The 57,671-nt window shown below is 52.3% G+C and carries 47 protein-coding genes, 3 tRNA genes and 1 pseudogene (1 of these 51 running past the window's edge); 33 read left to right on the forward strand and 18 right to left on the reverse strand.

The window, feature by feature from the left end:
- Window positions 1–207: 207 nt before the first annotated feature.
- Complete coding sequence (locus J5224_RS12040) at window positions 208–597, forward strand: Rid family hydrolase (RefSeq protein WP_264625609.1); 390 nt, start codon at window positions 208–210, stop codon at window positions 595–597.
- 128 nt (window positions 598–725) lie between these two features.
- On the opposite strand, the gene J5224_RS12045 is transcribed toward J5224_RS12040, so the two are convergent.
- The 4 genes from J5224_RS12045 to rpsU form a co-directional block, all read right to left on the reverse strand.
- A tRNA-Ile gene (locus J5224_RS12045) sits at window positions 726–801 on the reverse strand.
- A gap of 158 nt (window positions 802–959) precedes the next feature.
- Window positions 960–2,807 (reverse strand): RNA polymerase sigma factor RpoD, encoded by a 1,848-nt coding sequence (gene rpoD / locus J5224_RS12050; RefSeq protein WP_222159502.1) that lies wholly within the window; start codon window positions 2,805–2,807, stop codon window positions 960–962.
- 220 nt (window positions 2,808–3,027) lie between these two features.
- A complete protein-coding gene (gene dnaG / locus J5224_RS12055) occupies window positions 3,028–4,776 on the reverse strand; it encodes a DNA primase (RefSeq protein ID WP_264625610.1) in 1,749 nt (582 codons plus the stop codon).
- Window positions 4,777–4,913: 137 nt separating this feature from the next.
- Entirely contained in the window at window positions 4,914–5,129 is a 216-nt protein-coding gene (rpsU, locus tag J5224_RS12060) for a 30S ribosomal protein S21 (RefSeq protein WP_001144069.1), read from the reverse strand.
- A gap of 230 nt (window positions 5,130–5,359) precedes the next feature.
- On the opposite strand from rpsU, the gene tsaD reads away from it, so the two are divergent.
- Window positions 5,360–6,373 (forward strand): tRNA (adenosine(37)-N6)-threonylcarbamoyltransferase complex transferase subunit TsaD, encoded by a 1,014-nt coding sequence (gene tsaD / locus J5224_RS12065; protein ID WP_264625611.1) that lies wholly within the window; start codon window positions 5,360–5,362, stop codon window positions 6,371–6,373.
- Between the two features lie 63 nt (window positions 6,374–6,436).
- On the opposite strand, the gene argR is transcribed toward tsaD, so the two are convergent.
- A complete protein-coding gene (gene argR / locus J5224_RS12070) occupies window positions 6,437–6,907 on the reverse strand; it encodes a transcriptional regulator ArgR (RefSeq protein WP_222159505.1) in 471 nt (156 codons plus the stop codon).
- A gap of 485 nt (window positions 6,908–7,392) precedes the next feature.
- On the opposite strand from argR, the gene mdh reads away from it, so the two are divergent.
- Window positions 7,393–8,343, forward strand: coding sequence for a malate dehydrogenase (gene mdh / locus J5224_RS12075; RefSeq protein ID WP_264625612.1), 951 nt, complete (start codon window positions 7,393–7,395; stop codon window positions 8,341–8,343).
- Between the two features lie 59 nt (window positions 8,344–8,402).
- Here mdh and J5224_RS12080 read toward each other — a convergent pair whose 3' ends face one another.
- Window positions 8,403–8,684: a helix-turn-helix domain-containing protein gene (locus J5224_RS12080; protein WP_264625613.1), complete on the reverse strand. Its 282-nt coding sequence runs from the start codon at window positions 8,682–8,684 to the stop codon at window positions 8,403–8,405.
- A gap of 184 nt (window positions 8,685–8,868) precedes the next feature.
- Here J5224_RS12080 and J5224_RS12085 point away from each other — a divergent pair, with 184 nt between their 5' ends.
- On the forward strand, window positions 8,869–9,255 hold the full coding sequence (locus J5224_RS12085; protein ID WP_264625614.1) for a DNA-binding protein: 387 nt from the start codon (window positions 8,869–8,871) through the stop codon (window positions 9,253–9,255).
- Window positions 9,256–9,521: 266 nt separating this feature from the next.
- Window positions 9,522–9,905: a DNA-binding protein gene (locus tag J5224_RS12090; RefSeq protein WP_264625615.1), complete on the forward strand. Its 384-nt coding sequence runs from the start codon at window positions 9,522–9,524 to the stop codon at window positions 9,903–9,905.
- Window positions 9,906–9,917: 12 nt separating this feature from the next.
- Here the strand turns inward: J5224_RS12090 and ispB are convergent, their stop codons facing one another.
- On the reverse strand, window positions 9,918–10,889 hold the full coding sequence (ispB, locus tag J5224_RS12095; RefSeq protein ID WP_264625616.1) for an octaprenyl diphosphate synthase: 972 nt from the start codon (window positions 10,887–10,889) through the stop codon (window positions 9,918–9,920).
- Window positions 10,890–11,142: 253 nt separating this feature from the next.
- Between ispB and rplU the strand changes: the two genes are divergently transcribed.
- The 4 genes from rplU (at window position 11,143) to cgtA (ending at window position 14,228) form a co-directional block, all read left to right on the forward strand.
- Window positions 11,143–11,454: a 50S ribosomal protein L21 gene (gene rplU, locus J5224_RS12100; RefSeq protein ID WP_222159511.1), complete on the forward strand. Its 312-nt coding sequence runs from the start codon at window positions 11,143–11,145 to the stop codon at window positions 11,452–11,454.
- A 20-nt stretch (window positions 11,455–11,474) separates the two neighbouring features.
- Window positions 11,475–11,732, forward strand: coding sequence for a 50S ribosomal protein L27 (rpmA, locus tag J5224_RS12105; protein ID WP_132454179.1), 258 nt, complete (start codon window positions 11,475–11,477; stop codon window positions 11,730–11,732).
- A 99-nt stretch (window positions 11,733–11,831) separates the two neighbouring features.
- Entirely contained in the window at window positions 11,832–12,791 is a 960-nt protein-coding gene (locus J5224_RS12110; protein ID WP_264625617.1) for a DMT family transporter, read from the forward strand.
- A gap of 264 nt (window positions 12,792–13,055) precedes the next feature.
- The gene (gene cgtA, locus J5224_RS12115) at window positions 13,056–14,228 is read left to right on the forward strand and encodes an Obg family GTPase CgtA (protein ID WP_195312619.1); all 1,173 of its coding nucleotides are present in this window, start codon (window positions 13,056–13,058) and stop codon (window positions 14,226–14,228) included.
- 85 nt (window positions 14,229–14,313) lie between these two features.
- Here cgtA and dacB read toward each other — a convergent pair whose 3' ends face one another.
- Window positions 14,314–15,762, reverse strand: coding sequence for a serine-type D-Ala-D-Ala carboxypeptidase (dacB, locus tag J5224_RS12120; RefSeq protein WP_264625618.1), 1,449 nt, complete (start codon window positions 15,760–15,762; stop codon window positions 14,314–14,316).
- A gap of 260 nt (window positions 15,763–16,022) precedes the next feature.
- On the opposite strand from dacB, the gene greA reads away from it, so the two are divergent.
- Window positions 16,023–16,499, forward strand: coding sequence for a transcription elongation factor GreA (greA, locus tag J5224_RS12125; RefSeq protein ID WP_264625619.1), 477 nt, complete (start codon window positions 16,023–16,025; stop codon window positions 16,497–16,499).
- A 118-nt stretch (window positions 16,500–16,617) separates the two neighbouring features.
- On the opposite strand, the gene yhbY is transcribed toward greA, so the two are convergent.
- Complete coding sequence (yhbY, locus tag J5224_RS12130) at window positions 16,618–16,911, reverse strand: ribosome assembly RNA-binding protein YhbY (RefSeq protein WP_196906616.1); 294 nt, start codon at window positions 16,909–16,911, stop codon at window positions 16,618–16,620.
- A gap of 200 nt (window positions 16,912–17,111) precedes the next feature.
- On the opposite strand from yhbY, the gene rlmE reads away from it, so the two are divergent.
- The 7 genes from rlmE to J5224_RS12165 all read left to right on the forward strand — a co-directional run bounded on the left by rlmE (window position 17,112) and on the right by J5224_RS12165 (window position 24,237).
- Window positions 17,112–17,741: a 23S rRNA (uridine(2552)-2'-O)-methyltransferase RlmE gene (gene rlmE, locus J5224_RS12135; RefSeq protein WP_264625620.1), complete on the forward strand. Its 630-nt coding sequence runs from the start codon at window positions 17,112–17,114 to the stop codon at window positions 17,739–17,741.
- 47 nt (window positions 17,742–17,788) lie between these two features.
- Window positions 17,789–19,681, forward strand: a complete 1,893-nt coding sequence (ftsH, locus tag J5224_RS12140; protein WP_319802437.1) for an ATP-dependent zinc metalloprotease FtsH — start codon at window positions 17,789–17,791, stop codon at window positions 19,679–19,681.
- Window positions 19,682–19,845: 164 nt separating this feature from the next.
- Entirely contained in the window at window positions 19,846–20,679 is an 834-nt protein-coding gene (gene folP / locus J5224_RS12145; protein ID WP_264625622.1) for a dihydropteroate synthase, read from the forward strand.
- 6 nt (window positions 20,680–20,685) lie between these two features.
- The gene (glmM, locus tag J5224_RS12150; RefSeq protein ID WP_264625623.1) at window positions 20,686–22,023 is read left to right on the forward strand and encodes a phosphoglucosamine mutase; all 1,338 of its coding nucleotides are present in this window, start codon (window positions 20,686–20,688) and stop codon (window positions 22,021–22,023) included.
- 251 nt (window positions 22,024–22,274) lie between these two features.
- Window positions 22,275–22,610, forward strand: coding sequence for a preprotein translocase subunit SecG (secG, locus tag J5224_RS12155; protein WP_264625624.1), 336 nt, complete (start codon window positions 22,275–22,277; stop codon window positions 22,608–22,610).
- Between the two features lie 16 nt (window positions 22,611–22,626).
- Window positions 22,627–22,713: transfer RNA gene (locus J5224_RS12160), tRNA-Leu, on the forward strand.
- 372 nt (window positions 22,714–23,085) lie between these two features.
- Window positions 23,086–24,237, forward strand: coding sequence for a hypothetical protein (locus J5224_RS12165; protein WP_264625625.1), 1,152 nt, complete (start codon window positions 23,086–23,088; stop codon window positions 24,235–24,237).
- Between the two features lie 30 nt (window positions 24,238–24,267).
- Here the strand turns inward: J5224_RS12165 and J5224_RS12170 are convergent, their stop codons facing one another.
- The 5 genes from J5224_RS12170 to J5224_RS12190 form a co-directional block, all read right to left on the reverse strand.
- Complete coding sequence (locus J5224_RS12170) at window positions 24,268–24,945, reverse strand: response regulator (RefSeq protein WP_264625626.1); 678 nt, start codon at window positions 24,943–24,945, stop codon at window positions 24,268–24,270.
- 77 nt (window positions 24,946–25,022) lie between these two features.
- Complete coding sequence (locus tag J5224_RS12175; protein ID WP_264625627.1) at window positions 25,023–26,312, reverse strand: dicarboxylate/amino acid:cation symporter; 1,290 nt, start codon at window positions 26,310–26,312, stop codon at window positions 25,023–25,025.
- Window positions 26,313–26,873: 561 nt separating this feature from the next.
- Window positions 26,874–28,625, reverse strand: a complete 1,752-nt coding sequence (locus J5224_RS12180) for a ShlB/FhaC/HecB family hemolysin secretion/activation protein (protein WP_264625628.1) — start codon at window positions 28,623–28,625, stop codon at window positions 26,874–26,876.
- 16 nt (window positions 28,626–28,641) lie between these two features.
- Window positions 28,642–30,315, reverse strand: coding sequence for a beta strand repeat-containing protein (locus tag J5224_RS12185; protein WP_319802438.1), 1,674 nt, complete (start codon window positions 30,313–30,315; stop codon window positions 28,642–28,644).
- Window positions 30,236–34,186, reverse strand: a complete 3,951-nt coding sequence (locus J5224_RS12190; RefSeq protein WP_264625629.1) for a beta strand repeat-containing protein — start codon at window positions 34,184–34,186, stop codon at window positions 30,236–30,238. Before J5224_RS12190 ends, J5224_RS12185 begins: the two co-directional genes overlap by 80 nt.
- A 513-nt stretch (window positions 34,187–34,699) precedes the next feature.
- Here J5224_RS12190 and J5224_RS12195 point away from each other — a divergent pair.
- The 11 genes from J5224_RS12195 (at window position 34,700) to cptA (ending at window position 49,132) form a co-directional block, all read left to right on the forward strand.
- A tRNA-Met gene (locus tag J5224_RS12195) sits at window positions 34,700–34,776 on the forward strand.
- Window positions 34,777–34,996: 220 nt separating this feature from the next.
- Window positions 34,997–35,449, forward strand: coding sequence for a ribosome maturation factor RimP (gene rimP, locus J5224_RS12200; protein WP_264625630.1), 453 nt, complete (start codon window positions 34,997–34,999; stop codon window positions 35,447–35,449).
- A gap of 21 nt (window positions 35,450–35,470) precedes the next feature.
- On the forward strand, window positions 35,471–36,982 hold the full coding sequence (nusA, locus tag J5224_RS12205) for a transcription termination factor NusA (RefSeq protein ID WP_264625631.1): 1,512 nt from the start codon (window positions 35,471–35,473) through the stop codon (window positions 36,980–36,982).
- A gap of 26 nt (window positions 36,983–37,008) precedes the next feature.
- Complete coding sequence (gene infB, locus J5224_RS12210) at window positions 37,009–39,726, forward strand: translation initiation factor IF-2 (protein WP_264625632.1); 2,718 nt, start codon at window positions 37,009–37,011, stop codon at window positions 39,724–39,726.
- Window positions 39,727–39,819: 93 nt separating this feature from the next.
- Window positions 39,820–40,221: a 30S ribosome-binding factor RbfA gene (gene rbfA, locus J5224_RS12215; RefSeq protein WP_264625633.1), complete on the forward strand. Its 402-nt coding sequence runs from the start codon at window positions 39,820–39,822 to the stop codon at window positions 40,219–40,221.
- Window positions 40,221–41,159: a tRNA pseudouridine(55) synthase TruB gene (truB, locus tag J5224_RS12220; protein ID WP_264625634.1), complete on the forward strand. Its 939-nt coding sequence runs from the start codon at window positions 40,221–40,223 to the stop codon at window positions 41,157–41,159. Before rbfA ends, truB begins: the two co-directional genes overlap by 1 nt.
- 136 nt (window positions 41,160–41,295) lie before the next feature.
- Window positions 41,296–41,565, forward strand: a complete 270-nt coding sequence (gene rpsO, locus J5224_RS12225; protein WP_195312637.1) for a 30S ribosomal protein S15 — start codon at window positions 41,296–41,298, stop codon at window positions 41,563–41,565.
- Window positions 41,566–41,865: 300 nt separating this feature from the next.
- Window positions 41,866–43,992: a polyribonucleotide nucleotidyltransferase gene (gene pnp, locus J5224_RS12230; protein WP_264625635.1), complete on the forward strand. Its 2,127-nt coding sequence runs from the start codon at window positions 41,866–41,868 to the stop codon at window positions 43,990–43,992.
- Between the two features lie 130 nt (window positions 43,993–44,122).
- On the forward strand, window positions 44,123–45,007 hold the full coding sequence (nlpI, locus tag J5224_RS12235) for a lipoprotein NlpI (protein ID WP_264625636.1): 885 nt from the start codon (window positions 44,123–44,125) through the stop codon (window positions 45,005–45,007).
- Between the two features lie 176 nt (window positions 45,008–45,183).
- Window positions 45,184–47,094 carry a DEAD/DEAH family ATP-dependent RNA helicase gene (locus tag J5224_RS12240; protein ID WP_264625637.1) on the forward strand — a complete coding sequence of 637 codons (1,911 nt, stop codon included), beginning with the start codon at window positions 45,184–45,186 and terminating at the stop codon, window positions 47,092–47,094.
- Window positions 47,095–47,413: 319 nt separating this feature from the next.
- Window positions 47,414–49,132, forward strand: coding sequence for a phosphoethanolamine transferase CptA (gene cptA, locus J5224_RS12245; RefSeq protein ID WP_264625638.1), 1,719 nt, complete (start codon window positions 47,414–47,416; stop codon window positions 49,130–49,132).
- A gap of 57 nt (window positions 49,133–49,189) precedes the next feature.
- Here the strand turns inward: cptA and J5224_RS12250 are convergent, their stop codons facing one another.
- The 3 genes from J5224_RS12250 to ubiU form a co-directional block, all read right to left on the reverse strand.
- Complete coding sequence (locus J5224_RS12250; protein WP_264625639.1) at window positions 49,190–50,221, reverse strand: luciferase-like monooxygenase; 1,032 nt, start codon at window positions 50,219–50,221, stop codon at window positions 49,190–49,192.
- A gap of 97 nt (window positions 50,222–50,318) precedes the next feature.
- Window positions 50,319–51,197, reverse strand: a complete 879-nt coding sequence (locus J5224_RS12255; RefSeq protein ID WP_264625640.1) for a U32 family peptidase — start codon at window positions 51,195–51,197, stop codon at window positions 50,319–50,321.
- Between the two features lie 25 nt (window positions 51,198–51,222).
- Window positions 51,223–52,218, reverse strand: a complete 996-nt coding sequence (gene ubiU / locus J5224_RS12260; RefSeq protein WP_264625641.1) for a ubiquinone anaerobic biosynthesis protein UbiU — start codon at window positions 52,216–52,218, stop codon at window positions 51,223–51,225.
- 361 nt (window positions 52,219–52,579) lie between these two features.
- Here ubiU and ubiT point away from each other — a divergent pair, with 361 nt between their 5' ends.
- Window positions 52,580–53,104: a ubiquinone anaerobic biosynthesis accessory factor UbiT gene (gene ubiT / locus J5224_RS12265; RefSeq protein ID WP_264625642.1), complete on the forward strand. Its 525-nt coding sequence runs from the start codon at window positions 52,580–52,582 to the stop codon at window positions 53,102–53,104.
- A complete protein-coding gene (locus tag J5224_RS12270; RefSeq protein ID WP_264625643.1) occupies window positions 53,098–53,607 on the forward strand; it encodes a GNAT family N-acetyltransferase in 510 nt (169 codons plus the stop codon). The genes ubiT and J5224_RS12270 overlap by 7 nt, the downstream gene beginning before the upstream one ends.
- Window positions 53,608–53,612: 5 nt before the next feature.
- On the opposite strand, the gene J5224_RS12275 is transcribed toward J5224_RS12270, so the two are convergent.
- Window positions 53,613–53,915 carry a GIY-YIG nuclease family protein gene (locus J5224_RS12275; RefSeq protein ID WP_264625644.1) on the reverse strand — a complete coding sequence of 101 codons (303 nt, stop codon included), beginning with the start codon at window positions 53,913–53,915 and terminating at the stop codon, window positions 53,613–53,615.
- 289 nt (window positions 53,916–54,204) lie between these two features.
- Here J5224_RS12275 and J5224_RS12280 point away from each other — a divergent pair, with 289 nt between their 5' ends.
- From J5224_RS12280 to deoA, 3 genes and pseudogenes are all read left to right on the forward strand, one after another.
- Window positions 54,205–55,731 carry a methyl-accepting chemotaxis protein gene (locus J5224_RS12280; RefSeq protein WP_264625645.1) on the forward strand — a complete coding sequence of 509 codons (1,527 nt, stop codon included), beginning with the start codon at window positions 54,205–54,207 and terminating at the stop codon, window positions 55,729–55,731.
- 233 nt (window positions 55,732–55,964) lie between these two features.
- Window positions 55,965–56,744 carry a deoxyribose-phosphate aldolase gene (gene deoC / locus J5224_RS12285; protein ID WP_264625646.1) on the forward strand — a complete coding sequence of 260 codons (780 nt, stop codon included), beginning with the start codon at window positions 55,965–55,967 and terminating at the stop codon, window positions 56,742–56,744.
- 41 nt (window positions 56,745–56,785) lie between these two features.
- Window positions 56,786–57,671, forward strand: a pseudogene (gene deoA, locus J5224_RS12290) (thymidine phosphorylase) (it continues 449 nt past the right edge of the window).

The following is a 57,671-nucleotide window of genomic DNA, read 5'->3' on the forward strand; positions in this document are numbered from 1 at the left end:
CGTGGCAGCGGCTTTGGTAAAACTGCCCGACTCGACCACCCGAATAAAAGCCTGCATTGCGTCAAAGCGATCCATCTTGTTGCCTCATGCCTTTATGATTGTTTGTATTTTACAAATAATGAAGCGGCGTTTTGCACGTTTATCTTACCGTTACTATGCCTCTAGACTTCTGTGACACACAAGTCACGGGTTATTCAGAGGTAAGTTATGGCAACGCGCGATGTGGTTTTTCCTGAAGGACGGCAAGATCTCTACAACCGCAATCGGTATTCCCCGGCAGTGAGAGCCAACGGCTTTTTATTCGTCTCAGGGCAAGTGGGCAGTCGGGAAGATGGTTCACCGGAACCGGATTTAAAAACACAGGTAAGACGGGCATTTGAAAATTTGAACGCGGTGCTGTTTGCCGCAGGCTGCGCGTTTGAGGACGTAGTGGATGTGACCGTTTTTGTGGTCGATCCCGAATCAAACCTGGAAACCATCTGGAGCGTGGTCCCGGAATTCTGGGGCGACGCGCCTTATCCGGCTCTGACCGGCGTCGGCGTCTCTTGGCTGTCTGGCTTTCACTTTGAAATTAAGGTGGTTGCCAGGTTGCCGTAAGTATCTGCACGGTGCTAATACGGTGAGTCGGTAAAACGTCCAGCGACACTTTTGCGACACTTGCCTAATCCAATAAAAAAGCCACTTTGTGAAAAGTGGCTTAATCATATGATTTTAAAGCTAAATTTTGGTGGCCCCTGTTGGGTTTGAACCAACGACCAAGCGATTATGAGTCGCCTGCTCTAACCACTGAGCTAAGGGGCCATGTGGGCGTGAATTATACGGTAACATGGCGGGGCAGGTCTAGAGCAACGTTGCCCGTATGCTGGTTTTGTATGCAGCCTAGTCCATTGTTATCGTTATAATTACCATAAAAAAGCCCTCAATGTTGAGGGCTTTTTCCTATTTCTATTTAGATGCTGTTAATCATCCAGGAAGCTGCGTAACACTTCGGAACGGCTTGGGTGACGCAGCTTGCGCAGCGCTTTGGCTTCAATCTGACGAATACGTTCACGCGTAACGTCAAACTGTTTGCCCACTTCTTCCAGCGTGTGGTCGGTGTTCATGTCGATACCGAAACGCATACGCAGTACCTTAGCTTCACGCGCCGTCAGGCCAGCCAGCACATCGTGGGTGGCTGAACGCAGGCTCTCTGACGTTGCAGAATCCAGCGGCAGTTCCAGCGTGGTGTCCTCGATGAAGTCGCCCAGATGCGAATCTTCATCATCACCGATCGGGGTTTCCATGGAGATTGGCTCTTTGGCGATTTTCAGCACCTTGCGGATCTTGTCTTCCGGCATCAGCATGCGTTCGGCAAGTTCTTCTGGTGTCGGCTCACGGCCCATTTCCTGTAACATCTGACGCGAAATGCGGTTCAGCTTGTTAATGGTTTCGATCATGTGAACAGGAATACGGATGGTGCGCGCCTGATCGGCGATAGAACGGGTGATCGCCTGACGGATCCACCAGGTGGCGTAAGTAGAAAACTTATAGCCACGACGGTATTCAAACTTGTCTACGGCCTTCATCAGGCCGATGTTGCCTTCCTGAATCAGATCCAGGAATTGCAGACCGCGGTTGGTGTACTTCTTGGCGATAGAAATGACCAGACGCAGGTTCGCCTCGACCATCTCTTTCTTGGCGCGACGTGCCTTGGCTTCACCGATCGACATGCGACGGTTAATGTCTTTCACCTGCTCGATAGTCAAGCCGGTTTCTTCTTCGATCTGGTGCAGCTTCTGCAAACTGCGCTGTACGTCTTCTTCCACTTCAACCAGTTTCTCGCTCCAGGGCTTGTTCATGGCCTTAGCAGCGGAGAACCAGGTGTCATTGGTTTCGTTACCGGTGAACAGCGTGACGAAGTTTTTCTTCGGCATTTTGCACTGTTCAACGCAGAGTTTCATGATCAAACGCTCTTGCGTGCGAACGCGATCCATCATGGTGCGCATGCTGTTGACCAGGAAGTCGAACTGTTTTGGCACCAAACGGAACTGCTTGAAAATGTCAGAGAGCTTCAGGATCTCTTCCGCCGCCTTGGCGTGGTTACGGCCATGGGCTTTGATCGTTTGACGCGTGACTTCATACTGTTCACGCAGCTCAGTAAATTTCTGACGTGCCAGCTCTGGATCGATGCTGTTGTCTTCTTCTGCATCGTCGTCGTCTTCGCTCTCCTCGTCGTCATCGTCGTCATCGTCCATCTCTTCGCTGGACAATTCAGAACCGACGTGGGTTGCGGTAGGCGCAAGATCTTCTTCGGCGTTGGGATCGACAAACCCGGTGATCAGATCGGAAAGGCGGCTCTCTTCGGCCTCGACGCGATCGTATTGTTCCAACAGGTAAGTGATCGCTTCAGGATATTCGGCAACAGAACACTGAACCTGGTTGATACCGTCTTCGATCCGCTTGGCGATGTCGATTTCACCTTCGCGGGTGAGCAGCTCAACGGTGCCCATTTCACGCATGTACATGCGCACCGGATCGGTAGTACGCCCAATTTCGGACTCTACGCTTGAGAGCACCTGAGCAGCAGCTTCTGCGGCATCTTCATCGGTGTCCGACGTTGTTTCTGCCAACAGCAGGTCGTCCGCATCCGGTGCTTCTTCCATCACCTGGATGCCCATGTCATTAATCATCTGGATGATGTCTTCGATCTGATCGGAATCGATGATATCTTCCGGCAGATGGTCATTGACCTCAGCATAGGTCAGGTAGCCTTGCTCCTTACCACGGGTGACAAGTAGCTTCAGCTGTGACTGCGGGTTTTGCTCCATAAGACGGTATCCACACTTCAGAGTATTAGGTTGGTGTCGGTCGGCATAATTATACCGGTCATCTTTCACGATGCAGGTGCCTTTCGCTCGCCTGCTCGTTGAAAGCTATTGGGTATAGCCAACAATAACATTCGGGGTATTTCTTCTTCTCGCCGCAGCCCCTTCTAGCGGCTTTGGCAGGGCTTCACCCTGCTGGTTATCGGCAATTAAGCCTCTGTAATCAGTTCTTTCTTGTAAGCGCCTGGTTTAGCATGTGCACTTCGTTACGTTCTTCTGCGGTCAACCCCCGCAAACGTGACTGTGCTATCAATGATTCCAACCGCTCCTCTAACATATGGTTATATAGGGTAGTCAAGGTATCGATAAACGTCTCTTCTACCTTGTCCTCTACGATCATGTGGTTCCAGGTTGCCATGGTTTCAAGCTGTGGGCCTGATTTATTCTCCCGGTAAAGTTCCAGAAGCTGCCCCGTTGTCAAACCGGGCTGCGCATGGCACGTTTTCACCAGTTCGATAAACAGCGGCACACCGGCCATCTTCGATGCTGCCAACCCCTCCGGGGCCGTCACCAATGCTGCCAACTGCGGATTTTGTACCAGCAACCCTATTAGTATACGCATAGTTGTGCGTTTTAGTTGGGGCGGCTGGTAAGGCTGCGCCTGTTCTGCCGTTTTTGGCAGCAGTTTATCCAGTTGGCGATCGTCAAGAATCCCCAGTTTGTTGCCGAGCTGTTGACGTAGATACAGCCGCAGAGTTTCTCCCGGCACCTGACCAATCAACGGCAGCGCATCTCTTCCGAGCTTGGTTCTGCCCTCTGGAGAACTCATATCCACTTGCTGTTGCAGGGTATCAAACAAGAACGTGGAGAGCGGCAGCGCCTGCTCCATCCTCTGTTCAAACGCTTGTTTACCCTCTTTACGCACCAGAGTATCCGGATCCTCTCCATCAGGGAGAAACATAAAGCGCAACTGGCGACCATCATTCAAATAGGGCAGCGCCGTTTCCAGGGCGCGCCAGGCAGCATCTCGGCCTGCGCGGTCACCGTCATAGCAGCAAATCACCTGATCGGTAACGCGGAACATCATCTGAATATGGTCTGCGGTCGTGGCAGTGCCCAGTGAGGCGACGGCATAATCAATACCGAATTGCGCCAGCGCCACCACGTCCATATAACCTTCAACCACAAGAAGACGTTTTAGTTCCGTGTGATTTTGTTGCGCTTCGTAAAGGCCATACAGTTGGCGGCCTTTATGAAAAATTTCAGTTTCCGGCGAGTTCAGGTATTTGGGCTGTCCGTCTCCCAGTACGCGTCCGCCAAAGGCGATAACACGGCCGCGCTTATCGCGGATAGGGAACATGACGCGCTCACGGAAGCGGTCATAGGTACGTCCTTGCTCGTTTTTAACCAGCATTCCCGCATCGCTCAGGGTTTCACGATCTTCATCGTGGCGACCAAAGCGCTTTAATACGTTGTCCCACCCGGCAGGGGCGAAGCCAATGGCGAAATGGTGAATCACTTCCGCACTCAGGCCGCGTTGTGCCAGATAACCTTGGGCGGCAGCGGCCGTTGGCTGATTTAACGCCTGTTGATAAAACTCGCTCAGTTGTCCCATCAGTTCATACAGGCTTTGACGCTGATGGCGTTCAAGCGCTGTGGTGCCAGTGCCGGATTCATAAGGCACTTCCAGACTGTGCATGGATGCCAATTCTTCGATACTTTCAACGAACTCCAGGCGATCGTAGTTCATTAAAAAGTCGATAGCATTGCCGTGCGCGCCGCAGCCGAAACAATGGTAAAACTGCTTATCACCGTTTACGGTGAAAGACGGGGTTTTCTCATGGTGAAACGGACAGCACGCGTGAAAGTTCTTGCCCTGCTTCTTGAGCTTCACGCGCGCGTCGATCAGATCGACGATATCAGTGCGTGCCAGCAGGTCATTGATAAAGACGCGTGGGATTCGTCCAGCCATAAGCCCCTGTTTTTAATACAAATAAACGATAGCTTATAAACGACAACAAGCCGCGCTTCCTTTCGGAAAGCACGGCCTTCGTATGCAACTGCTAAGTCTGCGGATTAATCACGCGGTGGAGGCCAAGCCTCCAGAAATTAATACAGACGAGTGCGGCGTGCGTTTTCTCGAGCCAGTTTCTTCGCGTGACGTTTCACCGCAGAAGCTTTAGCGCGTTTACGTTCGGTTGTCGGTTTTTCATAGAATTCACGACGACGAACTTCAGCCAGAACACCCGCTTTTTCACAGGAACGTTTGAAGCGACGCAGCGCTACATCGAACGGCTCGTTTTCACGTACTTTAATTACCGGCATGTGCCTCTCACCTTAATAATTCGGTATGTGCTGGCCTTGTGCCAGCCTTTTCAAAATGGTGCGGAATTCTACTGCAAACGTGATGCGCTTGTAAAGCATTGCGGCGATCATAAAACACCCAACGCGCACGCAGAGCAGAAAATCCAAACCGTTAATGGTAGACTATCTGTTGTATGAAGCAAGTGGCAAGTGGATGTCGGCTTGCGTGGCAACGAACGTTAGGTAGAACGATGCGCATATTGGGTATTGAAACCTCCTGTGATGAAACCGGGGTGGCGATTTATGACACGGATGCCGGGTTATTGGCTAACCAACTGTACAGCCAAGTAAAACTACATGCTGATTATGGCGGTGTCGTGCCGGAACTGGCCTCACGCGATCACGTGCGTAAAACAGTTCCTCTTATTCAGGCTGCCCTGAAAGAGGCGGGACTTGCCGCATCGGACATCGATGGTGTGGCCTACACCGCCGGCCCTGGGCTGGTGGGCGCACTGCTGGTCGGTGCGACGGTCGGGCGCGCGTTGGCATTTGCCTGGGGTGTGCCGGCGGTTCCGGTTCACCACATGGAAGGGCATTTACTGGCCCCGATGCTGGAAGATAATCCGCCGGAATTTCCCTTCGTGGCGCTATTGGTCTCTGGCGGTCACACGCAGTTAATCAGCGTCACTGGCATCGGTGAATATCGCTTGCTGGGAGAGTCTGTTGACGATGCAGCCGGTGAAGCCTTTGATAAAACGGCAAAGCTGTTGGGACTGGACTACCCAGGAGGCCCGATGTTGTCCAAACTGGCTCAGGATGGCGATGCCGCACGTTTTACCTTTCCTCGCCCGATGACTGACAGGCAAGGGCTCGATTTTAGCTTTTCCGGTTTGAAAACCTTTGCTGCCAATACCATTCGCGCCAATGGCAATGATGATCAAACCCGTGCTGATATTGCGCGCGCGTTCGAAGATGCGGTGGTTGATACGTTAGCGATAAAATGTCGCCGAGCGTTGGACGAGACCGGATTTAAACGTCTGGTGATGGCCGGTGGCGTCAGTGCCAACCGCACACTGCGCGCTCGCCTGACAGAGATCATGGCCAAACGGGGCGGGGCAGTGTTTTATGCGCGGCCTGAGTTTTGCACCGATAACGGCGCGATGATTGCCTATGCGGGCAGTGTGAGGCTGTTACACAATGAAACTCAAGAACTGGGCGTGAGCGTGCGTCCACGTTGGCCATTGGCGGAGCTGCCTGCCGTTTGATCCAACGCACGCCAGATACCCTCATCTGGCGTGCGTCACTGCGTCAGCAACCCTGGTGGGTGACTACAGTTCCTGTTCGAACAGCGCCAAAATGGCGTCGAACAACTGTTTGACGCTAAAGCCGCGTGCTGGCGTGGTGAAAATGGTGTCATCCCCGGCAATGGTGCCCAGAATCCCTTCTGATTTCCCCAGTGAATCCAGTAACCGAGCGATCAATTGCGCAGCGCCTGGGCTTGTGTGAATAACCACAACCGCATCGTTATAATCGACATCCAGCACCAGGTTTTTCAGTGGGCTGGTGGTCGTGGGCACACCCAGTTCTGCTGGCAGGCAATAGACCATCTCCATTTTGGCATTGCGCGTGCGCACTGCGCCAAACTTGGTCAGCATACGTGATACTTTTGATTGGTTTATATTTTCAAAACCGTCGTCTTGTAATGCCAACACGATCTCGCTTTGAGAACTAAACTTCTCTTCCTTTAACAGCGCCTTGAACGCCTTGACCAAATCTTCCTGTTTCGTGGAGTTACGCATTCTGCACCGTGTGTTGTGATCGTTGATGCGTGCATTATGCAGTTGGGTGAATTTTTATGCAATATGGACGCTTAAAGAAGTGACTTGGCATTGAGCAGTACGATAATTGCGCTAAAATGTTTAAATGACGTAAGTGATGAAAAAAAAATGCGTGCTTAGTCACATAAAAGTAAATCAAATGTTATCAAAATGAGGTTGTTTACTGGCTTGGGTTCGGTGTAATGTAGCCGCCATCGTACTGAACGTGATGCGCGCTACATTATTTACTCACTTACTTATAACTTTACTTACCTTACAAATCACTCGGCAGATTTTGATTTATTATTAATGACATAGTTTTTTCTTTTTCATGACCTGATAGCGAGGTCTCGGCATGGTCGACATCCGTTCGGTAAGCCGTTTAAACCTCCTGATTTTATTCATGTCTGGTGATTTATTGCACAAATTCACGGCATTTTTACTTTTACGATAATAAGGAGTTTAGGATGAAAGTTGCAGTTCTCGGAGCAGCAGGCGGTATCGGTCAGGCTCTCGCGCTCCTGCTCAAAACCCAGCTTCCTTCAGGTTCAGAATTATCTCTTTATGACATTGCTCCGGTAACACCGGGCGTCGCCGTTGATCTGAGCCATATCCCTACAGCAGTATCTATCAAAGGCTTTTGCGGTGAAGACGCTACGCCTGCGCTGGTCGGTGCGGACATCGTTCTGATTTCGGCCGGTGTCGCTCGCAAACCCGGCATGGACCGCTCCGACCTGTTCAATGTGAATGCGGGGATTGTGCGCAATCTGGTTGAACAGATTGCCCGCACCAGCCCGAAGGCCTGCATTGGTATCATTACCAACCCGGTTAACACCACGGTGGCGATTGCCGCGGACGTACTGAAAAAAGCCGGTGTGTACGACAAGAATAAGCTGTTTGGCGTAACGACGCTGGATATTATCCGCTCCAACACCTTTGTGGCGGAACTGAAAGGCAAGCTGCCACAAGAGGTTGAAGTTCCTGTGATTGGCGGGCACTCTGGTGTGACAATCCTTCCTCTGCTGTCGCAAATTCCTGGCGTAACGTTCAGCGAACAGGAAGTGGCGGATCTGACCAAGCGTATCCAGAATGCGGGCACGGAAGTGGTGGAAGCCAAGGCCGGTGGAGGCTCGGCAACCCTCTCCATGGGTCAGGCGGCGGCACGTTTTGGGCTCTCTCTGGTACGCGCTCTGCAAGGTGACGACGGCGTAGTGGAATGTGCGTATGTGGAAGGCGATGGCGAGCATGCCCGTTTCTTCGCACAGCCGCTGTTGCTGGGCAAATCTGGCATCGTTGAACGTAAAGCGATTGGTGCACTGAGCCCGTTTGAAAAACAGGCTCTGGATAACATGCTGGGCACCCTGAGACAGGATATCGAATTGGGCGAATCCTTTGTGAGTGGCTCAGCACGCGGTTAATCAGTATTTTTATGCCCGATTGTGATAAGCCGGAGAGAAGGTGCTCCGGCTTTTTTATGTCAGGATTTTGGGTGGGGATCGTCAGGCCTGATAAGTTTTTTCCTATCAATCAGCATGTTACTTTTCGGATCGTAGTAACGGCTGGGCCAGATTTCAGCAGGGTGAATGTTGATTGCCTCTGCGATAAGCCATTCACCTTTAGGCCAGGGGCGTGATATCGCATTAGCCAGGGTGGAGGAACTTAATCCTGCTTCTCGTGAGACTGCCGCCAGCGTGGTGCCCTTTTTACGGAGTGCGGCAATGATATCGGCAGGATGCCAGTCGTGTTTCCTTGCGTTCATAATCTTTCCTTCTTGCTACAAGATAATGGTCCATTGGTGGTATAAATAACGCTCGTCAGTTAAACGCATGGAGTGCGTGAACGGAATTAGGAAAAAATATAACATGAAATTTCCAATAATTTCCTTAACGCTGTTCCTAATAAATTAAATTTTGTAATGCATCGCACTATCAGGATGAAAGGCTATGAAAAAAGAGTGGTTCACCACTGCTGAATTGCTGGGGAAGGCGGGATTGCCTAAAACACGGCAAGGCGTAAATAAACGTGCTCGGGAAGATGGGTGGGAAAAACGCCGTCATAAAGGCGTTCAAGGGCGCGGCGTTGAATACTCTCTTTATAGCTTGCCAGAACGGGTGCAGCATTCGCTTTCACTGCAAGAAACCCCTCCATCCTACGCGGTACGTCAGGCCGATATGCTGGCTGTCTGGATTCAGATCTATCAACAATGCTCTGAGCATGAAAGAGAGGCACTGATCGCGCATATCTTGCGTTACGGTATGGCCTCTGTCTTGTCTCAACTGAGGATCTCATCGTCAGATGACGCCGCACCTGATGACCCCTCTGCTGCCTGAATCTGTACTGACACCCTCTTCTGCGGAGCGTGTACGTCCCGCTTGTCTGTCACTGTTTTCCCTTCTTTGTTCAGTCCCCGTTTCAACGTCAGCGTGCGTTTTAGTCCAATATATAACACCTAATCGCTAATTTAATCGGTAACGGTTACGTGTTATTGGGAAATTAATTGTTGTTTATATTTTCATTATTGGAAACTAAGGCAGCGGTATGGATCATTGGCCGTTACCTTGGCGTGCGTTAATGCCGTTTATGGAGGATGTTGCGAATGGAAAAAGCATGGTTGACGCCCCAGGAGCTACTGGGCATAGCGGGTTTGCCAAAATCAAGACAGGGCCTTAACAAACGAGCCAGAGAAGAGGGGTGGGAAAAGCGTAAACGAAAAGGTGTGCAAGGGCGGGCCGTTGAATATGCGCGAGAGAGTTTACCGCAGGAAGTGCGCAAGCGGCTCCAGATGCGTGAGATGGCGGAAATGTCACCGCCCGCTTATACGACGCTTGCCAAACCGCTGTTGGCTTCCTGGATTCAGATATTTGAAAAACTCTCGATCAACGAGCAGGAAGCGTTGATCGATTTTGTGCTGCGCGAAGGCGCGATTGCCATGTTGTCACGCCTCGAGATCGCAAGCGATCCCAACGCATCGACAACATAGCGCACGGGCGTATTAATAGTCGCGTTGAACGGCAATATGTGCCAGGCCTTCCAGTGCCTCACGGAAGGGGGTCGGCGGCAGCGCTTGAAGCGCGGAAATCGCTTTATCCGCCTCTTGCTCTGCACGCTGTCGGGTGTACTCCAGCGAGCCGCACTGCTGCATGGCAGCAAGCACTGGCTCCAACAGATGGCGACCATTGCCCTCTTCGATGGCCTTGCGGATCATCGCACATTGCTCGCTATTGCCGTTACGCATCGCGTGTAACAGCGGCAGCGTGGGTTTGCCTTCGTTCAGGTCGTCACCGGTATTTTTACCTAAGGTTTTACCGTCGGCACTGTAATCCAGCAGATCGTCAATCAGTTGGAATGCTGTGCCGAGATAACGCCCATACTCCTGTAACGCTTTTTCCTGCTCATCGGTAGCACCCGCGAGGATCCCAGAGGCTTGCGCTGCGGCTTCGAACAGGCGCGCCGTCTTACTGTAGATGACGCGCATGTAACTCTCTTCGGTGATATCCGGATCGTTACAGTTCATGAGTTGCAGCACTTCGCCTTCAGCGATGACGTTGACCGCTTCAGACATCAGCGCCAGCACGCGCAGCGAGCCCAAGCTGGTCATCATCTGAAACGCGCGCGTATAGATGAAATCCCCAACCAGTACACTGGCCGCATTGCCAAAGGCGGCGTTGGCCGTTTCCTTGCCACGACGCATATCGGATTCATCTACCACATCGTCATGCAACAGCGTGGCGGTGTGAATAAATTCAATGAGTGCGGCGACCGTCACATGTTTATCACCTTCATACGCCAGCGCGCGGGCGGCCAGCACGGCTATCATGGGGCGAATACGCTTCCCGCCGCCACCGATAATGTAATTACCAATCTGGTTGATAAGTACAACATCTGAATTGAGTTGTGCCAGAATAACGCCATTAACGTCGTTCATATCATGGGCAGCTAATGCTGTGATCTGTTCTAGATTCATATCTGTGCCAGTGCTTTTTCTGTACGCCGTGGTTAGGGTCGGTTCTATACCGGCTTCAAGGGTTATTGTGGACTGATTGTACTTGAAAAATGACACAGATAAATGGTCGTGAAGAACCTGTACTCTTTTTCTTCAATTCTCTCGAATCTGCACTTGTCATCGGTAGGTTTTTTGCGTAGAATTCGCGCCCTATTGTGAATATTTATAGCGTGCTCGAATACTCAATATGAGTACGCGGAAAGCGGAGTTTTATATGTACGCAGTTTTCCAAAGTGGTGGCAAACAACACCGAGTAAGCGAAGGTCAAACCGTTCGCTTGGAAAAGCTGGACATCGCAACTGGTGAAGTTGTTGAATTTGACCAGGTTCTGATGGTTGCAGATGGTGAAGAAATCAAAATCGGCGTTCCTTTCGTCGATGGTGGCAAGATCAAGGCAGAAGTTGTTGCCCATGGTCGCGGTGAGAAAGTAACGATTGTTAAATTCCGTCGCCGTAAACACTACCGTAAGCAAGCGGGCCACCGTCAGTGGTTCACTGACGTGAAAATTACTGGCATCAGCGCTTAAGACTTAGGAGAGCGGATTAAATGGCACACAAAAAAGCTGGCGGCTCGACTCGTAACGGCCGCGATTCTAACGCACAACGTCTGGGCGTAAAACGTTTCGGCGGTGAAAGCGTTCTGGCTGGCAACATCATCGTTCGTCAACGTGGTACTAAATTCCACGCGGGCACCAACGTAGGTTGCGGTAAAGACCACACTCTGTTTGCTTTGGCTGACGGTAAAGTCCAGTTCGAAGTTAAAGGCCCGAAAAACCGTAAATACATCAGCATCGTAGCTGAGTAATTTTCGAGTTAGGTCTTACAGATATAAAGCCCCGCACTTCGTTGCGGGGCTTTTTACATTTCCATATCCCTTCATCACCCGCAATACACTGAGAGAACCATGCAGACGAAACAGCAGGCTGGCATCGGGCTGAGCCTGGCCTTGACGGCGGCAGTATGCTGGGGCGCACTGCCCATCGCCATGAAGCAGGTGCTTGTTGTCATGGAGCCCTATACCGTGGTGTGGTATCGGTTTTTTATGGCCTCGATCGGGCTTGGGATCATTCTTTTCTCTCGTGGTCAGCTACCGCCCTTGCGTCTTTTTCGTCATCGGCGCTGGTGGGTATTGTTGTTGATTGCCACTGGCGGGTTGCTGGGTAACTTTGTGCTGTTCAGCTCCTCACTCAAGTTTTTAAGCCCGACCACATCGCAAGTGATTGGACAACTTTCCCCGGTGGGAATGATGTTCGCCAGCGTGCTTATTCTGAAAGAGAAAATGCGTGGCACGCAGATTATCGGCGCTATCATGTTGTTGTGCGGTATGCTGCTGTTTTTCAACGCCAGTCTGATCGAGATCTTTACCCGACTGACGGATTACACCCTTGGCGTGCTGCTGGGAATGGGCGCCGCTACGGTGTGGGTGAGTTATGGCGTAGCGCAAAAAGTATTGCTGCGCCGCTTGTCGTCACAACAGATTTTGCTGCTGCTGTATGTCCTGTGTGTATTGTGCATTACGCCGTGGGCGCACCCTGAGACCATTTTTCAACTGACTCGCTGGCAGTTGATTTGTCTGCTTTTTTGCGGTCTGAATACTCTGGTTGGTTATGGCGCATTGGCTGAGGCGATGGCGCGCTGGCAGGCGGCTCAGGTGAGTGCCATTATTACCTTGACGCCGCTGTTTACGCTGTTGTTCTCTGACCTGCTGGCAATCCTGTGGCCGCTCTATTTTGCCACCCCGGCGTTAAATCTTGTTGGTTATATCGGTGCGTTTGTGGTGGTCTCAGGAGCCATGTTTTCCGCGATTGGGCACCGTTTTTTTCCGGGAAGAAAACGCGATAATGTCATACCGGTGCCAAAGTAACGTGCGGTAGCCTGACGGTGTTACCTGATGCTATCGACGGCTGTGTGCGCTGTTTATTTTTAATACAGATGAAATCAACGCGGGAAGCGGGTACAATGCCGCTCCCTTGCGAGGTGGGTTCTGTTACGTTCCGTTTTTTGCATGATGCGCGGCGGTTATTTACGCGTCATGCCATGAAAGCATCACGCCAAAGAGAGCCGACAATGTCCTGATGCATGGCGTCTGATGATAGGTGATCTCTATTGGTTGTTGCGGAGAGAGTGAATGAAGTTTGTAGATGAAGCGACCATTCTGGTGGTGGCTGGTGATGGTGGTAATGGCTGTGTCAGCTTCCGCCGTGAAAAATATATCCCCAATGGTGGTCCGGATGGCGGTGACGGCGGCGACGGCGGCGACGTTTATCTGTTGGCGGATGAGAGCCTGAATACGCTGATCGATTTTCGCTTTGAAAAATCGTATCGCGCCGAGCGTGGTCAGAACGGGCAAAGCCGTGATTGTACCGGCAAGCGTGGTAAAGACATCACCATCAAGGTGCCGATTGGTACGCGTGTGCTGGATGAAAGCACCGGAGAGGTGCTGGGCGATATGACGCGCCACGAGCAGCGTTTGATGGTGGCTAAAGGCGGTTGGCACGGGCTGGGTAATACCCGCTTCAAATCGTCGGTCAACCGTGCACCGCGCCAGAAAACCAGCGGTACAGCGGGCGAAGAGCGTTCTCTGATGCTGGAATTATTGCTGCTGGCGGATGTCGGGATGTTGGGGTTGCCGAATGCCGGTAAATCGACGTTTATTCGCGCGGTATCTGCCGCTAAGCCCAAGGTGGCGGATTATCCCTTCACCACGCTGGTGCCTAGCCTGGGCGTGGTGCGCATGGACAGTGAGAAAAGCTTCGTCGTGGCCGATATTCCTGGGCTGATCGAAGGCGCTTCCGAAGGTGCGGGTCTGGGGATTCGTTTCCTCAAACACCTGGAACGCTGTCGCGTGCTGCTGCACCTGATCGATCTTGCGCCGATCGACGAATCCGATCCGGTAGAAAATGCCAAAGTGATCGTCAATGAGTTGCAGCAATACAGTGCTTCTCTGGCAGAAAAACCGCGTTGGCTGGTGTTCAACAAGGTCGATCTGATCGAGAAAGAGGAAGCGGAGCAGCGCGCCAAGGCGATTGCCGAAGCATTAGGTTGGGAAGGCAAATACTACCTGATCTCCGCGGCTAACCGTTCTGGCGTCAACGCACTGTGCTGGGATGTGATGAACTTCTTGGAAACTCAGCCGAAAGCCATGGCCATCGAAGAGAAAGGGCCTGAAAAAGTCGAGTTCATGTGGGATGACTACCACCGTGAGCAACTGGCTGCGGTGGAAAATGAAGCCGAAGAAGAGTGGGATGACGACTGGGACGAAGATGACGACGAAGGCGTCGAGATCATCTACCAGAAATAATGCTCGGGCTGCGATCCTCCTGTGACGGAGGATGTTGCTGGCACACTCAGGCACGATCCCTTTTGGGATCGTGCTTTTTTTTAACTCAATTGTTCTGATAAAGATCTTTGTACAAACGACTTTCAAAGCGCGCCAGCGGCACGCGGCGGGCTCGCTGATCTTCAGGGGGGACCGCATAGCCTGACAGGAATTGCACGAAAGCCATGCGCTGGCCGCTGGCCGTGGTGATAAAGCCCGCCAGGTTATACACTCCTTGTAGTGCGCCGGTTTTCGCAGAAACCTTGCCGTCAACGCCGGCCTCATGCAGCCCGGCACGGTACTGTAAGGTGCCGTTGTAACCAGCCAAAGGCAGCATCTCGATGAACTTCAATTCATTATCGTGTTGAGCGATGTATTGCAGTGCCTGCATCATGGTGGCGGGTGAAATCAGGTTATGACGCGACAGGCCAGAGCCGTCAACGACAATGCTGTTATCCAGATTGACGCCCGCTTTTTGCCGTAGTACCTGACGCACCGCATCGGCTCCGGCGCGCCAGGTGCCTGGCACGCTGAAGCGTTCATGTCCGATGGTGCGAAAAACGGTATCTGCAATCATGTTGTCTGATTTTTTCAGCATGATAGTGAGAAGGTCATGCAGCGGTGCGGATTGCGTCTGAGCCAGCACGGTGCCCGCAGGGCTTGGCAGGGTTTGGCGGCGTAAGCTGCCCGTGACACGAATATCCGCTTGTAGCAGTTCATCTTTAACGATGGCACCCGCGTAGCTGGCTCCATCCTGAATAGCGAAAGCCAACGGTAACGGTTCGGCGCGTTGCATCAAACAGCCGGTCAGTGTGAAACGGTTTAATTCGCCCGGCACCACGTCCAGCTCGCAATATTGCGCGTCAGACGAGCCTTTGGCGAGCGTACGTACTTCGCTGAACATCTGGACCGGGTAGTAGGAGGCAACGCGAATAAACGCGTTGTCGCCCGCTTTAGGCGCGCTGTAGAGGGAGACGGAAAAACAGTTGCGATCGACAATGGCTGCGCCCGGCGGTGCGCTAAAACACTGTGTCATATCGTTCCATGGCCAGCCCGGTGCTTTGTCATGGCTGGCGAACACCGAGGTATCGATGAGCACATCGCCATTGATGCTCTGTACGCCGTGTTTTTTCAATTCAGCGATCATATTACGGATCTGCTGGCGCTTGAGTGTAGGATCGCCACTAAAGCGTACTACCAAATTACCGTTCAATTTTCCGCCACTTACTGCACCATGGCTTTCCAGTGTGGTCACGAAACGGTAATCTGGGCCTAGCTGTAGCAAAGCGGCTAATGCCGTCAACACTTTCTGGGTACTGGCGGGTAATGCCATTTGTTCACTGTTGTAAGCCACTGCGGGACTGCTGGCGCCTATTTTCTGTGCCAAGAACGCCAAATTAGCGCCATCCGGCAGGTATTGAATGTGATCGTTAATGCTTGCTGCGTGAGCGGGTAATACAGCGCTCTGTAGCATAACCGCGCAGGCAAGTCCGGAAAAAGTCGATAAAAAACGCATAATCTCAGCTTACAACAGGGTAACGTGGGGTCATACTACGGCGCAATGCGGTCTAAAGTAAACGATGACCCTTATGGAACTCTGGGTTAAAATACGTATCAAAATGCAAAATCGCTCCTGACCTGAAACCTTGTTCCGGGTCAGGTTACTTTTGTTTATCGCCAGGAAGCGCTGGCATACCGACCGTCTGTCGCATCGTTCGTTGAAGCGTCAGGATGACGATAATGAACGTCTTACAAGTTTCTTAGAGGTTTGAAGATATGAAACAATTTCCGATGACATTGCGTGGTGCAGAAAAACTACGTGAAGAGCTAGAATTCTTGAAAGGCACTCGCCGTCCGGAAATCATTGCGGCGATTGCTGATGCTCGTGAACACGGTGATTTGAAAGAGAACGCGGAATACCATGCGGCGCGCGAACAGCAGGGCTTTTGCGAAGGTCGCATTCAGGAAATCGAAGCCAAGTTGTCCAATGCACAAGTGATTGATGTGACGAAGATGCCAGCCAATGGGCGCGTCATTTTTGGTGCAACGGTGTCCGTGATGAACCTGGATACAGAAGAAGAACAGACCTATCGCATCGTGGGTGATGATGAAGCGGATTTCAAACAAAACCTGATTTCTGTGAATTCGCCGATTGCCCGTGGGCTGATTGGCAAAGAGCAGGATGATGTCGTGACCATCAGAACGCCCGGTGGTCTGGTCGAATATGAGATCCTGAAGGTCCAATATCTGTAATTTCGCCGATTAAATCGGCAAATTGTGTAAAGAAAAGCAAAAGGCCGCATGCGGCCTTTTCTCTAACGAACGGGCATGGCACCTTTTCGTTAAATGTGAAACACGGTGATATAATTGGTTACTTGGGTAACACAATTTTACGTTCTTTCGACGGGCGATACAGAACCAGCGTATGGCCGATAACCTGAACGTTACAGGCACCGGTTTCGCGGATAATGGCTTCAACAATCAATGCCTTAGTATCCCGATCTTCAGTTGCAATTTTAACTTTGATCAGCTCATGATGTTCTAGCGATTGTTCAATTTCAGCCAGAACACCTTCGGTAAGGCCATTGTTACCCAGCATAACCACTGGTTTTAGCGGGTGAGCCAAGCCTTTCAGGTGCTGTTTTTGTTTGTTGCTTAGATTCATGTGTCTTTTTTACTTAGGTTGGGATTGAAAACGGGTCATTCTACCGCCATCTCACCATTATAACCAATTTGGTGACGTTGATGGGCCGATCTTTAACGGCGTCGTTGAGCAATACCGGTTGCAAATGACACGTGGATGTTTGATAGCGAGTGAGTTGTACATGACAAGTTGGTTGTACATAACAAAAAGTTGGAAAGCCGATGGCAAATAAAAAGCGTTCTGCAAGCTCCAGTCGCTGGTTGCAGGAACACTTTAGCGATAAATATGTACAGCAGGCGCAGAAAAAAGGGCTACGCTCCCGCGCTTGGTTTAAACTGGATGAAATACAGCGCACTGACAAACTGTTTAAACCGGGCATGACAGTGGTGGATCTGGGCGCTGCGCCTGGTGGATGGTCTCAATACGTGGTGACGCAGATCGGCAATGCAGGCAGGATCATCGCGTGCGATATTTTACCAATGGATCCCATCGTTGGTGTCGATTTCCTTCAAGGCGATTTTCGTGATGAATTAGTGCTTAGCGCCTTGATGGAGCGGGTAGGGGATAATAAAGTTCAGGTTGTGATGTCAGACATGGCACCCAACATGAGCGGAACCCCCGCCGTGGATATTCCAAGAGCCATGTATCTGGTTGAGTTGGCGTTGGAAATGTGTCGGGATGTTCTGGCACCGGGCGGAAGTTTTCTGGTGAAGGTCTTTCAGGGAGATGGCTTTGATGAATACCTGCGACAAATTCGCTCCCTGTTCACAACAGTGAAGATTCGTAAGCCTGATGCTTCGCGTGCTCGTTCTCGTGAAGTGTACATTGTAGCGACAGGGCGTAAACTGTAGTACCCTAACGCTGTTTTTTAACACAGTTGTAATATGAGGTTAATCCATTGAGTGACATGGCTAAAAACCTGATTCTCTGGCTCGTCATCGCAGTGGTGCTGATGTCCGTATTCCAGAGCTTTGGGCCCAGCGAGTCAAATGGCCGCCGGGTGGACTATTCTACCTTCTTGACAGAGGTGAATCAGGAGCAGGTCCGTGAAACACGTATTAACGGGCGTGAGATTAACGTTACAAGAAAAGATGGCAACCGCTACACCACCTTCATTCCTGTTAACGATCCCAAGCTACTGGATAACCTGCTGACCAAGAATGTGAAAGTGGTTGGTGAACCGCCGGAAGAGCCGAGCCTGTTGGCATCGATCTTCATCTCCTGGTTCCCGATGCTGTTGCTGATTGGCGTCTGGATTTTCTTCATGCGTCAGATGCAAGGCGGTGGCGGTAAAGGCGCCATGTCCTTTGGCAAAAGCAAAGCGCGCATGCTGACCGAAGATCAAATTAAAACCACGTTTGCTGACGTCGCTGGCTGTGATGAAGCCAAAGAAGAAGTGAGCGAACTGGTGGAATACCTGCGTGAGCCGAGCCGCTTCCAGAAACTGGGCGGTAAAATCCCGAAAGGCATTCTGATGGTAGGGCCGCCGGGAACCGGTAAAACCTTGCTTGCCAAGGCGATTGCCGGTGAAGCGAAGGTGCCATTCTTCACCATTTCCGGTTCTGACTTTGTTGAAATGTTCGTGGGTGTCGGTGCCTCTCGTGTGCGTGACATGTTCGAACAGGCGAAAAAAGCCGCGCCTTGTATCATTTTCATCGATGAAATCGATGCCGTCGGTCGCCAACGTGGTGCGGGTCTGGGCGGTGGTCATGATGAACGTGAACAAACTCTTAACCAGATGCTGGTTGAGATGGATGGTTTTGAAGGCAACGAAGGCATTATCGTGATTGCTGCAACCAACCGTCCTGACGTGCTTGACCCTGCATTGCTGCGTCCAGGCCGTTTTGACCGTCAGGTGGTGGTTGGCCTGCCGGATGTTCGTGGTCGTGAGCAGATCCTGAAAGTGCACATGCGTCGCGTTCCCTTAGCGACGGATATGGATGCCTCGGTGATTGCGCGCGGTACGCCGGGCTTCTCCGGTGCCGATCTGGCAAACCTGGTGAACGAAGCGGCACTGTTCGCTGCACGCGGTAACAAACGCGTGGTTTCCATGGTGGAGTTCGAGAAAGCCAAAGACAAGATCATGATGGGGGCGGAACGTCGCTCTATGGTCATGACCGAAGCGCAGAAAGAATCTACCGCTTACCATGAAGCGGGCCATGCGATTATTGGTCGTCTGGTGCCGGAGCACGATCCGGTGCACAAAGTCACCATTATTCCGCGCGGTCGTGCGCTGGGCGTGACCTTCTTCTTGCCGGAAGGCGACGCGATCAGCGCCAGCCGCCAGAAGCTGGAAAGCCAAATTTCTACGCTGTACGGTGGTCGTCTGGCGGAAGAGATTATCTATGGCGTAGAAAAGGTGTCTACCGGTGCCTCGAACGACATTAAAGTGGCAACGTCTATTGCGCGTAACATGGTAACGCAGTGGGGCTTCTCGGAAAAACTGGGGCCGTTGCTGTACGCAGAAGAAGATGGCGAAGTGTTCTTGGGCCGTTCTGTTGCCAAGGCAAAACACATGTCTGACGAAACGGCACGCATTATCGATCAGGAAGTCAAATTACTGATTGAGCGTAACTACGTGCGGGCGCGTGAACTGTTGATGGCGAATATGGATGTGCTGCATTCGATGAAGGATGCGCTGATGAAGTATGAAACTATCGATGCGCCGCAAATTGATGATTTGATGTCACGCCGTGACGTGCGCCCGCCTGCGGGATGGGAAAGTGCACCGGCCAGCAACAATGAACCGGGCAACGGTGGCGGTACGCCGACGGCAGCACAGCCAAGCTGATAAGCGAGAAGTGCAGCCAACACACCTGCAACTTGAAGTATGACGGGTATAGCAGCGTTATGTGATCGTGTTATCCAGTCATAGCGCTGCTGGCACCTCTTTTAAAACCCCGGCTTGCCGGGGTTTTTCTTTATTGATAAACCGGTTGTTAAAGGAAGACGGTGATGAAACTAATTGCCCGTGATGCCATTTTGGATCTCACTCATCCTCAGGTGATGGGGATTCTCAACGTTACGCCGGATTCATTTTCCGACGGTGGAAAATATGTCTCGCGTGATGAAGCTATCCGCCATGCGCAAGAGATGGTTAACGCGGGAGCTACGCTGATTGATATCGGCGGCGAGTCTACCCGCCCCGGAGCGGCGGATGTCAGCGTGCAGGAAGAACTGGATCGCGTTATCCCAGTGGTTGAAGCCCTGGCGGCGCGCTTTGATGCCTGGCTCTCGGTTGACACGTCCAAGCCCGAGGTGATTAGCGCAGCAGCGCAGGCCGGCGCGCATCTGATTAACGATATTCGTTCATTGCAGGAACCGGGCGCACTGGAAGCTGCCGCGGCAACCGGGCTACCGATTTGCTTGATGCATATGCAAGGCGAGCCGAAAACCATGCAGCATAACCCGCATTATGATGATGTGGTGGCCGAGGTAAACGCCTACTTCCAACAGCAGATCGCACGGTGCACCGAGGTTGGCATTGAAAAAGATCGCCTGCTGCTGGATCCCGGGTTCGGTTTCGGTAAGAATTTGTCGCATAATTACCGCCTCCTGGCGCATTTGCAGGAGTTGCATCATTTTGGTTTACCGCTGCTGGTCGGGATGTCGAGAAAATCCATGGTGGGGCAACTGCTCAATGTTCCTCCGCTTCAGCGCGTACATGGTAGCGTTGCTTGTGCGGTCATTGCCGCCATGCAGGGCGCGCATATTATTCGCGTACACGATGTAAAAGCGACCGTTGACGCGATGCGAGTTGTCGAAGCCACGTTGGCAGAGAAGGAATAATAACGAATGAGTAACCGCAAATATTTTGGTACGGATGGTGTGCGTGGCAAAGTGGGCGAGACGCCCATTACCCCGGATTTTGTGTTAAAACTCGGTTGGGCTGCTGGTAAGGTGCTGGCAAGCCACGGATCGCGCAAAATCATTATCGGTAAAGATACCCGCATTTCTGGCTATATGCTGGAATCTGCGCTGGAAGCCGGGCTTGCCGCCGCCGGGTTATCGGCCTCATTTACCGGCCCGATGCCGACACCCGCCGTGGCGTATCTGACGCGCACTTTCCGTGCTGAGGCGGGCATTGTTATCTCTGCATCACACAACCCCTACTACGACAATGGCATCAAATTTTTCTCTATCGATGGCACCAAACTGCCGGATGACGTGGAAGAGGCCATCGAAGCAGAACTGGATAAGCCGCTGACGTGTGTGGAATCGGCTGAGTTGGGCAAAGCGAATCGAATCGTGGATGCTGCCGGGCGCTACATTGAGTTTTGTAAGAGTACGTTCCCGAACGAACTGAGCCTGAGTGGGTTAAAAATCGTGGTGGATTGTGCCAACGGTGCAACCTACCACATCGCGCCGAGCGTGCTGCGCGAACTGGGCGCAAAAGTGATTGCCATTGGCTGTGAGCCAGATGGCATGAATATTAACGAATCCTGCGGTGCAACCGATGTGCGTCAGCTTCAATCTCGCGTGCTGGCGGAAAAGGCAGACGTCGGTCTGGCATTTGATGGTGACGGCGATCGGTTGATCATGGTGGATCATGAAGGCAATAAGGTCGATGGCGATCAGATCCTCTATATCATTGCACGCGAAGGGTTGCGCCAAGGGCAACTGCGCGGCGGTGCGGTGGGTACGCTGATGAGCAACATGGGCCTGGAGCTGGCATTGAAGCAACTGGGTATCCCGTTTGCTCGCGCCAAAGTGGGCGATCGCTATGTGCTGGAAAAAATGCAAGAGAAGGGCTGGCGTATCGGCGCAGAGAACTCCGGGCATGTCATTCTGCTGGATAAAACTACCACGGGCGACGGCATCATTGCTGGCCTTCAGGTGCTGACGGCAATGGTGCGCAACCATATGTCGCTGCACGATCTCTGTAGCGGCATGAAATTGTTCCCGCAGGTGTTGGTCAACGTGCGCTTCACCGGCAGCAGCGATCCGCTGGAAAGCGATGCCGTGAAAAACGTCGTGTCAGAGGTGGAGAAAACGCTGGCGGGACGTGGTCGTGTCCTGTTGCGTAAGTCTGGTACAGAGCCTCTGATTCGCGTGATGGTCGAAGGGGAAGATGAAGCTCTGGTTGTCAGCCTTGCCAATCAAATTGCGGATGTCGTTAAAGCGGCGCATTAATTTCTCGGGCGTCGGGTTGTCTTTGTGGTTCATAACAGAGACAGCCTTTGCCCCTATTGATGGGGTTAGCCGTTTTTTTCCGCAATCGCATTGATCTTTCTAAAATACACTTGCGTCGCCCAGTGGGTTTAGTTAGTATTCAGACCCGCTCTACCGGGGACAAACGCTGTCCGCTGAGCGAGATGTGTGCGGTTTACCGCGAGAATTTAGCCTCCTCATCGAATGATGGGGAAACAGTTACGGGTACTATCATGTACGAAGCTCTTTTAGTCATTTTCCTGTTGATTGCATTAGGCCTGGTAGGTCTAATCATGCTGCAACAAGGTAAAGGTGCTGATATGGGTGCCTCGTTCGGAGCTGGAGCATCGGCGACGTTGTTCGGTTCGAGCGGTTCCGGTAACTTTATGACACGTATGACCGCTGTGTTGGCGACGCTGTTTTTCGTCCTCAGCCTGGTCTTAGGGAACATGAGTTCACATCAGAGCAAGGGTGGCAGTGAGTGGGATAACCTTGGTCAACCGACTCAGGTTGAACAGCCCGCTACGCCAGCAGCACCGGCTGCTCCTGCGAGTGACATTCCCAAGTAATTGAAAGAGTTCGGATGCCGAGGTGGTGGAATTGGTAGACACGCTACCTTGAGGTGGTAGTGCCCGATTGGGCTTACGGGTTCAAGTCCCGTCCTCGGTACCAATATTAAAAGAAGACGTCGATTGACGTCTTTTTTGTTTTACTCTTTTTATCGCTGTGCCTGCTATCAAGCCGATTCTTCTGCTCTCCACAACCCCTACTGATCCTGCATTCCGATACAGACTGCTGCATGCATTAACGGGCGTTTGTTTACTCTCTGTTGCTGAAAGGCGTTCCCTTAAAATTTCATTGCGCTGGTTATGAAATAATCATCGTCACACAGGTTGTCGCTATCTGGGCAACCTGCATAGCTGTAAGTCGTGAAATGATGAGTAATTAACGAAGGGTATAAGCGTAATGATGATAAAAAATGTCGGAGTCCCTCTATCACCGCAAATGAATGGAACAAGTACCACCCACATCGGGGACGGTGACATGAATACCGCTACTGAGCCAAAAAAAGCGGTACCAAAAGGCAAACTGCAACAGCTCTTATCGGGCATCAGCAACTGTTCTTGCACCTTGTCTACTACGGTGAAAAAGGTATTTGTCGGTTTCGGTGATGTATTCAAGGCCATCACGGCGAAATGGGGAAGGGATGTGTGTATGCCGATGCAAAAGGCTTCCGCTGATGAGGCGAAGGCTCTGGACAATACGTCGCTGTTAGCGTTGGTCTCTGACGAGAGTGAGAACACGGTGACGCCAAAAGACATCTTGAGGCCGCTGCTTAACGATGAAAATCCAGTTCCTAGTAATAGTGATAGTGACAGCGATAAAGATAAAAAGATGATTTTTGATTATCTTCTTAAAAATCCAACAAGCCATTTGTTTAGCAGCGACAATATCCGTTGTCAGGGTGATTATATTTTTTTCAACAAGCCTATTTCGTTGGTTCGGCAGGGTAACGATCTCTTATTTATCACCAATCCTATGGAAGGACGGGCGATTTCCAGGGTGAAGATTGATACGCGTAGTGGAACCAATGAGGAATTTAGTGGTGAAACCGCCATGAAGGTTTTGCGAGACGAAACGCTGACATTCACAAGCCTGTCCGATCTATGCCAAAAAATGACCGCGAACCCGCAACGCAATATCAGCGCGATGCGCACCGGCAACACGCTCGCCAAAGAATTTAATGCGAATAAAAAAGAGGCCGCATTTTTACTGCATGGACAACACAGTGATCGTTTTAACGCATTCGTTACGGTGACGAGGGCAGGGGATTGCGTTTCTAAGTTCGACTATGCAGCGTTGACACAGCCGACTCAATGGTACAGCGTTGAGGCGAGCAGAGAAAATGTGCATTCTCGAACGAATATTGTGCCAGACAATGTGTCACCCAGCGTGTCTGACAAGAATCTGTCTGCTATGCACCGCACTATCAGCCCTGGGCCGAGACATGTATTGGCAATGGCTAAGCGTTTTGATGCGCAACCGTCGACGACTGACAATACTTTGGTTCAGCACGATGCACCAAACCGCAAGCAGGTGATATCTCCTGCGATTAAGGTTCTGCAAGATAAATTGGCTGCGAATGTTAACCAGAACAAACCGCTAGGCGGCGGTGTTCGTCAACGCTTTCGGTGATCGGGCAATAACGCCCGGTATCTATGCTGATTACAGCGCGTAATTAGAGAATAAGCGGTACATATACATAGGCCTTCCTGAGGTGCCATAGTGAAACTGTGTCGTTAGCATCTGTTTTTCAGAAAGGTAGAGCAGGTATTTTCGACAAGATACGCAAGATATACCGATGGCGTTTGCCAGCATTTTCGTAGAGAATGCCTGGTCTTGGTTGCTTTTGATCCAAGCACATACGATGTTTAATGTCCCGCTCGTTAGCCCTTTGGGTAATGCACGTGATGCTGTTGGGATTAAAGCTGATTTATCTCTCGCCCATTGTCTATACACCGCTAATTTTTCCCGATAGGCACTTAAATTATGCTCAAGCCGGGTGAATTGAAAAGGCGCTAATAAGTAATCAACCATGCGGTGAGCATACGGTTCATTCTTTTTGTTGAAGGCATGATAATTTTTCCTGGAAGAGACAAGCATGATATGCACATGGTCATTCTCCTCACAGATCTCGGAAAGTAAGCTGACTTCACGGGTATGGGGGATGCTTTGATTGAGTAGCACAAGGTCGACCTTATGTTCATCCTGCGCTAAGAAACATTTTGCTTGTATGAGCGAAGAGGCTATTCCCGAGCAGTTAAATCCGCGAACATGGTTGACGTAGAGCCGGTTTAATTCTGCGGCCGGCCTATTATCATCAACAATCAGTACATTAATCACTGTATCTTGTCTCCATTTACACGATGACAGGCGTGCAAGCGGCACGCCTGTCATCGTTTCGATTTTTTATTTATAAATCAGCTGGGTTTTGTTTCTGCCATCACCAATATTGTTTCCTCTTCGGAATGGTCATAATCGTCTTCCAGTTTGGCAACGACAGCGGTAGCGATACCATTCCCAATGACGTTGGTCGCTGTACGCCCCATATCAAGGAACTGATCGATACCAATGATGAGCAAAATGCCCGCTTCCGGTAAATTGAACATCGGTAATGTCGCTGCTACGACAACAACGGCTGCACGAGCGACACCTGCCATGCCCTTACTGGTTATCATCAGCGTCAGAAGAATCATGATTTGCTGTGACAGATCCAGATGGATGTTGTACGCCTGAGCGATAAACAGGATGGCAAACGCTTGGTAGATCATCGAACCCACAAGATTAAACGAATACCCTAGTGGTAGAACGAAACTGGTGATTTTCTTCGGCACGCCAAAGGTATCGAGTGCATCCATGGTTTTAGGATAGGCCGCTTCACTGCTTGCGGTAGCAAAGGCCAGCATGCACGGTTCGCGTAACAATCGCGCCAAATTCCACGTTGCATTTTTACCCAGAAACAAGGCGCCGACGCCCAGCATCAATGCCCACAACAGCAGTAGACCGAGGTAAAACTCACCAATCAATTTACCAAAATCAAACAGCAGGCCCATTCCTTGTGTTGTGATCGACGATGCGAGTGAGGAGAAGACAGCAAGTGGAGCCAAGCGCATCACGTAGTCTGTGATACGAAACATTACTTTGGCCAATTCTTCAACCATCTTTTCCATGACTACGCCATGCTTACTTTGCCCTTTGACGTAAGCTAACGCAGAACCAAAAAACAATGAGAACACCAGAATCTGTAAGATCTCATTATTTGCCATGGCTTCGACGATGCTGCGTGGGAAGATATGGCTAATAAAGCTTTTCAGCGTAAAGCCTGTCACGTTCATCCCAGTATCGATTGTGGCCGTTGCCGCCGGGATCTCCAGGTTCATACCGACGCCTGGTTGAAATATGTTTGCGAACAGAATACCGATGAACAGTGAAACGAGAGAGGCGCTGACAAACCACATCATGGCTTTTAAACCAATGCGTCCTACCGATGAGGAATTTCCCATGCTGGCTAATCCTGAAACCAGAGTGGCAAATACCAGTGGCGCGATGATCATTTTGATCAGACGTAGGAATACATCGGTGATAAGGTTGAAATATGAAGCAATATTTTTTGCTTCATCAATACGCAGGTACGAGTGGCAAGCCCCACCGACGATAATACCTAGGATAATCGCCAGTACGATATAAAACAGCAATCTATTTTTTTTCATTCTAGGGAACCTTTTAGGGTGAAGTAATCAGGGCAATAACGTATCTCTGCAATATTTTTCAATATATTATGATGGGGCATTTTTGTTGCCCTCTATATTGCCTCACTGAGGTAAGCAGGTTGATGCTATATAATAACCATGGGTTGTACCTTGCCGTTTATGATAAGGGTAAAATGATTATGCTAAAGAATAGGAAAGTGAAAGCCGCGTGATAACGTATCTGCAATTAGATGCGGTAGTTTGTATCAACCTATTTGCTTTATGGCCTCTTGTAGGCATCTCTTCATCAGTAAATAGAAATATCGCCTATGCAGAGATTAATATGACAATCGTTGAATGCAGTCTAGTGGAACGTACAGGGGTAAAATGGGCAATTTATCACTAATTAATAGTTTCTAATGAAGAGATGTAGCGAAAATGTATCTAAGTGAAAAAGGTAATCTGATAATAAAGTGATAGGTAACCAGTAGGCATAACCATATGGTGGTATATATCTGCGGTTGCGGTGAGGGGTACGGAAAGATTCCGCATACCTATAAGGTATGCGGATTAACACAGGGATCAGAAGAAGGTTAACACACGCAGATTGACACGGTCGTCATCGGGTTCGCCGCTTTGTTTACCTCGTGCATATTCAACGGAGACCATTGCGCTGTTCGGGCTGGCTATCTGGCTGGTACTCAGGCGTAAGCCTACCCCGTAAGCGCTACCGTGCACGTCTTTTTGTTCTAACGCTGTTGGTTTTGAGAGCCCAACGGTTCCCAGTGAGCCAAAGGCGTACGGCATCAGTGCATTGCCAAAGGTCGGTGCCCAGGAAAAAGCGCCCAATGGCTGTGGCAGGCCCACCTCGGCGCGCCCGATCAACGCACTGTCACCGCTCATCGTGCCGGAATCGAAAGCAGAGATCCAACTAGAGCCACCCATAGAGACCTGTTCAGAGGAGGGCAACACGTTGTTGAATGCCGTTTGTGCCAACCCCGCCAGAGAGAGCTGCACCTTGCCATCAGCCAACCCCTGGCTGTAGTTCATGGTCAACTCCAGTTTTTGAAAATCGGGTTTGGCACCGTCTTTGCTCATGGGGAGGTCAACGTTTCCCTTTCTGGCACCAAGACCATCTATACCGAAAGAGGCGGTCAGGGAGGATGAAAAACGGGAAGCGTAATCCGTCGTGACATCGAGCGACTGCGTCACACGCAAGATACGGAGCTTATCTTGTGTGTAAGGAATATCGAGGCTGTTGAGTTGCAGATTTTGCTGCTCATTCTGGATATCAAAAGCCATCAGCGTCGAGGTGTTGATATCACGGGCGCGCAGCCAATGGTATCCCACGCGGGTTGAGAAACGGTGGTACTGATCGCGGGTGGTAACGGCCGTTTCTGATGTCGGTTTGGTGCGGCTATCAACCCCTTCAAGGTTTAGCCAGAAACCGTCGGTGCCCAAAGGAACGACAAGCCCAAGCGCGAACTGGCGGCTACGCGGTTCGCTGTCCATGATGGCATCGTCGCCGCGTGGATAACCGTTCATACGCACATAGAGCTGATCGCCCAGGCCGGTCATGTTGTTGATCTCTCCACCGACGCCGAGCGAATACTTGCCAAGCTCATCAGACTGCCCGTTATCGAGTGAGACGCTCCCGGTGATAGGGCTATAACGTCCATCGACGATTAACACGGTTGAGCCCGGTTTGCTGCCCGGTTGCAGGGTGGATTTGAGCATGACGCCCGGTGTATCGCCCGCTAGCAGTAAACGGCGTTCGAGCATGTTACGTGTAAGGTGTTTTTCTCCCACAAGTGGAGCCAGCACGCTTTCCATACGGCGGCGCGCCGTGATCGGAAAAGCGGAAGCATCGATTTTTTCAATAAAGCCATCGGTGATAATGACCCTTAGCGGTGCACCGTCATTAATTTGCTGAGGCGGCAAAGTGACGCGCGTTAGCAGATAACCAGCCTTGGCATACGCGGCTTCCAACTCGCGTGCCGCCGCAAATAGCGAAGCCGCCGAGACTCTCTTGCCTTTCAGCGTGGACTCAATGCGTGCCGTTTCTTGTGCCAGTTCAGGGTAGCCGCCTTCCACGATGATGCCTGAGGGTACAACGTACAACTGTTCTGAACCTTGCGGCGCATGCAGACCGGTGGTTGCGGGCAAAGTTACCCGCCCGCTGTCCCGTTGCTGCACTGGGGCATAACTGGGTTGCGCTAATTGGCCCGCTGAGGGCGCAGCTGATGCTGCGTTTGTGCTGAGGCCGATACCGATGCACAGGCTGAGCAGCGTCGGTGACAAAAATGCTGGTGAAAATAAAGATGATACTCGCATTAAAAATCTCTTCTTATTATTTGCCTGAGCAAGAAAGTGCGTAGTCCGCGCCTAACATACATACCGCGCCTGCAAGGCGAGGCTCGACAGTGGCCATAATGTCATTATTGGCACTGCTGCCCGCCGTTTGCCCCGGTGCCGTTTGGGCTGTTGTGGTATCGTGCGTAACAACCATGCTTGAGCCTGTGAGCTGTTGCGTCAGGGTTGGTGCCGCGAAACGGTTACCAATATTGGCTGCGAGCGGTAAATCAGTGGGGATTGGCAGATCGACGGTTAATGCGCCATCCACATAAGTAATGTTGTAGTTGGCAAGGCGATCGCCCAGCGCATTTTCAGCCACTACAGCATATTCCCCCACCGCTGCTGAACGATCGGCTCCTGAACTCGAGACGGTTACCGACTCGACGGTATCCCCGTTCAACAGACCAGTAGCCTGATAGCCGAGCGTTGCGGTTTGACCATAAAGCTTGCTGGCGTTGTCGGCGCTGATGGTGAGTGCCGCTGGGGTGACAGTCAGCGCACCGTTGTGGTAGCTGATGGTGTAATTACCCAGCGCGCTGCCGGTGGCATTACTGGCGGTGATGCCGTAGCTGCCGACGTTAGCGCTGGCGGTGTTACCCGCGCTGGTCAGGGTTACCCCATCAACCGTATCGCCGTTCACCAGACCTGCTGTGGAATAACCCAGACTTGCCGTGTTGCCGTAGATCTTGCTGGCGTTGTCGGCGCTGATGGTCAGTGCTGCCGGTGTTACAGTCAGGGTGCCATTGTTGTAGCTGATGGTGTAGTTACCCAGACCGGCCCCCGTTGCGCTGCTGGCCGTGATGCCGTAACTGCCGACATTAGCCGTTGCCGCGTTACCGGCGCTGGTCAGTGTCAGCCCGCTAACCGCATCGCCGTTCACCAGCCCCACAGTGGAATAGCCGAGGTTAGCGCTATTACCGTAGATCTTGCTGGCGTTTTCAGCGCTGATGGAGAGTGCCGCCGGAGTGACCGTCAGCGTACCGTTGTTGTAGCTGATGGTGTAGTTATCCAGGCCGGTGCCCGTTGCGTTGCTGGCCGTGATGCCGTAGCTGCCGACATTGGCCGTTGCCGCGTTACCCGCGCTGGTCAGCGTCAGCCCGTTAACCGTATCGTCGTTCACCAGACCCTCAGTGGTATAACCGAGGTTGGCGCTGTTGCCGTAGATCTTGCTGGCGTTGTCTGCGCTGATGGTCAGCGCGGCTGGCGTGACGGTCAGGGTGCCGTTATTGTAACTGATGGTGTAGTTACCAAGCGCTGTACCGGTCGCGTTGCTGGCGGTGATGCCGTAGCTGCCGACAGTGGCGCTGGTGGCGTTACCGGCGCTGGTCAGCGTCAGTCCGTCCACCGTATCGCCGTTCACCAGACCTGCTGTGGAATAACCCAGATTTGCCGTGTTGCCGTAGATTTTGCTGGCGTTGTCGGCGCTGATGGTGAGTGCGGCTGGCGTGACGGTCAGGGTGCCATTGTTGTAGCTGATGGTGTAGTTACCCAGACCGGTCCCCGTTGCGTTGCTGGCCGTGATGCCGTAACTGCCGACATTAGCCGTTGTCAGGTTACCGGCGCTGGTCAGCGTCAGTCCGTCCACCGTATCACCGTTCACCAGACCCGCTGTGGAATAACCCAGATTTGCCGTGTTGCCGTAGATTTTGCTGGCGTTGTCGGCGCTGATGGTGAGTGCGGCTGGCCGTGACGGTCAGGGTGCCATTGTTATAGCTAATGGTGTAGTTACCCAGACCAGTACCCGTTGCGTTGCTGGCGGTCCCCGTTGCGTTGCTGGCGGTGATGCCGTAGCTGCCGACAGTGGCGCTGGTGGCGTTACCCGCGCTGGTCAGGGTTACCCCATCAACCGTATCGCCGTTCACCAGACCCGCTGTTGAATAACCCAGATTTGCCGTGTTGCCGTAGATCTTGCTGACGTTGTCGGCGCTGATGGAGAGTGCCGCCGGCGTGACGGTCAGGGTGCCATTGTTATAGCTAATGGTGTAGTTACCCAGACCAGTACCCGTTGCGTTGCTGGCGGTGATGCCGTAGCTGCCGACAGTGGCGCTGGTGGCGTTACCCGCGCTGGTCAGGGTTACCCCATCAACCGTATCGCCGTTCACCAGACCCGCTGTTGAATAACCCAGATTTGCCGTGTTGCCGTAGATCTTGCTGACATTGTCGGCGCTGATGGAGAGTGCCGCCGGGGTGACGGTCAGGGTGCCATTGTTATAGCTAATGGTGTAGTTACCCAGACCGGTCCCCGTTGCGTTGCTGGCGGTGATGCCGTAGCTGCCGACAGTGGCGCTGGTGGCGTTACCCGCGCTGGTCAGGGTTACCCCATCAACCGTATCGCCGTTCACCAGACCCGCTGTTGAATAACCCAGATTTGCCGTGTTGCCGTAGATCTTGCTGACATTGTCGGCGCTGATGGAGAGTGCCGCCGGGGTGACGGTCAGGGTGCCATTGTTATAGCTAATGGTGTAGTTACCCAGACCAGTACCCGTTGCGTTGCTGGCCGTGATACCGTAGATCCCCACATTGGCTGTCGCAGTATTTCCTGGGCTGGTCAAATTCACCGACGTGATGCTATCGCCATTGATTAACCCTTGTGCGGTATAACCCAGCGAGGCGGTATCACCGTATGTTTTGTCGGCATTACTCGCTCTAATGGTCAATGCGGCGGGCGTAACGTTTGCCCCCAGACTGATGATATTGATAGCCTGCCCTGCAGCGTTGGTAGCACTCAGCCCATCAGTGCTTAATATGTAACTTCCCACGTTATCGGTAAGCTTCAAACCATTGGCAAGACTACCACTTATGGCGTTCCAAAAGCCGACGCCATAATAAGTTGTCGTCGGTGTCGCGCCGTACACAGCATTCTGTGCTACACCTACTGCGCCCGAGACACCAAATAATGTGGGAGCGGTGGACCCGGTAGCGGATCCCCAGACTTTGCTGTCCAGTGCACTAAAGTTACTGGCCACGTTCATCTGTGCGCTGGTCAACCCTGTAATCGATTGGGTGGGTGTCGTGGCTCTTCCTACGCCAGATTGGGCGGTAGTTTCCGTATTCCAATATGAATCACTTATGCTGCCGCCACTACCAGAGGCCACCAATCCGCCAACGCTGAATGTAGACGATGCTGTAATGGTGTTATTGGCATAGCTTCCTGATATCGTGCCAGACTGATTGGACCCGACCAAACCTCCCGCGTAGGCATTCAGGCTAGCATTCATCGTTCCTGTCACATAGCTGTTGAGTACCGAGCCGGAATTCGCTCCGGCCAAGCCACCTAAGTACCCCACCGCACCGCCCATCCCAGAGCCTTTTACGCTGCCGGATGAATAGCTTTGCGTAATTTTGCTGCCACTGGCGTTATTACCAACCAAACCCCCCGTATACTGCAAGCCATTGCCTGCTGTACCGGAAAGATCGAGAGCACCATCAAAGTAGCTTTGTAGAATGTCTTTGTTGTTTTGGCCAACCACCCCACCCCAATAAGACCAATTGGAACTGTATATCGCACTGATGGTAGCGCCAGAGTGGGTGTATTTTATCGTCCCGGTATTTTGTCCAACCACGCCACCCATGTAAGCGCCTGCGGTAGAGGAGCGCGTCATACTGCCATCTACCGACGCATAGGCAACCGTCCCGGTGTTAAACCCTGCCAGCAAGCCTGCATAGAATGTTGCGGAGGAAGACCCCGTTAACTGGGCAGCCGTCAGCGCGATATTTCTGATGGTCCCCATATTGTAGCCAAACAGCCCCACATAGGTGTCTGCACTGTTGATGTTCAAATTCGAGATAGTGTTGCCAAGGCCGGTGAAGATACCGCTAAACGCCGCGCCTTGTGATGTGCCGACCAGTGCATTGCTGTAAGTGGTACCGTTGGCATTCACGTTCTGCGCCAGTGCATAACGCCCCGACAACCCAGTGGTGTCGATGGCATCCAACTGTGCCATCGAGCGTATCAATGTGTAATTCTGACCACCGATAGAGAGTGAGGAATTGGCACCAGAGAGGGTGATGGACTTGCCCGATAGCAACGTATAGTCTTTCCCACTACCGTAATTCAGTGCCAAACCTGCATTGGTACCGGTGGCAACAATATTGCCGTTAAGGGCAATGTTTCCTGCTGCTGCCAGCGTTAAGGTGGTATCGGCGGACCAGCCAATATTGCTGGCAACGGTAATATCGCCGTTTTGAGTTCCTGTTGTACCGGTAGAAACGGTCACATTGGCTGACGCCAGGGCATTTTGCAGCGTATTGACATTGATGACGCTATCATCAGTGCTGGCGTTGAATCCCGTGCCGTTGTCGGCAGTTGAGGAGATAACCACATTGTGGGGATCGAGCAACAGGTTACCGTATTTACCACTGTCGGCGGAAAGATCGGTTTTTCCCGTGTACGCCAGTTTCGCTTTGCCTGAGACTTCGACTTCGCCGCCAGTCCCCGTACCCGCGCCACGCGCACTGATTTTGCCGTTAAAGGTTGTGTGATTATCTGACCACACCACGACGTTACCGCCGTTACCCTGTGCTGTTGCATCGGCTTTTACCGTGGTCGCGGCATTAAGCGTTGTGGTCGTGGCGCGCTGCGTGCTGCCTTTTCCTTGACGTTCACCGCCAATATTGACCGTGCCACCGCCCGTTTTACCGGAGACATCTACCTTGGCCCCCGCCAGGACAATCGAATCGCCGGTAATGTTCACCTTACCGCCATTGCCTTGCGACGAAGTGGCGGTCACGGTGCCCGATACGGTAACGTTGCCCCCTTCGCCGCCGCCAATGGTGATCGCGCCATTTTGGCCGCCCACGCTGTTGGCTTCGACCACGCCAGAGAGATTGATGGCATTGCGGACTGCATTACGCGCGGTGGCAGCCGTCATGATAACGGCTCCGCCGTTGGCCGATACCGTCCCGTTATTCTGAATTAATGCCTCTTTCACACCGGAAGTGCTTGGTACGGCAACCTGGAGGAAACCATCACCAGAGAGATCGAGCGTCGCTTTCTCGGCGGCACCCAAACCCACTTTGCCTACCGGTACATTGATAAGCCCGTCATTTTTTACGCTCCCCCCCATCAAGGCCGCATACCCACCGCGCCCTACACTGACGACTCCGGCATTACTTACCTCTGCCGCGTTTCCGTTTCCGGTAAACTGCCGTTTCCCTTTAAGGAAATCCTCATCGTTGATGTCCAGCGTTGAGGCGACAAACCCGCCGCCCACTTTTACCGTACCGGTGGAGGTAATCGCGATACCATTAGGGTTAATCAGGTAAACCTGCCCGTTCCCGGTGACCGCGCCAGCGATCGACGAGCGCGTGGAGCCAGTTACCCTATTGAGGATCGCAGAGGAACTGCTTGGTTGGATAAAGTTAACAGATTGGCCTTGACCGACAGAGAAACTATTCCAGTTAACAATGGCCGTATTGGATTGTTGAGTGACCGTCATCGCATTGCCGTTTCCGCCAATCGACACGTTACCCGCTGCGACCGTGGCACCGCCAGGCAATTCCCCGCCCAGTGTAGGGGCAGCGATTGCGGTGCTTACCAAAAGTGCGATGATACGTTTATTAAACCTGGCGTTAATTTTGCTGTGCTGCGCATAACAAGATGTTACTGAAAAAGGTGATGTCATCGGCATCATTCCTAAAAATAGTGATAGTTGTAAATTCCGTTTCCTTATTAGCACACTCTAAATTTACGGTAAATTTACATTTTTATTCATTGGGGTGCAAAGTGAGCTAGTGAACGGAGCATAAGGATTAAATGCTGTATTTTCTGGTTTAAATGGTGTGTATCACTAGGAAATGGAGCGTTTTTTTCTATTTAAGATTCTTAAAAAAAGAGATATGACTTAGGTGCTGTTTTTTCAGCGTTTTTGCGCTGTATTAAGACGTTTTTCTCTGTTTTTTAGCAGTGCGCGGCGGGCTGTTTTTCAAGGGTTGACAACTGTCTTTTCTTTTCAATAGAATAGACAAAGATTTCAGATCTTGTCCTCGCATCATCTCTGATTGATAGCTTGCTTTTTCACGGTTGGCGGCGTACTATTTGCCACGTTTTCGGACGCGGGGTGGAGCAGCCTGGTAGCTCGTCGGGCTCATAACCCGAAGGTCGTCGGTTCAAATCCGGCCCCCGCAACCAAATCACTTCTTTCGCTTAAGTTTTTTTTCAAATGAACTGTGAGTGGCGGTTATGACACCCACAGCGGATTTTTTGAAAAAATCCTTGCGAGAAGTAATACCGCAGCCTGTTGCGGTATATAGGGTCCAGTTGCATAAAGCCCCGATATTTCGGGGTTTTTTGTTATTTGGCAACAACATGACTGGGCTTTTAGCCCTTTTTTTATGTCTTGGGGGTGGGCTTGTCCACATTAGAACAGAAATTGACAGCGATGATCTCGGCACCCGTTGAAGCATTAGGCTACGAATTGGTGGGCGTTGAGTTTGTCCGTGGTCGCCAATCGACGCTGCGTATCTATATTGATAGTGAAGACGGCATCACAGTTGATGATTGTGCTGATGTCAGCCACCAGGTGAGTGCGGTGCTGGATGTTGAAGATCCCATTACGGTTGCCTATAACCTGGAAGTGTCATCACCTGGCTTGGATCGTCCTTTATTCATCGCAGAACATTACGTGCGTTTCCTCGGCGAAGAAGTGACCCTGGTGCTGCGCATGGCGGTACAAAACCGTCGTAAATGGGCGGGAGTTATCAAATCCGTTGAAGGTGAGATGATTACCGTAACAGTGGAAGGCAAAGATGAAGTGTTCGCACTGAGCAACATCCAGAAGGCGAACCTGGTACCCCACTTTTAAAGTTTGGATGAGGCAACTAGGATGAACAAAGAGATTCTGGCTGTTGTTGAAGCAGTTTCCAACGAAAAAGCCGTTCCGCGCGAAAAAATTTTTGAAGCACTGGAAACTGCGCTAGCGACAGCGACAAAGAAAAAATACGAACAGGAAATTGACGTTCGGGTTTGCATCGATCGCAAAACCGGTGATTTCGATACGTTTCGCCGCTGGGTTGCTGTCAACGAAGTGACGCAACCAACGCGTGAAATCACGTTGGAAGCGGCTCAGTTTGAAGATCCGTCTCTCGGTCTTGGCGACTATGTTGAAGATCAGATCGAATCCGTGACGTTTGACCGTATCACCACACAAACGGCCAAACAGGTTATCGTACAGAAAGTACGTGAAGCTGAACGTGCCATGGTGGTCGATCAGTTCCGTGAGCAGGAAGGCGATATTGTCACTGGCGTGGTTAAAAAAGTGAACCGCGACAACATTTCGTTGGATCTGGGCAACAACGCAGAAGCGGTGATTGGCCGTGAAGATATGCTGCCGCGTGAAAATTTCCGTCCGGGCGACCGTATTCGCGGCGTGCTGTACTCAGTAAGACCGGAAGCGCGTGGCGCACAGCTGTTTGTCAGCCGCTCGCGCCCTGAGATGCTGGTGGAACTGTTCCGCATCGAAGTGCCGGAAATTGGCGAAGAAGTTATCGAGATCAAAGCGGCTGCCCGCGATCCAGGTTCTCGCGCTAAGATCGCGGTGAAAACTAATGACAAGCGTATTGACCCGGTCGGTGCGTGCGTCGGTATGCGCGGTGCGCGCGTACAAGCGGTTTCCAGCGAACTGGGTGGCGAGCGCATTGATATCATTCTGTGGGATGATAACCCGGCGCAGTTCGTTATCAATGCCATGGCACCGGCTGACGTGGTCTCCATCGTTGTCGATGAAGACAACTGCACCATGGATATCGCCGTGGAGTCCGGCAACCTGGCACAGGCGATTGGCCGTAACGGGCAGAATGTGCGCCTGGCATCTCAACTGCTGAAACAGCACCGTTCGGATGACCGCTGGGAACTGAACGTGATGACCGTGGAAGACTTGCAAGGCAAGCACCAAGCTGAAGCACACGCCGCGATCGACGTATTTACCAAGCACCTGGGTATCGACGAAGAGTTTGCCACCGTGCTGGTTGAAGAAGGGTTCTCCTCACTGGAAGAACTGGCCTATGTGCCTATCAAGGAACTCCAGGAGATCGATGGTCTGGATGAGGAAACCATCGAAGCACTGCGTGAACGCGCCAAAGCGGCATTGACCACATTGGCGTTGGCGCAGGAAGAGAGCCGTGGCGGTGGCCAACCGGCGGAAGATTTGCTCAGTTTACCGGGTTTACCGCGCGAGTTGGCGTTCACTCTCGCCGCGCGTGGAGTATGTACGCTGGAAGATCTTGCTGAGCAGGGCGTTGACGACCTGACAGATATTGAAGGGCTGAACGATGAGAAGGCCGGTGAGTTGATCATGGCCGCCCGTAATATCTGCTGGTTCGGCGACGAAAACGAATAACGACACTGTAGCAGGAAAGGAACAGCATGACAGAAGTGACCATACAATCGCTGGCCGTAGAGATTCAGACTCCGGTAGACCGCCTGATACAGCAGTTTGCTGATGCGGGAATTACCAAGTCTGCATCGGATAACGTGTCCCAGCAGGAAAAAGAGACGCTGCTGGCGCATTTGAACCGCGAACGCGGTTCTGCGGCCGGTAAGTTGACTCTGCAACGTAAAACGCGTAGCACCTTGAATATTCCGAGCACTGGCGGAAAAAGTAAATCAGTGCAGATTGAAGTCCGCAAAAAACGCACGTATGTTCAGCGCGATCCGCTGAGCAGTCAGCAGGCTGAAGAAGAAGAGCGTGCACGGCAGGAAGCGGAAGAACTGGCTCAACGTGAAGCTGAAGAGCAGGCCCAACGCGAAGCTGAAGCAAAAGCTCAGCGTGAGGCGGCTGAAAAAGCGAAACGTGAAGCTGAAGAGCAAGCCAAGCGAGAGGCCGCTGAAAAAGCCAAGCGTGACGCAGCGGAAAAAGACAAATTGAGCAATCATCAAAATACCAGTATGACGAAATCTGTTCCGGCCACAGAGAAAGCCCGCCGTGAGGCCGAGGCTGCTGAGCTGAAGCGCAAGACTGAAGAAACGGCCCGCCTGAAGGTTGAGGAAGATGCACGCCGCGTTGCTGAAGAAGCACGCCGTATGGCGGAAGAGAATGCCGCCAAATGGGCCAGCGAGACGCCGAGCAGTGAAGAAGAGGATAGCACTGACTATCACGTAACCACTTCTCACCATGCCCGCGTTGCAGAAGACGAAAACGATCGCGAAGTCGAGAGTAATCCTCGTGGCCGCACCCGTAGCGCCAAAGTCACCAAGCAGAAGAAAGGCAACCGCCTGTCTGAAAGCAAGGCTGACCGTGAAGAAGCGCGTGCTGCTACTCGCGGTGGCAAAGGCAAACGTAAACCTAGCTCGTTGCAGCAGGGCTTTAACAAGCCGGTGCAAGCGGTTAACCGTGACGTGATGATCGGTGAAACCATTACCGTTGCCGAGTTGGCGAACAAGATGGCGGTGAAAGGCTCTCAGGTCATCAAGGCGATGATGAAGCTGGGTGCCATGGCAACCATCAACCAGGTTATCGATCAGGAAACGGCACAATTAGTGGCCGAAGAGATGGGTCACAAGGTTATCCTGCGTCGTGAAAATGAGCTGGAAGAAGCAGTAATGAGCGACCGTGATATGGGCGTTGCGGCAGAATCGCGCGCACCGGTCGTGACCATCATGGGGCACGTTGACCACGGTAAAACCTCGCTGCTGGATTACATTCGCTCCACCAAAGTGGCAGCGGGCGAAGCGGGTGGGATCACCCAGCATATCGGTGCCTACCACGTTGAAACTGAAAATGGCATGATCACCTTCCTGGATACCCCGGGCCACGCCGCGTTTACCGCGATGCGTGCACGTGGTGCGCAGGCAACGGATATCGTGGTGCTGGTTGTTGCTGCCGATGACGGTGTGATGCCGCAGACCATCGAAGCCGTTCAACACGCCAAAGCGGCCAAGGTGCCGGTGGTGGTTGCGGTCAACAAGATTGACAAGCCAGAAGCCGATCCGGATCGCGTCAAAAATGAACTGACGCAATACGGCATCATCCCGGAAGAATGGGGTGGCGATTGCCAGTTTGTTCCTGTGTCAGCCAAAGCCGGTACCGGCATTGACGATCTGCTTAACGCCATTCTGCTGCAAGCAGAAGTGTTGGAACTGACGGCTGTCCGTAAAGGTATGGCAAGCGGCGTGGTGATTGAATCCTTCTTGGATAAAGGCCGTGGCCCGGTAGCAACGGTACTGGTGCGTGAAGGTACACTCAACAAGGGCGATATCGTGCTGTGCGGTTTTGAGTATGGCCGTGTGCGCGCCATGCGTGATGAACTGGGTCGTGAAATCACCGAAGCGGGTCCGTCCATTCCGGTGGAAATCCTCGGTATGTCCGGTGTTCCGGCTGCGGGTGATGAAGCTACCGTGGTACGTGACGAGAAGAAAGCCCGTGAAGTGGCGCTCTATCGTCAAGGCAAGTTCCGCGAAGTGAAACTGGCACGTCAGCAGAAATCCAAGCTGGAAAACATGTTTGCCAACATGACCGAAGGCGAAGTGTCCGAACTGAACATCGTGATGAAAGCCGACGTTCAGGGCTCCGTAGAAGCGATTGCCGATTCGTTGCAGAAACTCTCCACCGACGAAGTGAAAGTGAAGATTGTCGGTTCCGGCGTAGGTGGGATCACCGAAACCGACGCGACGCTGGCCGCCGCGTCCAACGCGATCATCCTGGGCTTCAACGTTCGTGCCGATGCCTCTGCGCGTCGCGTTGTCGAGGCGGAAAGTCTGGATCTGCGTTACTACTCCGTCATCTATGATCTGATCGACGAAGTGAAGCAGGCGATGAGCGGTATGCTGGCGCCGGAATACAAACAAGAGATCATCGGCCTGGCCGAAGTTCGCGATGTGTTCAAATCACCGAAGTTTGGCGCGATTGCAGGCTGTATGGTGACGGAAGGTATTGTGAAACGTCACAACCCAATCCGCGTGCTGCGTGACAACGTGGTTATCTATGAAGGCGAGCTGGAGTCTCTGCGCCGCTTCAAAGATGACGTTAACGAAGTCCGTAACGGCATGGAATGTGGTATCGGCGTGAAGAACTACAACGACGTGCGCGTTGGCGATAACATCGAAGTGTTCGAAATTATCGAGATCAAACGTACTATCGCCTAACCGATCGGGGCATAGTGAGACGCGCAGCGTCTGCACGTTATATTGACGTATAGGGGGCCTAGTGCCCCCTGATTTTTCCTTGAGGATTCGATTATGGCTAGAGAATTCAGCCGCACTCAGCGCGTGTCGCAAGAGATGCAGAAAGAGATCGCCATTATTCTTCAGCGTGAAGTGAAAGATCCACGCGTTGGCATGGCGACGGTTTCTGGTGTCGACCTGTCTCGCGATTTGGCGTACGCCAAGGTATTTGTGACATTTCTGAACGATAACAAACCCGAGCAAGTGAAAGCGGGTATCAAAGCCTTGCAGGATGCTTCCGGGTTTATTCGTGTACTGCTCGGTAAGGCAATGCGCTTGCGCGTGGTACCGGAATTGACGTTCGCCTACGATAATTCGTTGGTGGAAGGGATGCGGATGTCCAACCTGGTGACCAACGTCTTGCGCAATGATGCCGAGAAGCGTTCTGCCAACGGTGACGACGATCGGGAGGATTGATGAGTCGTCCTCGTCGTCGCGGCCGTGATATCCACGGCGTGTTATTGCTGGATAAACCGCAAGGCGCGTCATCCAACGACGTGCTGCAAAAGGTAAAACGCATTTTTAATGCTAACCGGGCTGGACACACCGGTGCGTTGGATCCGCTGGCTACCGGAATGCTGCCCATTTGCTTGGGCGAGGCCACCAAGTTCTCGCAGTATTTGCTGGATTCAGATAAGCGTTACCGAGTGATTGCTCGTCTTGGGCAGCGTACCGACACCTCTGATGCTGATGGCAATGTGGTGGAAACGCGCGCGGTGGCGTTTACCGAGCAGGCGTTGGCGGATGCGCTGGAAAGTTTTCGTGGCACCACGCAGCAGGTGCCATCGATGTATTCTGCGCTGAAGCATCAGGGTCGCCCGCTGTATGAGTATGCACGTCAGGGTATCACCGTCCCGCGTGAAGCACGTGATATCACCGTGTATGAACTGCTGTTTATTCGCCACGATGCGGATGAGTTGGAGTTGGAAATTCACTGTTCCAAAGGCACCTACATTCGCACCATCATTGACGATCTCGGTGAGAAGCTCGGCTGTGGTGCCCATGTGATTTATCTGCACCGCGTGCAGGTTGCTACTTATCCGGCTGAGCGCATGGTGACATTGGAACAGTTGCAAGCCCTGTCGGCGCAAGCGGAAGGGCAATCCCTTGAAGCGGTTTTGGATCCGCTGCTGATGCCGATGGACAGCCCGGTCAGCAACTATCCTGAAGTGAATTTACCGCTCGCCGTGGCGGGTTATCTCAAGCTCGGGCAGGCCGTTGCGGCGGCGAATGCACCCGCGCAAGGGATGGTACGCATCACTGAAGGTGATGCCCATGCGTTTATTGGTATGGGGATTATCGATGATGCCGGGCGCGTGGCACCCAAGCGTTTGGTGGTCGAATTCTCGGAATAAGGCTTACCGCGTCTGCCTTGCGATCGGCCATGGCTGAGAGTAGAATAGCGCGGCCTATTTTTAATAGGTTACATAGGTCGCTGAATTAGAGATCGGCACCTGTTTTTTTTTATCTATACTGTTTTGGAGTATTACAATGTCTCTAAGCGTTGAAGCTAAAGCAAAAATCGTCGCAGAATTCGGTCGTGGCACTAACGACAGTGGTTCTACCGAAGTGCAGGTTGCCCTGTTGACCGCGCAGATTAACCATCTGCAAGGCCACTTTTCCGAGCACAAAAAGGATCACCACAGCCGTCGTGGTCTGCTGCGTATGGTTTCTCAGCGCCGTAAGCTGCTGGACTACCTGAAGCGTAAAGATGTAGCGCGTTATGCTACCCTGATCGAGCGTCTGGGTCTGCGTCGCTAATCTGGCGAGTTTCAGTGGAAAGGGGCCTTATTGGGCCCCTTTCTTCTAGGAAGTGCTTGCAAAACAGAGTAATGTATTACCGACTTTGTCGTCGCCGTTCGCTACAGAGGTTCGCGCGGCTAATGAGAAACTTTATGTCCCTTTCTGGACCCGCTCCAGCAGGACGTGAGGGTTGTCATTAGTCGCGAGGATGTAGTGAGATGGTTTGTAATCAACGGGAAGACGCCATGCCGAACACAATGACATCGGCTGGCATCTGGTAAACCCGAGAATGATAAACCCTGAGTAAAGGATATTATTTTGCTAAATCCTATCGTACGTAAGTTTCAATACGGTCAGAACACCGTCACGCTCGAAACGGGCATGATGGCACGTCAGGCCACTGCTGCCGTTATGGTGAGCATGGATGACACCGCCGTTTTCGTTACCGTTGTCGGTGCGAAAAAAGCGAAGTCAGGTCAGGATTTCTTTCCGCTGACGGTTAACTATCAAGAGCGTACATACGCTGCGGGCCGCTTCCCTGGTGGGTTCTTCCGTCGTGAAGGCCGTCCGAGCGAAGGCGAAACTCTGATTTCTCGTCTGATCGACCGCCCAATCCGTCCGCTGTTCGCTGATGGCTTTGTTAACGAAGTGCAGGTTATCGCAACGGTGGTTTCTGTAAACCCGCAGATCAACCCGGATATCGTGGCGATGATCGGTGCGTCTGCTGCGCTGAGCCTGTCCGGTCTGCCGTTTAATGGACCGATTGGTGCTGCTCGCGTTGGCTACATCAACGACCAGTTTGTGCTGAACCCGACCATTGACGAACTGAAACAGAGCCGTCTGGATCTGGTGGTTGCCGGTACGCAGGGCGCGGTGTTGATGGTGGAATCCGAAGCGGATCTGCTGAGCGAAGACCAAATGTTGGGTGCTGTGGTGTTTGGCCATGAGCAGCAACAAGTCGTTATCGACAATATCAATGAATTGGTAAAAGAAGCGGGTAAACCGCGCTGGGATTGGCAGGCACCTGCCGTAAACGTTGCGCTGTTGGAACAAGTAAAAGCCTTGTCTGAAGCGCGTCTGGGCGATGCTTACCGCATTACCGAGAAGCAAGAGCGTTACACCCAGATCGATGCCATCAAAGCCGACGTTGAAGCGCAACTGCTGGCTGCTGATGAAACGCTGGATGCCGGTGAAATTCAGGACATCCTGGGTAGCATCGAGAAAAACGTAGTGCGCAGCCGCGTATTGCGTGGTGAACCGCGTATCGATGGCCGTGAAAAAGACATGATCCGTGCGCTGGATGTGCGTACTGGCGTGCTGCCGAGAACCCACGGTTCTGCATTATTCACTCGTGGTGAAACACAGGCGCTGGTAACGGCGACGCTGGGCACCGAACGTGATGCACAGAATATCGATGGATTGACCGGTGAAACCACCGATCGTTTCCTGCTGCACTACAACTTCCCTCCGTACTCTGTGGGTGAAACCGGTATGGTTGGCTCGCCGAAGCGTCGTGAAATTGGTCACGGTCGTTTGGCGAAACGTGGTGTGCTGGCCGTGATGCCTACCGCTGCTCAGTTCCCGTACACGGTGCGTGTGGTTTCTGAAATCACAGAATCCAACGGCTCTTCTTCCATGGCTTCTGTCTGTGGTGCCTCTCTGGCGCTGATGGACGCTGGCGTGCCGATCAAAGCCGCCGTTGCGGGTATCGCAATGGGTCTGGTGAAAGAAGGCGATAACTTTGTGGTGCTGTCCGATATTCTGGGTGACGAAGATCACCTGGGCGACATGGACTTCAAAGTAGCGGGTAGTCGTGAAGGCGTTACCGCACTGCAAATGGACATCAAGATCGAAGGCATCACCCGTGAAATCATGCAGGTTGCACTGAATCAGGCTAAGGGTGCGCGTCTGCACATTCTGGGCGTGATGGAACAGGCTATCGGCGCGCCGCGTGGCGATATTTCTCAGTTTGCTCCGCGTATTCACACCATCAAGATCAGCGTCGACAAGATCAAAGACGTGATCGGTAAAGGTGGTTCTGTGATCCGTGCGCTGACCGAAGAAACGGGCACCACCATTGAGATCGAAGATGACGGTACGGTGAAAATCGCCGCCACCGACGGCGAGAAGGCACGTCATGCCATTCGTCGTATCGAAGAGATCACCGCAGAGATCGAAGTCGGTCGTGTTTACCAGGGTAAGGTAACGCGTATCGTTGATTTCGGCGCGTTCGTTGCCATTGGCGGCGGCAAAGAAGGTCTGGTACACATCTCTCAAATCGCTGACAAGCGCGTTGAGAAAGTCACTGACTACCTGCAAATGGGTCAGGAAGTTCCGGTTAAAGTACTGGAAGTTGACCGTCAGGGCCGTGTGCGTTTGAGTATCAAGGAAGCAACTGCTCAGCCTCAGGATGCCGCTGCTACAGCGCCTTCTGAGGAAGAATAACAGCCGGTTTGCTGTTGTTTTGCCACTCCCCGCTTTGCGGGGAGTTGGGCATTTTGTGCGGCGCGGATAGCCTCACATTGAGCGTGCGGGGACAGGATGTTCATCCAATGTTTGTCTTCGGGAGTGGGAAATGAAGCCTTTCTTACGCTGGTGTTATGTTGCGACAGCACTTATGCTGGCAGGATGCAGCAACACGGATTGGCGTAAAAACGCAGTATTGGCAATTCCAGTGCAGCCTGCTTTACAGCAGGAAGTCATTTTGGCGCGCATGGAACAAATTCTTGCCAGTCGGGCGTTAACCGATGATGAACGCGCACAGCTATTATATGAGCGCGGAGTGCTGTATGATAGTCTCGGACTGAGAGCGTTAGCGCGTAATGATTTTTCACAGGCGCTATCAATCCGTCCGGATATGCCGGAAGTGTTTAACTATCTCGGCATTTATTTAACGCAGGCAGGCAATTTTGATGCTGCCTATGAAGCGTTTGATTCTGTACTAGAGCTTGATCCAACTTACAATTATGCGCGTTTGAACCGGGGCATCGCCTTGTATTATGGCGGTCGTTACCTGTTAGCGCAGGATGATCTGCTGGCGTTTTATCGAGACGATCCGAACGATCCTTTCCGTACGTTATGGCTGTACTTGGCTGAACGGGAGATAGATCCCAATGCTGCCAAAGCCGCGCTGAAGAAGCGTTATGACAGTGCAGAAAGAGGTCCTTGGGGATGGAATATTGTCGAATTCTACCTGGGTAACATCAGTGAAGCTGTGCTGATGGAGCGCCTGAAGGCAGAAGCAACGGATAACACTTCGCTCGCTGAGCATCTCAGTGAAACTGACTTCTATTTAGGTAAGCACTACCTAAGTCTGGGGGACAAGAACAACGCCATGGCGCTGTTCAAGCTGACGGTTGCCAACAACGTACATAACTTTGTTGAGCACCGCTATGCATTGTTGGAATTGGCATTGTTAGGCCAAGAGCAAGACGACCTATCAGGATCGGACCAGCAATAGCTGACGAACGTAATCAGCCGGGAACCATTGTTTCCATCGTCTTAACGGGCGAGGGCTTTTTTGTTCGTTTTTTAATCTAATTTGAGCCGGTTCACACTTTTCAATGAAAATGACTGAGTATTTTCTCGACAAGTTACGTGTAGACTGGCCGCCATTTCACTATGAGGCACGTTTACATGGCAGAGTTTGAAACCTCTTTTGCTGACCTGGGGCTGTCCGCTCCTATTTTGAATGCACTGTCGGATCTGGGATATGAGAAGCCCTCTCCCATCCAGGCAGAATGTATTCCCCATTTGCTTAATGGTCGCGACGTTCTGGGTATGGCCCAGACCGGTAGCGGCAAGACGGCAGCGTTTTCATTACCGCTGCTGCACAATCTCAAGCCTGAACTTAAAGCGCCGCAAATGCTGGTGCTGGCACCGACCCGTGAGTTGGCGGTGCAGGTGGCTGAAGCCTGTAATGATTTCTCTAAACACATGCACGGTGTGAGCGTGGTAGCGCTCTATGGCGGCCAGCGCTACGACGTTCAATTGCGCGCGCTGCGCCAGGGTGCACAAATTGTAGTGGGTACTCCGGGACGTCTGCTGGATCACCTGAAGCGCGGTACGTTGGATCTCTCCAACCTGAGCGGTCTGGTACTGGATGAAGCGGACGAAATGTTGCGTATGGGCTTCATTGACGATGTTGAAAACATCATGGCCCAGATCCCGGCTCAGCACCAAACGGCGCTGTTCTCGGCAACCATGCCAGAGGCGATTCGCCGTATTACGCGCCGCTTTATGAAAGATCCGCAGGAAGTGCGCATCCAATCAAGCGTGACGACGCGCCCGGATATCAGCCAGAGCTACTGGACGGTGCACGGCATGCGTAAGAACGAAGCGCTGGTGCGTTTCCTGGAAGCGGAAGATTTTGACGCCGCCATTATTTTCGTGCGTACCAAGAACGCCACGCTGGAAGTGGCTGAAGCCCTGGAGCGTAGCGGGTATAACAGCGCGGCGCTGAACGGCGACATGAACCAGGCTCTGCGTGAGCAGACGCTGGAGCGCCTGAAAGATGGTCGTCTGGATATTCTGATCGCCACTGACGTTGCAGCACGTGGTCTGGATGTGGAACGTATCAGTCTGGTGGTGAACTACGATATTCCGATGGATGCCGAATCCTATGTGCACCGTATTGGCCGTACTGGCCGCGCTGGTCGTGCAGGTCGTGCATTACTGTTCGTGGAAAACCGTGAACGTCGCCTGCTGCGCAACGTTGAACGCACCATGAAGCTGACGATCCCTGAAGTCGATTTGCCGAACGTTGAACTGTTAGGCGAGCGCCGCCTGGCGAAGTTTGCGGCCAAAGTGCAGTCACAACTGGAAAGCAGCGATCTGGATATGTACCGTGCGTTGCTGGCTAAGCTGCAACCGGCAGAAGAGCTGGATATTGAAACGCTGGCAGCGGCATTGCTGAAAATGGCACAAGGTGAGCGTCCGCTGATCCTGCCGCCGGAACCGGTGATTGAACGTCGTCCGCGCCGTGAATTCCGCGATCGTGATGATCGTAATGACCGTGGCGATCGTGGTGATCGTCGCCCGGCTCAAGGTAATGATGGCGATCGTCCGCAGCGCCGTGAGCGTCGTGATGTGGGCGAAATGCAGATGTACCGCATTGAAGTGGGCCGTGATGACGGTGTTGAAGTTCGCCATATCGTGGGCGCTATTGCCAACGAAGGGGATATCAGCAGCCGCTATATCGGCAACATCAAGCTGTATGCATCACACTCCACCATCGAATTGCCGAAGGGAATGCCGGGCGACCTGCTGACGCACTTTACTCGCACACGCATCCTGAACAAGCCGATGAACATGCAACTGATCGGTGATGCACAGCCGTTCGAACGCCGTGAGCGTAGCGACAGCCGTGGCGCACCGCGTTCTGGTGCTGGCGATCGTCGTGACGGTGCCCGTCGTTCATTCGGTGGGCAGGGTGATGCTCGCCGTGAAGGTCAGGGCGAACGTCGTGAACGCAATTTCAACCGTGACGGTCAACGCAGTGAAGGTCAACGTGCTCCGCGCCGCCGTCCTGCGGACGTTGGTCAATAAAAACAACAATGGGTAGCTGACGTATTGGCTTATCTTTGGGGCGAAGTTCAACACTTCGCTTCTAAGACTAAAATAGTCTCTTACACAACTTTTACCCTTGTTTCTTTTTTGGTATAAAAAGCGGCCCGCCGATCATGGTGGGCCGCTTTTTTTTGACTTACCGGCTGAACTTAATTTTGTTTTAAGGTTTTAAAGAGATAGTCCAGCTCTTCGGCGTTGGTTATTGCGGTGCCGGAAGAGAGGTACTAAAAAATAGGCCTCATTAAAGTAGTGCTATTTGGCGCTGCATAAAAAATAACAACGTTGTGTGGAATTAAATATGTCTGAACTCTTTGTTAAAGAACGCTTTAGTTGGCGTTCGCTCGGATGGCTTTTGCTCTATTTTTGGTTTTTCTCCTGCGCCCTCCAGCTTGTCATTGTTCTGACTGGTCATAGCGGTACCACAGGATTACGCGATTCGTTACTCTACAGCTTGCTATGGCTGATCCCGGTTTTTGTTTTCCCTGCCAGAACTAAAATCATTAGCAGCGTATTGGGTATCCTGTTATGGGCTACCTCTTTGATCGCCCTGGGCTATTACTCGATCTATAAACAAGAGTTTTCACAAAGCGTTATGTTTGTGATGTTTGAGTCTAATAGCAAGGAGGCTGGTGAATATGTAAGTCAATATTTCAGTCTGAAAGTTTTGGCTATATTGCTTTTTTATACGGTGATCGTTGGGTTCCTGTGGCGTAAAGTGCGACCAGTTTACTTGCCGTTTAAATATAAAGTGACGGTATGCACCTTAATTGCCGTGGTGCTGTTTGGTGTTCCCCTTTATAAAAAAATGCATAACGAGGGTGAGACACTGGAAGAGGCCAGCGGTTATCTGGCAAGCCGTATGTCCACTACTGCACCGTGGCAGTATATTGCAGGTTATGTTGAGTACCGCCAGCAGCTGGCAAGCATGACAGAAATGCTCGAGCAGAATGCGGCATTGCCCCCGCTGGCAAACCTGAAAGACGCGAATGGTGATACGCCACGCACACTGGTATTGGTGATCGGTGAGTCAACCACCAGTAGCCGCATGAGCCTGTATGGCTACGGTCGTGAGACCACGCCGCGGCTAGACGCGCTGCGCAAAAGCGATCCCAATCTGGTGGTGTTCAACGATGTCGTGACCTCACGTCCGTACACCATTGAAATCTTGCAGCAGGCGCTGACGTTTGCCGATGAGTTGCAGCCGGATCTCTATCTGACTAAACCTTCGCTGATGAACATGATGAAACAGGCCGGATACAAAACGTTCTGGATCACCAATCAGCAGACCATGACCAAACGGAATACCTTGCTGACCGTGTTCTCTCAGCAGACAGACGAACAGTTCTATATGAACAATCAGCGCACCCAAAGTGCGCGTCAGTACGATGACGTGGTGTTCGCACCGTTTGAAAAGGTACTGGCCGATCCTGCTGAGAAGAAATTCATTGTGGTGCACCTGTTAGGAACGCACATGAAATATAAATTTCGTTATCCTGAAGAGACAACGAAATTTGTTGGACGAGAAGGAATTCCTGACGGCGTGAACGACAGCGATGTCGAAGTCTACAACGATTACGACAATGCCGAGCTGTACAACGATTATGTGGTCGAAACGCTGATCCGCACCTTTGAAAAAACGCAGCCGAATGGTTTCCTGCTTTACTTCTCGGATCATGGTGAAGACGTGTACGAGACGCCGCCGCACAACGTGCTCGGACGCGATGAATCTGCGCCGACGCGCACCATGTACACGGTGCCATTCATTCTCTGGAATTCGCCACAGTGGCAGAAAGATCACCCGATCGACTATGCCCCTTACGTAAACCGGAAATACAGCAATGCGCATCTGCTGCATACCTGGTCAACATTGGCAGGACTCAGCTACGATCTTCAGGAACCGGAAAAGAGCTTGGTCAGCCCAGCGTTCCGTGAATCAGAGCGCTGGATAGGCAACCCTGACAATAAGAAAGGGCTGCGCACTTTTGACAGCTTGCCTTATACCGCAGGCGGAAAATAACCTTTAGGCCATCGCTGTGATAGAGAGGGGATTCCCTCTCTACCAGATAGAATGGCGTTAGCCGATCATTGACTGACGTATCTGCATGATCCGCTCGAAGGAGTCTTTTCGCGCTTGATGATCAAAAATCTGCCCATTGATCATGATCTCGTCTGCTTTTGTCTCTCGCAGCAAGCTGCGCAAGCCATGCTGCACTTTACTGTTGTCACCCACGATCGCTAAACGCAGCGCTTGGTCCACGCCAAACTGTTCGGTTGGAGACCAGAGTGAATCCATCTCTTGCACTGGCTCAGGCAGCGGCCCGGGTTGCCCACGACGCAAATTCAGAAACTGCTGTTGTACCGAGGTGAACAAGAAACGCGCATCGCGCTCGCTTTCAGCCGCAATCACGTTCACGCACACCATGGCATAGGGCTTGTCCAGCGTGCTGGAGGGTTTGAATTTCTCCCGGTACAGTGCCATCGCTTGAAGCAACATATCTGGGGCGAAATGCGCGGCGAAGGCAAACGGTAACCCCAACGCTGCCGCTAATTGCGCGCTGTAGAGGCTGGAACCCAGCAACCAGAGTGGCACGTGTAATCCTTGACCCGGCACGGCGCGTACCGTCTGATCTGGTTGAGCGTCTGCAAAATAGCGCTGTAATTCCTGTACATCGCGGGGAAAATCGTCGATTTCCGCATTCTGGTGGCGACGCAGGGCCATCATGGTGCGCTGATCGGTGCCTGGCGCACGTCCTAAGCCTAAATCGATACGCCCGGGATAGAGTGATTCCAGCGTGCCGAACTGCTCGGCGATCACCAGCGGGGAGTGGTTTGGCAGCATGACGCCACCGGAGCCGAGCCTGATGCGTTCTGTGCCGGAAGCAAGATAGCCGATCAGCACCGAAGTTGCGGCGCTGGCAATACCAGTCATGTTGTGGTGCTCGGCTAACCAATAACGGTGGTAGCCCCATTTTTCTGTGTGCTGCGCCAGATCGAGCGAGTGATGAAAGGCATCTCTCGGCGAGGCCCCTTGTGGGATCGGCGCTAAATCCAAAACGGAAAACGGGATATCGTGCGAAAACAGGGCGGTTGGGGTATTCGTTGACATTGCGGCAGGCTCACTGTGTTTTTTTCACAGTATTGCGCACGTTCGCACATTTTTATATTCAAAACGGGCGATCGGGCGGCTCGCCGCCCGACGCGCATCAGGACACCAATTCCAGACCGGCGACGCGTCGCCAGTAGCCGTTACAATCGGCATCCTGCGTCAGGGCCAGTGGAGCCTGCCCTTGCTCGTTAGCGCGGAAGCGCTCAACCATGTTCACCGTATCCAGCGACTGCGGCGACAAACGAACGATATCCACCAAACCTTGCATCGATGTCAGCTCGTTGCCGAGGTTATAGCAATAGCCACTCATGGTCTGGATACCGTTGAGCACAAATACCTGCTGATTTTCCTGCGACAGCATGACGCGCCCCTGCGGGTACTTGATGCAGCAGGTTTCACACTCATCCTTGGCGCGGTTTTCTGAGCGAGCGGTGAAACAGCGCGCCGAATACGCCAGCGGCAAATGCCCGTACCCCAGCACTTCTACCTCGAACTGATGGCGAAAACCGAGGGCATCGCATTGGTCGAGCAGGTCGCTTAGCCAGTCGCGGGAAAGCTCTACCGGCATGCACCAGCGCATCATCCCTTGTTTATGCAACAGACGCAGCGTATGCGCGTTGTAGCAGTTAAGCGCATGGCCCGCGACAAAGGGTAAATGCCGGTCCGCAGCCATGTTCACCGCGCCGAGATCGTTGGCTTCCAGCAGGAACTCGCCATTCTCCACGTAGCGTTTCAATTCGCTGAGTTCTGAAGGCGCCTGAATTAATGCCAACGTAGACAACACAATTTGTTTGCCGCTGGCGGCGAGTTGTTTCGCCAGATCGAGCCAGTCGCCCACTTTGATGGCGCGTCGCTTGCTGCACACCGTTTCGCCCAGATAGACAATATCGGCGCTGCTCTGGCTGGCTGCCTGATAAAAGGCTTCCACATCCGTTTTTTGCCAATAGTAGAGGATGGCTCCTAACGCATATTTCATACGGTTCTCTTCTCTTACCTGCCGCTTATTGCCACTTACGGTGGTACGCACCCAACGTGGTTTGCGTGCCTTCCGCCACCGCACCTAACGTAGACATCCACTCCGCACTCGGGGTGAAAGTGGCGGGAGACGCGAGGCAACGGTCAATGGCTTGTCGCCAAACGCGGGTGATTTGGCTGACGTAGGCCGGGCTGCGCTGGCGCCCTTCGATTTTCACTGAGGCTATGTTGGCAGCCATCAGTTCCGGCAGTAACTCCAGCGTGTTCAGGCTGGTGGGTTCTTCAAGAGCGTGGTAACGCTCACCGCCCACCAGATAGCGACCTTTGCACAGCGTAGGATAACCGGGATTTTCATCATCCTGATATCTGTCGATCAGGACATTGTTCAAGCGCGATTCCATCCCTTTTTCGGTTTGCTGCCAGCGCACAAAACGAGCGGGCGAACAGGCACCGACGGTATTGGGGGATTCCCCCGTCAAGTAGGAGGAGAGGTAACAGCGACCTTCAGCCATAATGCACAGGCTGCCGAACGCGAACACTTCCAGCGGCACCGGGCTGGTACGCGCCAATTGTTTAACCTGATGGATCGACAACACGCGAGGCAGTACGATGCGGTGCACCGCAAAATGGCGCTGATAAAAACGAATTGCCTCTTCGTTAGTGGTAGATGCTTGTACAGAGACGTGCCGTTCAATATGCGGATAGCGCTCTGCGGCATACTCAAGCATGGCAAGGTCAGCTAGGATCAGCGCATCGGCCCCCATGTTGGCCGCCATATCGACAGCGCGCTCCCAGCGTTGATAGCCGTTTGGGTGGGCAAACGTGTTGATGGCGATATGCAGTTTACGCTGATGGCGATGCACATAGTCGCTCGCCTCCTGCAACTTCTTGTCCGTGAAGTTCAACCCGGCGAAATGGCGTGCATTGGTATCGTCTTTTAGCCCGATGTAAACAGCATCGGCACCGTTATCAATGGCCGCTTTCAGTGCGGGCAGGTTCCCTGCGGGGCACAGTAATTCCATACGGGTTTCCTCATTCATCAGGCAGCCTGATGTCATGTCAGGGCTGATGCAGGGCGGGGACATGCGGAATATAGGGATATCAACGCACGACCCTTCGTTAACGTTAGGGAATCTTAATTAACCCGCTGGTGCAGGACTTTGATTTAGGCCAGCTTATCGTGTAATGAATAGGGATTGCTTGCATGCATTACCGAGATTTCCGTGCATAATAATAAAATTATTGACCCGGCATCGCGTCTGCTTTACTGGGCTGTGGCAAAATAGCGTGATGAGAAAAGCAGCACATGCGGTGCGCATGGCCTACTGCGTTCAGCGGTTGAGTGGCTTGGATTGAACGGTTTGCTTTATAAGGGGTACATCAGTGTTGGAAAAACTACGGGCACAGATTGTGCGTCAAGGTCCGGGCTTGTTAGGTAAGCCTCTGAAATTCACCCCCTTTGCCTTACAGCGGCAGGTGTTGGAACGGGTGCTGACCTGGCAGTTTCAGCAGGCGCTGGATGAAGGCGAGCTGTCATTTCTGACAGAACGCTGGCTGAAAGTGGAAGTTCGTGATGTCGGGCTGACTTGGTTTGTGACATTGCGAGACGATCGTCTGGTGGTGAGCCAGCATGAAGTGGAAGACGTCAGCTTCAGTGCCGAAGCCAACGATCTGGTGCTGATCGCCGCACGCCGTGAAGATCCCGATACGCTGTTTTTCCAGCGTCGCTTGCGCATTGAAGGCGATACTGAACTGGGGCTGTATGTAAAAAACCTGATGGATTCTATCGATTTGGATGCTATGCCTGCGCCGTTGCGTATTGGTCTGCTGCGTCTGGCCGATTTCGTTGAGGCGGGATTACATGAGGGCGCGATGCACGCTGACAATCGCGCGGCCACGACATGTTAGTTCGGGTGGAAATTCCGGTAGATGCAGCAGGTATTGATGCGCTGCTGCGTCGTGCGTTTCCCACCTCGGCAGAGGCCGAACTGGTTCATCAACTGCGGGAAGACGGGCTGTTAACGCTTGGCGTTGTCGCGACGGATGACGAAGGTGTCGTCATGGGATACGTCGCTTTTAGCCCGGTAACCATCGCAGACGAAGACCGGCAGTGGGTCGCGTTGGGGCCGCTGGCGGTTGATGAAACGCTGCGCCGTCAAGGATGGGGTGAAAAACTGGTTTACGAAGGGCTGGATGCGTTAAACGAGTTTGGCTACACCGCCGTGGTGGTGCTCGGTTCTCCCGCTTACTATGCTCGCTTTGGCTTTGTGCCCGCCCGGGAGCAGCAGTTACGCTGCCGCTGGCCTGATAGCGATGATGCTTTCCAGATGTACCCGCTTTCCGATAACCATTTTGAAGGCGTGAGTGGCATCGTGGATTATGCTGCGCCCTTCCAACGCTTTCTTCCCTGAGCGCCTCAGGGAACATCAATACGTATATAGTCAGAGAGCGTCGTAGGCTGGTCGCGTACCAGCCTCTCTTTTTGCTGCTTGCTCAGCTGTTTTAGGCGGTATTCCAGCCGTAATGCCGTGGTGTGATCCCCCACTTCACAGTGATACACCAGCGTCAGCTCGCCTTTTCCTCGCAGTGCCTTCGCACCTTTTCCACCCTGATGTTGTGCCACTCTGCGCGTTATATCGCGCGTTATGCCAGTATAAAGCGCGCCAGTAGCGGTGCGCAGCATATAGAGTTGCCACTGTGGGCGTGAGGCGTCTGTCATGGTTAAGAGGCGTTTTTATCCGTTACGATAATGGCAGTGTAGCCCGAAGCACTGAATTCAAAAAACCTTATCTTTGGCATGGCTTTGATGTAACGATAACTTTACTTACATTGATAATATAACGCTATGCACTTCCTTTTTAGTATGAATAGCCCCCTTTTTAAAGGGCATAAGAAGTAAATATATCTTACTGGGTCGTTCATTGTTTTTTAAATTTTTTTTGAGACGCTATGAATACTTTAATCCTGGGATCGATATGCTGGTGAGTCTTCTCTCCAGGGGTTTTTCTATGAGCATTAAATTAAAATTGATTTCAGTCATGACATTGATGGCATTACTATTGGGGGTCGTCACGATAATAGGGTTGTCGGGTATTAATAACGTTAATCAGTCGATGAAAACCTTGTATAACGACAGGTTGGTTGCATTGGGGTATCTGGCTAACGTCAATCGCCAGACGGACAGCGTGATGTTTGAAATTGCTAGCGTCGATCTGGCCCAGCCAGATAACGTTAGCAATGGGCTCAACCAGATTGACAATGCACTGAAAATCTATAATCAACAATGGACGCTATACAGTAATACTTATCTGACGGGCGAAGAGAAAACGCTGTTTGAAAAATATGCAGCGTTACGCCAAACTTATCACCAGAACGTTATTATTCCTGCCATCAATGCCATAAAGAACCATGACAAAGATACGTTGGAAGATATTATTAATCATTCGCTAAAAAAAGAGTATTTACCGCTACAACAGGTTATCGACCAGCTTATCAAGCTTCAGTCTGACGTCGGCAGTACACTCTATTCTGAATCTCAAAATGATTTTAGTAAGATATTATCAATAGTCGTGATTATATTTTTAGCCGGTGTCTTGATCGTGGCGCTTTCAGGCTGGCGACTGATTATGTCGATTGCGGTGCCCATCAAGCATGCGGTGGAATTGGCGAGGAGCGTCGCGGGGGGCGATCTTACCCATCAGGTCGAGATCACGTCGCGTGATGAAATGGGGCAGCTTCAAACGGCATTACAAGAGATGATGCTGAACCTGACCGGCATCGTTGAACGTGTTCACAGCAATGCCGATATCATTGCCACGGCGTCCGGCCAAATCAGTAGCGGTAATATCGACCTCTCCTCTCGCACCGAGCAACAGGCCAGCTCTTTGGAAGAGACGGCCGCCTCAATGGAACAAATTACATCGTCGGTGACGCTGAATGCGACCAATGCCGCACATGCCAGCCAACTGGCGGTGTCTGCCTCTCAGCAGGCCGTCAAAGGCGGGGACATGATGGTGGAGGTGACCGCTGCGATGGAGTTGATGGTGACCTCATCACAGAAAATCACCAGTATCATTAACGTGATTGAAGGCATCTCATTCCAAACCAATATTCTGGCACTTAACGCCGCGGTAGAGGCGGCGAGAGCCGGTGAGCAAGGGCGCGGTTTTGCCGTGGTGGCCGGAGAGGTACGCTCTCTGGCGCAGCGCAGCGCCAGTGCGGCTAAAGAGATTAATGAGCTTATTAACGCCTCGGTTGAACAAGTGAGCCAAGGCCGCCATGTCGTCAGGAATGCGGGTAACGCTATTCAAGAGGTGGTGGCGGAGATTAAGCAGGTGGCCTCACTGGTGACCGAAATTTCTACCGCCAGCCATGAGCAAAGTTTAGGCATTGGGCAAATTAATACGGCGATTTCACAAATGGAGACGGTCACACAGCAGAACGCGGCGTTGGTGAATGAATCCGCTGCTGCTGCCAGTTCACTGGCTGAACGTGCAGAAGAGCTCAGCATGGCCGTCGGCGCATTCCGTATCTGATTATCACTCAGAGAAACACAAGGATGTGTTTCTCTCTAACCTGCCATAACCTCCTTGCTGTCCCATTAATAGCCTACGGCACGTCGTTGCCTCTCCTTCCGTCTTATACTTAAGAGCAGCAGGCTGGAAGAGTGACCCTCACCGCATTAATGTTGTTTAAATTACATTAATCTTTATTTTTGTTATTATTCTCACAATAAAGCGTGAAAAACCATAACATACAGGATATTGCTATGACTGACTTAACTGCTGTAGCGCAACGTGCGCTGGGGCTAATGGATTTGACCACCCTGAACGACGATGACACACCAGCGCGGGTGATCGCACTCTGTCAGCAGGCGCGCAGCGCGGCAGGAAACACGGCCGCCATCTGTATTTATCCCCGTTTTATCCCTCTGGCGCGTAAAACGCTGCGTGAGCAGGGGACGCCGGAGATCCGCATTGCGACCGTGACCAACTTCCCTGAGGGCGGTGATGATATTGATATCGCCTGCGCGGAAACCCTGGCGGCGATAGCCTATGGTGCCGATGAAGTGGACGTGGTGTTTCCCTATCGTGCATTAATGGCTGGGGACACGGAAACCGGCCATACGCTGGTGGCTGCCTGCCGCACACTGTGCCAGAAGGCTGGTGTGGTGCTGAAAGTGATTATTGAAAGCGGTGAGTTGAAAACCGATGCCTTGATTCGCCAGGCGAGTGAAATTGCCGTTGATGCCGGCGCTGATTTTATTAAAACCTCCACGGGGAAAGTGGCGGTTAACGCCACGCCGCACAGCGCTGAAATCATGCTGCAAACCCTCCGTGATAAAAACGTCGGCGATCGTGTAGGCTTCAAAGCCGCAGGCGGTGTGCGCACCGCACAGGATGCGGCGATTTACCTGAAATTGGCTGATGACATCATGGGCGAAGGGTGGGCCGATGCCCGCCACTTCCGCTTTGGCGCATCTGGCCTGTTAGGCGATCTCCTTACCACGTTGGGGCAGAATGGCGCGTCGTCGTCGTCGGGTTACTGATTGCGTGGTGCATTACGGCAGTTTGATCGGGAGGCATGGCTGTGTTTCTGACTCAGGAAATCATTCGCAACAAGCGTGATGGCAAGACGTTGAGCGAAGATGAAATTCGTTTTTTCATCAATGGAATATGCGATAACAGCGTCTCAGAAGGGCAGATCGCCGCGCTGGCGATGGCCATCTGTTTTCGCGACATGACCATGGATGAGCGCGTGGCGCTAACGCTGGCGATGCGCGATTCGGGCAGCCGATTACACTGAGACGATCTCAACCTGAACGGTCCGCTGGTGGATAAGCATTCGACGGGCGGCGTAGGTGATGTCACCTCCCTGATGTTGGGGCCAATGGTGGCGGCGTGCGGCGGCTATGTGCCGATGATATCCGGGCGTGGGTTGGGCCACACAGGCGGGACCCTGGACAAACTGGAGTCGATACCCGGCCTCAACATCTTCCCGGAAGACGAACAGTTTCGAGACATCATCCGTCAGGTTGGCGTGGCGATCATCGGGCAAACCCGTTCTTTGGCCCCTGCCGATAAGCGTTTTTACGCCACGCGTGATATCACCGCCACGGTCGATTCTATCCCATTGATCACCGCCTCAATACTGTGTAAAAAGCTGGCGGAAGGACTGGATGCGTTGGTGATGGATGTCAAAGTGGGGTCGGGCGCCTTTATGCCCACGTACGCGCTGTCGGAACAGTTGGCGCAATCCATCGTTAGCGTAGCAAACCGAGCGGGTTGCCGCACCACGGCGCTGTTAACCGACATGAATCAGGTGCTGGCGTCGAGTGCGGGTAATGCGTTGGAAGTCCGTGAAGCGGTACGGTTTTTAACGGGTGAGCACCGTAATTCCCGGCTGTATGATGTTACCATGTCGCTTTGCATTGAGATGTTGCTGGCAGGCCGTCTGGCAGAAAGCCCTGATGTGG

The sequence above is a fragment of the Candidatus Symbiopectobacterium sp. NZEC135 genome (assembly GCF_025962695.1).

What these genes read in the sequence shown, in the direction of transcription:
- J5224_RS12040 (WP_264625609.1), top strand. Translation starts at nt 208, where the DNA reads ATGGCAACGCGCGATGTGGTTTTTCCTGAAGGACGGCAAGATCTCTAC.
- rpoD (WP_222159502.1), bottom strand. Translation starts at nt 2,807, where the DNA reads ATGGAGCAAAACCCGCAGTCACAGCTGAAGCTACTTGTCACCCGTGGT.
- dnaG (WP_264625610.1), bottom strand. Translation starts at nt 4,776, where the DNA reads ATGGCTGGACGAATCCCACGCGTCTTTATCAATGACCTGCTGGCACGC.
- rpsU (WP_001144069.1), bottom strand. Translation starts at nt 5,129, where the DNA reads ATGCCGGTAATTAAAGTACGTGAAAACGAGCCGTTCGATGTAGCGCTG.
- tsaD (WP_264625611.1), top strand. Translation starts at nt 5,360, where the DNA reads ATGCGCATATTGGGTATTGAAACCTCCTGTGATGAAACCGGGGTGGCG.
- argR (WP_222159505.1), bottom strand. Translation starts at nt 6,907, where the DNA reads ATGCGTAACTCCACGAAACAGGAAGATTTGGTCAAGGCGTTCAAGGCG.
- mdh (WP_264625612.1), top strand. Translation starts at nt 7,393, where the DNA reads ATGAAAGTTGCAGTTCTCGGAGCAGCAGGCGGTATCGGTCAGGCTCTC.
- J5224_RS12080 (WP_264625613.1), bottom strand. Translation starts at nt 8,684, where the DNA reads ATGAACGCAAGGAAACACGACTGGCATCCTGCCGATATCATTGCCGCA.
- J5224_RS12085 (WP_264625614.1), top strand. Translation starts at nt 8,869, where the DNA reads ATGAAAAAAGAGTGGTTCACCACTGCTGAATTGCTGGGGAAGGCGGGA.
- J5224_RS12090 (WP_264625615.1), top strand. Translation starts at nt 9,522, where the DNA reads ATGGAAAAAGCATGGTTGACGCCCCAGGAGCTACTGGGCATAGCGGGT.
- ispB (WP_264625616.1), bottom strand. Translation starts at nt 10,889, where the DNA reads ATGAATCTAGAACAGATCACAGCATTAGCTGCCCATGATATGAACGAC.
- rplU (WP_222159511.1), top strand. Translation starts at nt 11,143, where the DNA reads ATGTACGCAGTTTTCCAAAGTGGTGGCAAACAACACCGAGTAAGCGAA.
- rpmA (WP_132454179.1), top strand. Translation starts at nt 11,475, where the DNA reads ATGGCACACAAAAAAGCTGGCGGCTCGACTCGTAACGGCCGCGATTCT.
- J5224_RS12110 (WP_264625617.1), top strand. Translation starts at nt 11,832, where the DNA reads ATGCAGACGAAACAGCAGGCTGGCATCGGGCTGAGCCTGGCCTTGACG.
- cgtA (WP_195312619.1), top strand. Translation starts at nt 13,056, where the DNA reads ATGAAGTTTGTAGATGAAGCGACCATTCTGGTGGTGGCTGGTGATGGT.
- dacB (WP_264625618.1), bottom strand. Translation starts at nt 15,762, where the DNA reads ATGCGTTTTTTATCGACTTTTTCCGGACTTGCCTGCGCGGTTATGCTA.
- greA (WP_264625619.1), top strand. Translation starts at nt 16,023, where the DNA reads ATGAAACAATTTCCGATGACATTGCGTGGTGCAGAAAAACTACGTGAA.
- yhbY (WP_196906616.1), bottom strand. Translation starts at nt 16,911, where the DNA reads ATGAATCTAAGCAACAAACAAAAACAGCACCTGAAAGGCTTGGCTCAC.
- rlmE (WP_264625620.1), top strand. Translation starts at nt 17,112, where the DNA reads ATGGCAAATAAAAAGCGTTCTGCAAGCTCCAGTCGCTGGTTGCAGGAA.
- folP (WP_264625622.1), top strand. Translation starts at nt 19,846, where the DNA reads ATGAAACTAATTGCCCGTGATGCCATTTTGGATCTCACTCATCCTCAG.
- glmM (WP_264625623.1), top strand. Translation starts at nt 20,686, where the DNA reads ATGAGTAACCGCAAATATTTTGGTACGGATGGTGTGCGTGGCAAAGTG.
- secG (WP_264625624.1), top strand. Translation starts at nt 22,275, where the DNA reads ATGTACGAAGCTCTTTTAGTCATTTTCCTGTTGATTGCATTAGGCCTG.
- J5224_RS12165 (WP_264625625.1), top strand. Translation starts at nt 23,086, where the DNA reads ATGAATACCGCTACTGAGCCAAAAAAAGCGGTACCAAAAGGCAAACTG.
- J5224_RS12175 (WP_264625627.1), bottom strand. Translation starts at nt 26,312, where the DNA reads ATGAAAAAAAATAGATTGCTGTTTTATATCGTACTGGCGATTATCCTA.
- J5224_RS12180 (WP_264625628.1), bottom strand. Translation starts at nt 28,625, where the DNA reads ATGCGAGTATCATCTTTATTTTCACCAGCATTTTTGTCACCGACGCTG.
- nusA (WP_264625631.1), top strand. Translation starts at nt 35,471, where the DNA reads ATGAACAAAGAGATTCTGGCTGTTGTTGAAGCAGTTTCCAACGAAAAA.
- infB (WP_264625632.1), top strand. Translation starts at nt 37,009, where the DNA reads ATGACAGAAGTGACCATACAATCGCTGGCCGTAGAGATTCAGACTCCG.
- rbfA (WP_264625633.1), top strand. Translation starts at nt 39,820, where the DNA reads ATGGCTAGAGAATTCAGCCGCACTCAGCGCGTGTCGCAAGAGATGCAG.
- truB (WP_264625634.1), top strand. Translation starts at nt 40,221, where the DNA reads ATGAGTCGTCCTCGTCGTCGCGGCCGTGATATCCACGGCGTGTTATTG.
- rpsO (WP_195312637.1), top strand. Translation starts at nt 41,296, where the DNA reads ATGTCTCTAAGCGTTGAAGCTAAAGCAAAAATCGTCGCAGAATTCGGT.
- nlpI (WP_264625636.1), top strand. Translation starts at nt 44,123, where the DNA reads ATGAAGCCTTTCTTACGCTGGTGTTATGTTGCGACAGCACTTATGCTG.
- J5224_RS12240 (WP_264625637.1), top strand. Translation starts at nt 45,184, where the DNA reads ATGGCAGAGTTTGAAACCTCTTTTGCTGACCTGGGGCTGTCCGCTCCT.
- cptA (WP_264625638.1), top strand. Translation starts at nt 47,414, where the DNA reads ATGTCTGAACTCTTTGTTAAAGAACGCTTTAGTTGGCGTTCGCTCGGA.
- J5224_RS12250 (WP_264625639.1), bottom strand. Translation starts at nt 50,221, where the DNA reads ATGTCAACGAATACCCCAACCGCCCTGTTTTCGCACGATATCCCGTTT.
- J5224_RS12255 (WP_264625640.1), bottom strand. Translation starts at nt 51,197, where the DNA reads ATGAAATATGCGTTAGGAGCCATCCTCTACTATTGGCAAAAAACGGAT.
- ubiU (WP_264625641.1), bottom strand. Translation starts at nt 52,218, where the DNA reads ATGGAATTACTGTGCCCCGCAGGGAACCTGCCCGCACTGAAAGCGGCC.
- J5224_RS12270 (WP_264625643.1), top strand. Translation starts at nt 53,098, where the DNA reads ATGTTAGTTCGGGTGGAAATTCCGGTAGATGCAGCAGGTATTGATGCG.
- J5224_RS12275 (WP_264625644.1), bottom strand. Translation starts at nt 53,915, where the DNA reads ATGACAGACGCCTCACGCCCACAGTGGCAACTCTATATGCTGCGCACC.
- J5224_RS12280 (WP_264625645.1), top strand. Translation starts at nt 54,205, where the DNA reads ATGAGCATTAAATTAAAATTGATTTCAGTCATGACATTGATGGCATTA.
- deoC (WP_264625646.1), top strand. Translation starts at nt 55,965, where the DNA reads ATGACTGACTTAACTGCTGTAGCGCAACGTGCGCTGGGGCTAATGGAT.